At 43.6% G+C, this 57,671-nt stretch carries 49 protein-coding genes and 1 pseudogene; 28 read left to right on the top strand and 22 right to left on the bottom strand.

Features of this window, described 5'->3' with window-relative positions; all coding sequences use genetic code 11:
- Window positions 1–18: 18 nt before the first annotated feature.
- From AB4161_RS03690 to AB4161_RS03680, 3 genes are all read left to right on the top strand, one after another.
- Entirely contained in the window at window positions 19–672 is a 654-nt protein-coding gene (locus AB4161_RS03690) for a hypothetical protein (protein ID WP_017064322.1), read from the top strand.
- Between the two features lie 124 nt (window positions 673–796).
- On the top strand, window positions 797–1,096 hold the full coding sequence (locus AB4161_RS03685) for an isoamylase early set domain-containing protein (RefSeq protein WP_009845720.1): 300 nt from the start codon (window positions 797–799) through the stop codon (window positions 1,094–1,096).
- A 276-nt stretch (window positions 1,097–1,372) separates the two neighbouring features.
- The gene (locus tag AB4161_RS03680; RefSeq protein WP_108110734.1) at window positions 1,373–2,683 is read left to right on the top strand and encodes a peptidoglycan DD-metalloendopeptidase family protein; all 1,311 of its coding nucleotides are present in this window, start codon (window positions 1,373–1,375) and stop codon (window positions 2,681–2,683) included.
- Between the two features lie 106 nt (window positions 2,684–2,789).
- Here AB4161_RS03680 and AB4161_RS03675 read toward each other — a convergent pair whose 3' ends face one another.
- Window positions 2,790–4,634 (bottom strand): putative bifunctional diguanylate cyclase/phosphodiesterase, encoded by a 1,845-nt coding sequence (locus AB4161_RS03675; RefSeq protein ID WP_372082820.1) that lies wholly within the window; start codon window positions 4,632–4,634, stop codon window positions 2,790–2,792.
- Window positions 4,635–4,776: 142 nt separating this feature from the next.
- On the bottom strand, window positions 4,777–5,673 hold the full coding sequence (locus tag AB4161_RS03670) for a LysR family transcriptional regulator (protein WP_017062741.1): 897 nt from the start codon (window positions 5,671–5,673) through the stop codon (window positions 4,777–4,779).
- Between the two features lie 108 nt (window positions 5,674–5,781).
- Here AB4161_RS03670 and AB4161_RS03665 point away from each other — a divergent pair, with 108 nt between their 5' ends.
- The 3 genes from AB4161_RS03665 (at window position 5,782) to AB4161_RS03655 (ending at window position 7,858) form a co-directional block, all read left to right on the top strand.
- Window positions 5,782–6,987 (top strand): multidrug effflux MFS transporter, encoded by a 1,206-nt coding sequence (locus AB4161_RS03665; protein ID WP_017062740.1) that lies wholly within the window; start codon window positions 5,782–5,784, stop codon window positions 6,985–6,987.
- Window positions 6,988–7,087: 100 nt separating this feature from the next.
- On the top strand, window positions 7,088–7,438 hold the full coding sequence (locus AB4161_RS03660; protein ID WP_017057980.1) for a hypothetical protein: 351 nt from the start codon (window positions 7,088–7,090) through the stop codon (window positions 7,436–7,438).
- 285 nt (window positions 7,439–7,723) lie between these two features.
- A complete protein-coding gene (locus tag AB4161_RS03655) occupies window positions 7,724–7,858 on the top strand; it encodes a hypothetical protein (RefSeq protein ID WP_372082819.1) in 135 nt (44 codons plus the stop codon).
- A gap of 153 nt (window positions 7,859–8,011) precedes the next feature.
- Here the strand turns inward: AB4161_RS03655 and AB4161_RS03650 are convergent, their stop codons facing one another.
- From AB4161_RS03650 to AB4161_RS03640, 3 genes are all read right to left on the bottom strand, one after another.
- Window positions 8,012–8,629 (bottom strand): glutaredoxin domain-containing protein, encoded by a 618-nt coding sequence (locus tag AB4161_RS03650; protein WP_017062739.1) that lies wholly within the window; start codon window positions 8,627–8,629, stop codon window positions 8,012–8,014.
- Window positions 8,630–8,697: 68 nt separating this feature from the next.
- On the bottom strand, window positions 8,698–9,588 hold the full coding sequence (locus AB4161_RS03645; protein WP_017068384.1) for a DMT family transporter: 891 nt from the start codon (window positions 9,586–9,588) through the stop codon (window positions 8,698–8,700).
- Between the two features lie 155 nt (window positions 9,589–9,743).
- Window positions 9,744–10,748 (bottom strand): porin, encoded by a 1,005-nt coding sequence (locus AB4161_RS03640; RefSeq protein ID WP_372082817.1) that lies wholly within the window; start codon window positions 10,746–10,748, stop codon window positions 9,744–9,746.
- Between the two features lie 376 nt (window positions 10,749–11,124).
- Between AB4161_RS03640 and AB4161_RS03635 the strand changes: the two genes are divergently transcribed.
- On the top strand, window positions 11,125–12,141 hold the full coding sequence (locus AB4161_RS03635) for a succinylglutamate desuccinylase/aspartoacylase family protein (protein ID WP_136978903.1): 1,017 nt from the start codon (window positions 11,125–11,127) through the stop codon (window positions 12,139–12,141).
- Window positions 12,142–12,455: 314 nt separating this feature from the next.
- Here the strand turns inward: AB4161_RS03635 and AB4161_RS03630 are convergent, their stop codons facing one another.
- The 4 genes from AB4161_RS03630 to AB4161_RS03615 all read right to left on the bottom strand — a co-directional run bounded on the left by AB4161_RS03630 (window position 12,456) and on the right by AB4161_RS03615 (window position 17,109).
- Window positions 12,456–13,175, bottom strand: coding sequence for a DsbA family protein (locus AB4161_RS03630; RefSeq protein ID WP_372082816.1), 720 nt, complete (start codon window positions 13,173–13,175; stop codon window positions 12,456–12,458).
- A 127-nt stretch (window positions 13,176–13,302) separates the two neighbouring features.
- Window positions 13,303–13,872 (bottom strand): protein disulfide oxidoreductase, encoded by a 570-nt coding sequence (locus tag AB4161_RS03625; protein ID WP_372082815.1) that lies wholly within the window; start codon window positions 13,870–13,872, stop codon window positions 13,303–13,305.
- 3 nt (window positions 13,873–13,875) lie between these two features.
- Entirely contained in the window at window positions 13,876–15,939 is a 2,064-nt protein-coding gene (locus AB4161_RS03620; RefSeq protein WP_372082831.1) for a protein-disulfide reductase DsbD family protein, read from the bottom strand.
- A 921-nt stretch (window positions 15,940–16,860) separates the two neighbouring features.
- Window positions 16,861–17,109 carry a hypothetical protein gene (locus AB4161_RS03615; RefSeq protein ID WP_017062732.1) on the bottom strand — a complete coding sequence of 83 codons (249 nt, stop codon included), beginning with the start codon at window positions 17,107–17,109 and terminating at the stop codon, window positions 16,861–16,863.
- Between the two features lie 251 nt (window positions 17,110–17,360).
- Between AB4161_RS03615 and AB4161_RS03610 the strand changes: the two genes are divergently transcribed.
- The 4 genes from AB4161_RS03610 (at window position 17,361) to AB4161_RS03595 (ending at window position 21,926) form a co-directional block, all read left to right on the top strand.
- Window positions 17,361–18,965, top strand: a complete 1,605-nt coding sequence (locus AB4161_RS03610) for a mechanosensitive ion channel family protein (protein WP_136978909.1) — start codon at window positions 17,361–17,363, stop codon at window positions 18,963–18,965.
- 204 nt (window positions 18,966–19,169) lie between these two features.
- Window positions 19,170–20,003 carry a RecX family transcriptional regulator gene (locus AB4161_RS03605; RefSeq protein WP_372082814.1) on the top strand — a complete coding sequence of 278 codons (834 nt, stop codon included), beginning with the start codon at window positions 19,170–19,172 and terminating at the stop codon, window positions 20,001–20,003.
- 197 nt (window positions 20,004–20,200) lie between these two features.
- Window positions 20,201–21,013 (top strand): helix-turn-helix domain-containing protein, encoded by an 813-nt coding sequence (locus AB4161_RS03600; protein WP_372082813.1) that lies wholly within the window; start codon window positions 20,201–20,203, stop codon window positions 21,011–21,013.
- Between the two features lie 82 nt (window positions 21,014–21,095).
- Window positions 21,096–21,926 carry a hypothetical protein gene (locus AB4161_RS03595; RefSeq protein ID WP_372082812.1) on the top strand — a complete coding sequence of 277 codons (831 nt, stop codon included), beginning with the start codon at window positions 21,096–21,098 and terminating at the stop codon, window positions 21,924–21,926.
- Between the two features lie 238 nt (window positions 21,927–22,164).
- On the opposite strand, the gene AB4161_RS03590 is transcribed toward AB4161_RS03595, so the two are convergent.
- A complete protein-coding gene (locus tag AB4161_RS03590) occupies window positions 22,165–24,012 on the bottom strand; it encodes a M3 family metallopeptidase (protein ID WP_372082811.1) in 1,848 nt (615 codons plus the stop codon).
- Between the two features lie 97 nt (window positions 24,013–24,109).
- Between AB4161_RS03590 and AB4161_RS03585 the strand changes: the two are divergent.
- From AB4161_RS03585 to dbpA, 4 genes and pseudogenes are all read left to right on the top strand, one after another.
- Window positions 24,110–24,223 (top strand): annotated as a pseudogene (locus AB4161_RS03585) (phosphate ABC transporter substrate-binding protein); the annotation flags it as partial.
- Window positions 24,224–24,433: 210 nt separating this feature from the next.
- Window positions 24,434–25,021 (top strand): hypothetical protein, encoded by a 588-nt coding sequence (locus AB4161_RS03580; protein WP_372082810.1) that lies wholly within the window; start codon window positions 24,434–24,436, stop codon window positions 25,019–25,021.
- A 217-nt stretch (window positions 25,022–25,238) separates the two neighbouring features.
- The gene (locus AB4161_RS03575; RefSeq protein ID WP_372082809.1) at window positions 25,239–26,147 is read left to right on the top strand and encodes an aldo/keto reductase family oxidoreductase; all 909 of its coding nucleotides are present in this window, start codon (window positions 25,239–25,241) and stop codon (window positions 26,145–26,147) included.
- 148 nt (window positions 26,148–26,295) lie between these two features.
- Window positions 26,296–27,675 carry an ATP-dependent RNA helicase DbpA gene (dbpA, locus tag AB4161_RS03570; protein ID WP_372082808.1) on the top strand — a complete coding sequence of 460 codons (1,380 nt, stop codon included), beginning with the start codon at window positions 26,296–26,298 and terminating at the stop codon, window positions 27,673–27,675.
- 140 nt (window positions 27,676–27,815) lie between these two features.
- Here dbpA and AB4161_RS03565 read toward each other — a convergent pair whose 3' ends face one another.
- Window positions 27,816–27,989 (bottom strand): hypothetical protein, encoded by a 174-nt coding sequence (locus AB4161_RS03565; RefSeq protein WP_017059478.1) that lies wholly within the window; start codon window positions 27,987–27,989, stop codon window positions 27,816–27,818.
- A 304-nt stretch (window positions 27,990–28,293) separates the two neighbouring features.
- Between AB4161_RS03565 and AB4161_RS03560 the strand changes: the two genes are divergently transcribed.
- Window positions 28,294–29,130 (top strand): DUF6279 family lipoprotein, encoded by an 837-nt coding sequence (locus AB4161_RS03560; protein WP_372082807.1) that lies wholly within the window; start codon window positions 28,294–28,296, stop codon window positions 29,128–29,130.
- A gap of 72 nt (window positions 29,131–29,202) precedes the next feature.
- On the opposite strand, the gene AB4161_RS03555 is transcribed toward AB4161_RS03560, so the two are convergent.
- The 4 genes from AB4161_RS03555 to AB4161_RS03540 form a co-directional block, all read right to left on the bottom strand.
- Entirely contained in the window at window positions 29,203–29,826 is a 624-nt protein-coding gene (locus AB4161_RS03555; protein WP_372082806.1) for a PolC-type DNA polymerase III, read from the bottom strand.
- Between the two features lie 70 nt (window positions 29,827–29,896).
- Window positions 29,897–30,298, bottom strand: a complete 402-nt coding sequence (locus tag AB4161_RS03550) for a PPC domain-containing DNA-binding protein (protein ID WP_372082805.1) — start codon at window positions 30,296–30,298, stop codon at window positions 29,897–29,899.
- A gap of 109 nt (window positions 30,299–30,407) precedes the next feature.
- Entirely contained in the window at window positions 30,408–31,607 is a 1,200-nt protein-coding gene (locus AB4161_RS03545; RefSeq protein ID WP_372082804.1) for a DEAD/DEAH box helicase, read from the bottom strand.
- A 196-nt stretch (window positions 31,608–31,803) separates the two neighbouring features.
- Entirely contained in the window at window positions 31,804–33,435 is a 1,632-nt protein-coding gene (locus tag AB4161_RS03540; RefSeq protein ID WP_017059483.1) for an NAD(P)/FAD-dependent oxidoreductase, read from the bottom strand.
- 253 nt (window positions 33,436–33,688) lie between these two features.
- Between AB4161_RS03540 and fdxA the strand changes: the two genes are divergently transcribed.
- Window positions 33,689–34,012, top strand: coding sequence for a ferredoxin FdxA (fdxA, locus tag AB4161_RS03535; protein WP_136982565.1), 324 nt, complete (start codon window positions 33,689–33,691; stop codon window positions 34,010–34,012).
- A gap of 97 nt (window positions 34,013–34,109) precedes the next feature.
- Here the strand turns inward: fdxA and AB4161_RS03530 are convergent, their stop codons facing one another.
- From AB4161_RS03530 to AB4161_RS03520, 3 genes are all read right to left on the bottom strand, one after another.
- The gene (locus tag AB4161_RS03530) at window positions 34,110–34,844 is read right to left on the bottom strand and encodes an RNA methyltransferase (RefSeq protein ID WP_065584752.1); all 735 of its coding nucleotides are present in this window, start codon (window positions 34,842–34,844) and stop codon (window positions 34,110–34,112) included.
- 175 nt (window positions 34,845–35,019) lie between these two features.
- Window positions 35,020–36,072 carry an aldo/keto reductase gene (locus tag AB4161_RS03525; protein WP_032545660.1) on the bottom strand — a complete coding sequence of 351 codons (1,053 nt, stop codon included), beginning with the start codon at window positions 36,070–36,072 and terminating at the stop codon, window positions 35,020–35,022.
- A gap of 373 nt (window positions 36,073–36,445) precedes the next feature.
- Entirely contained in the window at window positions 36,446–36,592 is a 147-nt protein-coding gene (locus AB4161_RS03520; RefSeq protein ID WP_017059486.1) for a hypothetical protein, read from the bottom strand.
- A gap of 348 nt (window positions 36,593–36,940) precedes the next feature.
- On the opposite strand from AB4161_RS03520, the gene pepT reads away from it, so the two are divergent.
- From pepT to AB4161_RS03505, 3 genes are all read left to right on the top strand, one after another.
- Window positions 36,941–38,173, top strand: a complete 1,233-nt coding sequence (gene pepT / locus AB4161_RS03515) for a peptidase T (protein ID WP_017059487.1) — start codon at window positions 36,941–36,943, stop codon at window positions 38,171–38,173.
- 76 nt (window positions 38,174–38,249) lie between these two features.
- Window positions 38,250–38,717, top strand: coding sequence for a DM13 domain-containing protein (locus AB4161_RS03510; RefSeq protein ID WP_372082803.1), 468 nt, complete (start codon window positions 38,250–38,252; stop codon window positions 38,715–38,717).
- Between the two features lie 136 nt (window positions 38,718–38,853).
- Entirely contained in the window at window positions 38,854–39,696 is an 843-nt protein-coding gene (locus AB4161_RS03505; protein WP_372082802.1) for a mechanosensitive ion channel family protein, read from the top strand.
- An 86-nt stretch (window positions 39,697–39,782) separates the two neighbouring features.
- Here AB4161_RS03505 and AB4161_RS03500 read toward each other — a convergent pair whose 3' ends face one another.
- Window positions 39,783–40,226 (bottom strand): dCMP deaminase family protein, encoded by a 444-nt coding sequence (locus tag AB4161_RS03500; protein WP_017059490.1) that lies wholly within the window; start codon window positions 40,224–40,226, stop codon window positions 39,783–39,785.
- 259 nt (window positions 40,227–40,485) lie between these two features.
- Between AB4161_RS03500 and AB4161_RS03495 the strand changes: the two genes are divergently transcribed.
- The 3 genes from AB4161_RS03495 (at window position 40,486) to AB4161_RS03485 (ending at window position 45,807) form a co-directional block, all read left to right on the top strand.
- Window positions 40,486–41,622, top strand: coding sequence for an efflux RND transporter periplasmic adaptor subunit (locus tag AB4161_RS03495; protein WP_372082801.1), 1,137 nt, complete (start codon window positions 40,486–40,488; stop codon window positions 41,620–41,622).
- Window positions 41,623–41,633: 11 nt separating this feature from the next.
- The gene (locus AB4161_RS03490) at window positions 41,634–44,786 is read left to right on the top strand and encodes an efflux RND transporter permease subunit (RefSeq protein WP_372082800.1); all 3,153 of its coding nucleotides are present in this window, start codon (window positions 41,634–41,636) and stop codon (window positions 44,784–44,786) included.
- Between the two features lie 334 nt (window positions 44,787–45,120).
- On the top strand, window positions 45,121–45,807 hold the full coding sequence (locus tag AB4161_RS03485; RefSeq protein ID WP_017059493.1) for a MaoC family dehydratase: 687 nt from the start codon (window positions 45,121–45,123) through the stop codon (window positions 45,805–45,807).
- Window positions 45,808–45,884: 77 nt separating this feature from the next.
- On the opposite strand, the gene AB4161_RS03480 is transcribed toward AB4161_RS03485, so the two are convergent.
- Window positions 45,885–46,700, bottom strand: a complete 816-nt coding sequence (locus tag AB4161_RS03480) for a phosphate ABC transporter substrate-binding protein (RefSeq protein ID WP_017064361.1) — start codon at window positions 46,698–46,700, stop codon at window positions 45,885–45,887.
- Window positions 46,701–46,964: 264 nt separating this feature from the next.
- On the opposite strand from AB4161_RS03480, the gene AB4161_RS03475 reads away from it, so the two are divergent.
- Window positions 46,965–47,327, top strand: coding sequence for a DUF3024 domain-containing protein (locus AB4161_RS03475; RefSeq protein WP_017059495.1), 363 nt, complete (start codon window positions 46,965–46,967; stop codon window positions 47,325–47,327).
- 184 nt (window positions 47,328–47,511) lie between these two features.
- Here the strand turns inward: AB4161_RS03475 and AB4161_RS03470 are convergent, their stop codons facing one another.
- Together AB4161_RS03470 and rnb are read right to left on the bottom strand one after the other, a co-directional pair.
- The gene (locus AB4161_RS03470; RefSeq protein WP_017064362.1) at window positions 47,512–48,342 is read right to left on the bottom strand and encodes an AraC family transcriptional regulator; all 831 of its coding nucleotides are present in this window, start codon (window positions 48,340–48,342) and stop codon (window positions 47,512–47,514) included.
- 188 nt (window positions 48,343–48,530) lie between these two features.
- The gene (gene rnb, locus AB4161_RS03465; RefSeq protein WP_372082799.1) at window positions 48,531–50,537 is read right to left on the bottom strand and encodes an exoribonuclease II; all 2,007 of its coding nucleotides are present in this window, start codon (window positions 50,535–50,537) and stop codon (window positions 48,531–48,533) included.
- A gap of 309 nt (window positions 50,538–50,846) precedes the next feature.
- On the opposite strand from rnb, the gene AB4161_RS03460 reads away from it, so the two are divergent.
- The 4 genes from AB4161_RS03460 to AB4161_RS03445 all read left to right on the top strand — a co-directional run bounded on the left by AB4161_RS03460 (window position 50,847) and on the right by AB4161_RS03445 (window position 57,427).
- Entirely contained in the window at window positions 50,847–52,916 is a 2,070-nt protein-coding gene (locus AB4161_RS03460) for a DEAD/DEAH box helicase (RefSeq protein ID WP_080582207.1), read from the top strand.
- A 743-nt stretch (window positions 52,917–53,659) separates the two neighbouring features.
- Window positions 53,660–54,865, top strand: a complete 1,206-nt coding sequence (locus AB4161_RS03455; RefSeq protein WP_372082798.1) for an acetate/propionate family kinase — start codon at window positions 53,660–53,662, stop codon at window positions 54,863–54,865.
- 288 nt (window positions 54,866–55,153) lie between these two features.
- The gene (locus tag AB4161_RS03450) at window positions 55,154–56,755 is read left to right on the top strand and encodes a recombinase family protein (protein WP_372082797.1); all 1,602 of its coding nucleotides are present in this window, start codon (window positions 55,154–55,156) and stop codon (window positions 56,753–56,755) included.
- 468 nt (window positions 56,756–57,223) lie between these two features.
- Window positions 57,224–57,427 carry an antitoxin Xre/MbcA/ParS toxin-binding domain-containing protein gene (locus AB4161_RS03445; protein WP_372082796.1) on the top strand — a complete coding sequence of 68 codons (204 nt, stop codon included), beginning with the start codon at window positions 57,224–57,226 and terminating at the stop codon, window positions 57,425–57,427.
- Window positions 57,428–57,671: the final 244 nt, after the last annotated feature.

Below are 57,671 nucleotides of genomic sequence, written 5' to 3'. Positions count from 1 at the left end.
AAAAGAATATAATTGCCCATGAAAAAGAAAATCTTACCTATCCCTCTGATTCTACTGATTCCAATTGTCATGCTGGTTGTGGTGATAGTAGCGGGTATTTATCGCTTTAGCTTAAGTGATGAAGAGATCTTGGCGAAGTTTCCTTCTTCTCAAGTGAGTTATGACCCAGTCGTAGAAACCGTTTTTGATTTGAAGACGACCAATCCATGGACAATTAAAGTTCCTGAGACTAACGCCTACGCTTTTATCAATGAAGTTGATGAGCCTAGAGCCATCGCGTTTGGACGCTATGACTCAGGTGTTGAGCGCGGTGTGGTAACGGTAGACACCAATAATCTTTCAGCCGCCACGTTGGGCAAGGCGAGTTTCTTTGTCGCGCCGATGTGGATATCTAACCAAGGCAGCGGTGTTTTCTATTATCTAGGCCTGTTTAAGCATGACCAGCAACGAAGCCGTGTGGTGTTAGTCGACCAACTTTTACTGGGTGATCGTATACAAATTCAGACATTGGAGGTAGCTCAGCAGCCAGGTTCGCAATCACAGAATAAACTTACTGGGGAAGGTTTTATCGGCTTTACTCAGCATTCTGCGGAACAATCATTTGCAGAACCCCCTTCTGAAAAGGTGTTAATGAGTTTTTCTTTTGATACGCAATCAATTGGTAAGCAATAACGTTTTCGTGAATGTAAGGATCTGTTGTTTATGTGAGTCAAATTACATATTATCTTAGTTAGATGAATGAAATTTAGACACACTTAGCTTTGTGTCCGCTTATTTTTACAAATGGAGCTTGCGAATGATTAATAAACGTTTTTTTAAGACGAAAGATGAAGTTGAAGTGACCTTCGAGCTAGAAGCTCAAGAAGCGAACTCTGTATCCATCGTTGCTGACTTTCTTGATTGGAAAGCCACCCCAATGAAAAAACTGGCCAAAGGGAAGGTTTACAAGTTTAAAACTCGTCTACCTAAAGATGGCGAGTTTCAATTCCGCTACCTAGTTGATGACCAACAATGGGTGAACGATGCTAATGCCGATCGTTACATCCCAAATGAATTTGGTGAAGACAACTGCCTAGTGTCGACGGTAAACGCATAATCTTTTCTTAAAACCAGCGACTAATTCGCTTCGTTTATTAATTATTCGAAACGGAATAACGTCAACCAATAGAAAGCAGAAACTAGCCGTTTCTGCTTTTTTATTTTTAAATTTAGCGGTTAATTTTATTTCTTATCTAGTGGCTCTTCATCTACGGCAACTCAATGACTTAGGGTAAGTTGGGAAGATTCACATCATATTATGACAATGCATTGATGATTTATGCGTTTGAAAAGCATATCCTATGCCTTTATATCGTAGAAAGACCTGTTTACCGTGTATTCAAAAATATTTCCCTCTCCGTTTGCTGAGCTTTCACCTGTAAAAAAAGTAGCTATTTTGGGACTGCCACTTATTGCTGCGATTGGTGTTGCTTTGCAATCGTCACAATCGGATCTGACGAAAACGATCGATCTTGATTTGCCCGACTCAACCGTTATTGAGTCAATTCTGTCACCATCTTCTGTTACCGTTATTGAGCCGCCGACATTTGAGTATCAAATTCAAACGGGCGATAACTTGAGTAGCATCTTCACTCAGCTTGGATTTTCTTACAAATCGATGATGAGCGTGATGGAAACTGATTTGAACTTCCTTGCTTTAGATACGCTTCGTCCGGGTAATACATTACGCTTTTGGCGTGATGAAGCGACCGGCGACCTTTCTAAAATGGAACTTCAATTTAGCGTCGCGGACAAAGTGGTTTACCGATTACTTGATGACGGCAGCTACGAATTCGAAGACATCTCTATTCCTGGTGAATGGAAGCAAAAACCTTTAGTGGGTGATATTCAAGGCAGCTTCTCTATGTCGGCGAACAAGGTTGGCCTGAGCAGTCTTGAGATTGACCATATTGTGACTCTTCTTAAAGATAAGCTGAACTTTAGCCGAGACCTACGTGCTGGCGATCAGTTTGAAGTGCTTCAAAAAGCGCAATATGTTGATGGTGTTGCAACCGGAAAACGTGAAATTGAAGCAATTAAGATCATGAATCGTAACCGCGTTGTGTCAGCATACTTACACACTGACGGACAATATTACGATGCTAATGGCGATAGCCTTCAACGTGCTTTCCAACGTTATCCTGTAAGCAGCAGCTGGCGTCAGAGTTCTCAATTTAACCCTAAACGTCTACACCCTGTGACTGGCCGAATCTCACCGCACAACGGTACGGATTTCGCGACACCAATTGGCACACCTGTTCAAGCAACGGGTGATGGCAAAGTGATCATGACGCGTAAACACCCTTATGCGGGTAACTATGTGGTGATTCAACACGGTAGCACTTATAAAACGCGCTACTTGCACTTAAGCAAGATCCTTGTTCGTAAAGGACAAACGGTATCTCGTGGTCAACGTATTGGCCTATCGGGTAAAACGGGTCGAGTGACAGGTGCTCACTTGCACTATGAACTGATCGAACGTGGTCGCCCTGTTGATGCGATGAAAGCGAATATCCCAATGGCCGATTCTGTGCCTAAAAAGGAAAAAGCGACATTCACAGCCGCGAGAGATGAAGCCGACAAGCTATTGAAGGCAGCGTTAGAAACGCGCAATCTAGCAATGGTTAATAATGCTAGTAAGTAGCTAGCCATTAAACTGTTTTAAAGCCGCAAGAGCATCACAAAGCACAGTCAGTGTTAAGTGATGCTCTTGCGGCTTTTTAGTTCTCAATAGAAGGTTCGGTAAGGGTTTAAACTAAAGGCTCTGAGTGCGCGACATAGCTAACGATAGCTTCAGGTCGCATTGGAGGTGAGTAGAGGTAACCTTGGATCTTGTCACATCCCATCGCGTGCAGCTTTTCTAATTGCTCACGCTTCTCAACACCTTCCGCAACCAAAGATACATCGAGTCTATGGGCCAGTTGAACAATCAGCCATACTACGCTCTCTGAGGTCGAACTAGTTAACAAGTCTCGAATAAAGGTCGCATCAATTTTAATGCAATCGATAGGGTAGCTGTGGATGTAGTTCAAACTGGAGTAGCCTGTACCAAAGTCGTCGAGTGCAATCGTGAAGCCTTGTCCTCTCAGAAAGTTAAGCGCGGATTTTGTCTCTTGTGTTGGCGATAACAGAACGGTTTCGGTTAACTCGATAACAAACTCATTCGCCTTAAAATGGTGCTGTTCAATGGTTCGAGTCAGGTAGGATATATAACGTTTCGAATCAGTAAGCTCGTGCGCAGAGCAGTTGATTCCAAGTTTAACCTTGTAGCCCAAGCCTTGCTCTAGTGTGGTTTTAGCGCGGCACACCAATTCAATAATGCGTTCACCTAATTCGACAATCAGCCCTGACTCTTCTGCCACTTGAATAAACTCTACGGGTGAGATGTCTCCATGTCTGGCGGTTTTCCAGCGAGTCAGTACCTCGAAATATTCCCATTGCGTTTCACCTTGACCCACAATCGGCTGTACAACTACGTACATTCCATTGCTGTCGGGGATATAGCTTTGTGAAATTGGGTTTTCCAGCTCACTTCGTAGCGCTGCGACTAGCTCGGTTTTTCTTTGGTAACGAACTCTTAAGTGAGTGTCATAACATTGAATATGAGTATCTTGGCTGTGTTTACACTCTTTAAGCGCCAAGCTGGTATTGAAGATGATTTGCTCAACGTCTTTGTTGTCTCCATCCGAACTGGCAATACCGATGCTGACGTCGAAATCTATCTTGATATCAACGCTACTGTAGCCCTGCTTAATTTTGGCCAGTATTTGTTCGCACACGGCTATCGGATCAGAATGGTAGGTGATGAAGGCGAACTCGTTGCCAGCAGTCCGGAAAGTCAGGTTGCTTTCAGGTAAAGTTCGGCGCAATATTTCTGCGACAAACTGCAGCACCTTGTCGCCAATATAATTACCGTGCATATCATTAATGGCTTTGAAGCTATTGATATCGAGTAAAGCCAATGTAAACGGAGTGACGCTCTGTTGAGTAACCGACTCTAAGGTATCTGATAAACAGCTTCGGTTGAGTAACCCGGTTAGGCTGTCGTGTGACACCTCATAACTAAGCTGATTTACAAGTTGTTCGGAACGATCGTTAAACCACATTTCACGCAAGGTGTGGATGATGATGTCGGCGAACAATTGATGGTGCTTTACCACGTCTTGTTGCTGATCAGGGCTAAGAGGCGAGGTGAACGTTGAAAACAGCACGCCCATCACTTCGCCACTTTGAGTTTGAGTCGGGATCGCGATGGAGTTTTGTGAGGTGATTTCCTGCCTAAATGCCGATGTTGGCAATGACTGGACGATGTACTGAGAAAATGAGCAATCTGGGTGTCTTTGATTGACGGCTTGTTGGTAGATGTGACCATGGCGCGCATTGATTTTGTCATGTAATACATGATCAGAATGGGCGATCACCAAAGGAACGGTTTGGTCAGGGAAGTACTTCTTCTCAATGATGCTAGTGTATTGAGTATCAAAGGTCTGATGTAAAGTAAGCACAGCTGACTCTAAAAGGTCGATACCTTCCAATTTCAGCAAACGGCCAATGCGCTCTGTGTCTATCATGCTATTGTGCGTATGTTGAGTCATAGCCACCACCCCTAGTTAACCAGATTCACTGTGTAAGCGGTATACGTATTATCTTGTATATGTGCGAACTTGTATAATCTATATGCGTCAAGTTTATTATTGGCCGTGTTGTATAACTTTTCAAATTAAAATGTGACTTATTTCACAGAGCTTGCGTGCTACGCTCTTTGTCTAGCCTGTCTTTCAGATGGTCCAAAAAGAGCTTGGTTCGCGTGTGCGAGTAATCAAGCTTAGGGTAGTACGCGTAAACCATCACTTCGTCGGCGGTAATATTTGGCAATACTGGAACTAATGTCCCTTGCTTTAGATCCTCTTTGATCATCGCTTTGATGGTTAACAGTACGCCCATTCCTCGCTTCGCAGCATGAAACAAAGCCTCTGGATTGGTGGTCGCAAAGTTACCATTGAGGGTGATGCGTTGCCCTTTGGTGAGTGTGACTTCTCGGGTAGGGCGCTCTCCCCAAATCAAAGAGTTGTGTTGTTCTAAGTCCTGCTCGTTGGCGGGGTAACCATGTTTAGCTAAATAGCTTGGCGCTGCATAGAAGCTGGCTTTGTGTTCAAACAGCGGTGTTTTCTTGAAGCTTAAGGAGTTGAGCTGTTCCAGTTCACGACTGATCACCAGATCTAAGCCCAGTTCAGGTAATTGGCCTGGCGTGGTCGTGATCAGCTGCACCTTAATGTCTGGGTATTTTTCTAAGAAGTCGTCCATGTATTGCACCAGAAACTTAGAGCCAACCGCAATCGTAGCGCCAATCTTTAATAGGCCTGCTGGGGTTTGGTTAACCGAGCGAGTCTCATCAATAATGGACTGCCAATTGTCGAGCTGATCCTTGGCTCGCAGGTAAAAGAGCGCACCTGCTTCGGTTTGGCTAATTGATCGCGTGGTGCGCTTTAACAGTTGGGTGCCGATGCGCTCTTCTAGCCAGTTCACTCTTTTGCTGATCGCCGAGCTGGTGGTGTTAAGTTTTCGAGCAGCACCATTGAAGCTACCTTCTTCCACTACTCTGACATAGCTTTTTACGTTAAGAATCCAATCCATATTATTTCCTGTTGGGACTTAATAAAATTCCAATTTAGCTAATTATCAATTATTGGTTTTGAATGTAAACTCGTCTAATGAACAAATATCAAACGAATAGGGAATTTTTTGAGCCAATCGACCTTTAAAAAAACACCGTTACTCTTAGCAATGATGATTATTGCTACGGGGCAGGTGGGTGTGAGCATCTACTTGCCAGCATTACCGTTAATTGCTTCTGATTTAAGTGCTACTCAAGTAGATGTACAGCTTCTCGTCACGCTGTTTCTGGTGGGTTTTGGCTTGTCTCAGCTATTTTACGGACCGATGTCCGATGCGGTGGGAAGAAGACCTATTTTCTTGTTAGGTCAGGGTGTTTATTTGATTGGTACAGTCGTTTGTGTTGTGTTTTCTGACAATATGACGGCGCTAGAAGTTGGTCGCTTGCTACAAGGTTTAGGGGCGGGTAGTGCCTCGGTTCTTGGGCGAAGTGTGCTTCGTGACAGCTATGATGGTTCACAGCTTACCAAAGCGTTGTCTTATATCTCGATCACCGCGTCGATTATGCCGATCATTGCGCCGGTATTCGGTGGTTGGATTTCATTTCACCTCGGTTGGCAGGCGGTGTTCCTGTTCGTTTTATTGTATCTACTAGCGATATTCACACTGGGTTACTTTGTTCTGCATGAAACTTTGCCATACGGAAAGAGCCGCTTTGATGCGTGCCAAGTGGTGAATAACTACGGACGCTTGTTGACCAATCGCCAAGTGTTGACCAGTGCCAGTTACAACTGGATGAGCTACATGGCGAGTTTGGTATCGCTATCGTTGTTTCCATTCTTAATGCAAGAGCAATTGGGGCTGACCGCCGCTGAATATGGTTCATTAATGATTGTCCCTTCGGCAGGCTTACTGATAGGTAGCGTCGCTTTAAACTTACTCAATCGTAGGTTTAGTACGCCCCAACTGATGAGCCTAGCTATTTTGATTATCTTGGCATCGGGAACTTGGCTTCTTACTCATGAGTTATCCATCTTTAACTTAGTTTGGGCGTTTACTTGGTTGGCGATAGCACAAGGCATCTCGTTCCCATTATCAATCAGCATGTTATTAGAACCTCATAAGAAACAAGCGGGCGCAGTGTCGGCATTGTCGGGCTCTATTCAGATGTGTTTAGCGGGTTTATTGGGTGGGTATCTAGTAGAGAGTTGGGTCACGACTCATCTACAGTTAGGCGTGTTCTACCTCATTATTGGCGCAGCCATGGGCGGAGTGCTTTGGTCTTCAACCAAAATGAACAACAAAGGCGATACTGTTGAAGTGGAATATAGCTAAACACTAAATTCACTATCGTTTAACGCACCATCGTTAATACGTTGTATTTGTGCTGATGGTTTTCTACAATGCTTCGGTCCATTGAATAGGTAAAAACAAAATGCAGCAAAATGAATTTGAAGTACTGGTAAAAGCTATCTGCGCACTAGATGGCCTGCCTCAAGCGCTTGAGCTATTGAAATCCAATGAGGATACAGAAGTCGCTGAGGCTGCTGCATCACTGACTGGTCAATTTGCACTTGCTGAAGTGGAAGGCGAAAAGCGTATTTACCACGTGACGCTTCAAGAAAATGAACAAGGCGAAGAGCAAGAGTACATCGAACATGTTATGAATGAAGGCGATGACTTAATCAAATTTGCAGCTTGGTTCTTTGAAACGATGTTTGAATTGAAGCAAAAAGACACATACCAAATTGCCGGTAAAACTTACAGACAGCCAAAGCGCAGCTAGGTTTCTCAGTAAAGCATTTTAGAAAGCAGCTCTATTGAGCTGCTTTTTTTATCAGTGTCTAAATCAATGTCTTGGGTTGTTATTAGGAATGGAGCATTAAGCTCAAACCAGAATTTAGGTTAACTCATTGATATACAAAAACAATGCTGATTAGCACAGAGACAAAATTAGGCTAATTGCAAATGAATGCTTAATATTGCATTAAAGTGTGATTTAGATCTTGTTTTTGGGCGTTTTAAGTGTAGAATCCGCGCTAAAGAAAGTTGATTATGTGCGGAGATAAGCATGAATTACGAACTAGGCCACGCATACCTTGGTCAATTGGCAGCAAAAAACATGATGCACGAAGCATTGTACGGCACTTTAAAGCCAAAGAAACCATCGTTCTTTAAGCGAATGATGAAGAAAATGGCTAAATAAGCATTTTCAAAAACGGAATTTTAAAAGGCCTTAAACTCGATGAAGTTTAAGGCCTTTTTCGTTTTAGCGATTGGTGAAAGTTATCGCTTTGTTTTGTTGTGGATGGACACAAAAAACACTAATTAAGCTTCTGACTAATGGCTTTTAATGAACTCAGCCAGCAGATTGATTGGATAAGTCGACCACATTATTAGGGATGCTATCTAAGCCATTCTCTTTCATCCACGCTTCTAAGTTATCGGCACCACCGATGTACTTACCATCAAGCCAGATCTGCGGGACGGTGACCGGTGTTTTCTCACCAATGTGTGCTTTTACCTCTGGAATCATACGGTACAAAGCGGCGCTATCTTTTACGACATCGTGGTATTGGTATTCAACACCCGCTTCATCCAACATTTTCTTTGCTTTAACACAGAATGGGCAGGTCGCCTTACCATAAACGATGTTGCCTTTTAAGCTGTCTCGTTTGGTCCACTCTTTGATCACGGATTGGATTAACACACCGCGATTCAGCGCTTCACCTTGGCTGACAACCTTGCCTTCAACAACAAGGATTGGAGCATGCCAAGAGCCTAGTTTTAGCGGCTCCCACCAGTGAGACAACCAATCTTTCACTTCCAGTTCGACATCGACATCGGCCAACTCATTCTCAAAAGTATCCTTCAGAATGTCTTTGGTTAGGGTACATTCTCCACATGGGATGTTAACTTTAAATGGACCCCAGCTGCCTGCCCAACGGTATAGTGTAATCTTGACTGGTTTCTTCATGGTTACGGCCTCGTTTGAATTCTCTTATCCATATAGAACGGACTGTCGAACTATTTATTTCACCAACCTTAAACTTTCTTCACTTTTGAAGGTTTTTTAGTTTCCCAGTGCGTTATAAATGCAACTGACGCAATAATAATAGCAGCCCCTAGCCATAAACGACCTGGTGGAACCCAACTAAATACAATCCAACCTGCTAAAACATTTAGCGGTAATTTGGCGTGGTCAAAAGGTTGCACAAACGAAGCATCAGCGACCGAGTAGGCTTTTACTATCGCCCATTGAGCGAGTGCCGTCATAACACCGATAACAATCAAGATAGCCCAAATTGTACCGCCGCTTGGCGTCTGCCAATCTGGCGCGGCAAGCAGGATGTTAAATGGTGTGATTAATAGCAGCAGGTACACCACCATGGTTGAAGGGCTGTCTTGTGAAGAGAGCTTTTTCACCATCAGTGAGTAGCATGCCCAGAAGAATGCGGCACCGACTGGTAATAGCGTTGCCCAGTTAAAGTCTTCAGCCCATGGCTCTAGAATCACCATCGCACCTACGAAACCGGCTAAGGTCGCGCTCCAGCGAGCAGCTCCAACTTTCTCCTTGAGGAAAAGCCCTGAACCTATGGTTGCAAACAGTGGCGACGTCATGAGAAGGGCAATGCCTTGCCAAATTGGTACTGGGTAAGCCAGTGCCCATATCCAAAGTTGAATACCAATAACAGACAAGAAGACACGAAATACGTGCAATTTGAGGTTGTCGGTTTTTAGCGCGCGACGAATGCCCAGCGTTTTCAGATAAGGAAGAATAGCGAACAACGCGATAGCGTATTGAATGACGGCGACGGTGGTAGAAGTAAGTCCGAAATGAATGCTAGCAATTTGAGTTAGGCTGTTAATAACGGCAAAGGCTAGGCCTGCGGTTAGCATCCAGCTAGCGCCTTGGATCGGATGGTGTTGTGACATGATGCTTCTAATTATTTGATGTGGTTCACCTATGATACGGATTTAGCACCACTTAACCAGAAAAAGCATTGATGAAGTCAGTCAGAATATTTGAATATGAAAAAAGGTTGAGCCATTGCCCAACCTTTTTAGTCTGTATCTAAAGTCGATTTAGATTAGAAGTCGTAGCGTACACCTAGGCGAAGAGAGTCTTCACTTTGTGTTTCTAAACCTGCAACTTTTACGTCGTCTAGATTGTTTAATTGGTAAGCAACGTATGTACGGATAGATTTGTTGAACTTGTAAGTACCAGTCAGCTCAAAGAAGTCAGCTGTGTCTACAGTTAAGTTCTGTGTCGCGTCTTTTTCTTGTTTTTGGTACAAACCTGCCAGTTCAAATTGGTCTGTTAGCTTGTATTTAGCAGCAACTTCCACACCAGAGAACTCAGTTTTTGCTTTGTCGTCTAGGTCACCCATTGTGTAGGTTGCACCTAGGTATAAAGCATCCATTTTGTAGTTAATACCAGCAATCAATGCTGTAGCTGAACCATTACCATTACCAGTACCGTTGTCGTTACCTGAGTAACCAAGACCGAAACCTAAGCCCATCGGTAGTGTGTAAATGCCAGAGATACCGTAACCGTCAGTATCTTTGTCTTCACCAGCAATCAAACTTGCTTTAAGAGAAAGTGCGTCTGCGTCGTAAGCGTATACAAACGTGTTATTGATTTGCTCGTCACCTGCATTGATGAATGCTTTTTGGTCACCAGAGTAGATAGTAACATCCGACATTTCTGAGATTTGAGCTGCAGCTGTATCTTGACGACCTACTGATACTGCGCCGAAGTTACCTTCAAAACCTGCATACATGTAACGTTGCTTAAAGTTGTCAGTTTCATCATTGTCAGCTGAAGAATTTACGCCTTGTTCTGCTTCGTAGAAACCAAAACCAGATAGGTCGCTAGTGATTTCTGTAGTACCGCCAACATTTAAACGAACACGGCTTTTATTTTTCATTGTTCCGTCGATTTCTTTACCGCCTGAACCAATGAAATCACCACGGAATTCCGCACGACCGCCAATTTTAAGTTCTGTACCGTCAGAGCTGTAAACTGTTGCTGCTAGAGATGAACCTGAAACTAGTGCCGCTACCACTGCAGAAGCTAGAACTGCCTTTTTCATAATCACTTACCTTGTATTTTAAAATCCGTGAGCAATGTGCTCTCCGTTTCGATATGAAGCTAATTTAGAGCAGATAAATTAAGCTTTCATTTCCATAAAATTACATTTTCGTGAATGGGGAACTTTTTTAAGTGTTGATTTTATTGCATTTTTATTTCATGCGACTGAGTGTTCTATGAATAGTTATACAAGTTGCGTGTATTTCAAAGGTCACATTGGCAAGTTTTACCTTGCAATCACGTATGTCGATGGTGGTGAATTTTGGCTGCGCTGAGAGCTTGTTAATCTGATTAACTGCTTGTACTGGTAAGGATATCCTCTATGATGCAAAAACTTAGAAGAGAATAGATTCTGCTCAACAATATGGAGACGTTGGATGAAAACAGAGTACTTAGGCGATGTTTTACAAGGTAGGCAGGTTATTGGCTCCTTGAATGTTGAAGACCTACCCGTTGGAGAGCACCAGTTTTGGTTTCAAGTCACCAGTGATGGGCTAGGGCAACCTAAGAACATGCCGGTTTCTGTTTTCAAAGGCAGTCAAGAAGGTCCTAGTTTGATGATCACCGCCGGTATTCACGGTGATGAGCTAAACGGAGTGTTGGCTGCACAGCAAATTATCAGGGACTTAGTCGGTAAAACGCTCAAAGGCACGGTAACGATTGTACCTACTGTGAATCTGTCTGGCTTGCTGAACCATAGCCGTGATTTCATCTCTTCGGATCCGGGTTCTTGCCCTGCTAATCTTAATCGACTCTTTCCGGGTGACGTGAATGGCTTGGCTGCGGAGCGCTTTGTTGCGTCTTTGTGGGAGCGTTTGCTTAAGCATAATGCCACCTTCGCCGTTGACCTCCACACTCAAACTCGTGGCGCAGTTTATCCACTTTATGTGTTTGCTGATTACCGCATAGAACAATGTTTGGAGATGGCGAGGCTGATGCAGCCCGATTGTGTTCTGAATGACCCTGGTGACCCAGGTATTTTGGAAACGGTTTGGAATCGAAGTGGAATTCCGAGCATCACGGTGGAAGTTGGGATGGGGAAATTTACTCAGCCTGACATGATTCAACGAGCGGTAGACGGTGTTTTTAACATGCTGTCTTATTATGAAATGTTCGAGGTTGAAATAAATCATCCCGAGAAAATGCAGCTGCCGAGTATGGATTGGATAGAGGGTAATGATGTGGTTTCTATCCGCGCTGATATTGGTGGTTTCGTATTGCCGCAGGTTGAGCTTCTGCAGAGCGTAGAACAAGATGATCTGTTGGCTATTCAATATGACGCTTTTGGTAATGAGTGTCGCCGTTATCACGCGCCGTCTGCCGGACGTGTCCTTAGCTATAACGTGGATGCGTTAAGGGAGCCGGGTGCGCTTGTTTGTCGTTTGCTAAGTTAAGGCTTAGTCGGTTTGACGTTTCCGTGTTAATGCACTGTGTTGTTATCTAAAACACGTAAAAAAAGACCGAGCTAGGCTCGGTCAAAGGACAGTTGTCTAGAGTAAGCACGTCTTGGACTCATCGAGAGAACTGCTTTTAGAGTAGCGAGGCTAGATTAAGAATCCATTGCAAGATAGTGACACTTCGACTGCTTTTCTGTTTCAAAAATAATATTGAAAACATTACCTTAAGCTCATCAAAAGCCGACTGTGAGTTACGCAGGTCGGCTTTTTATTCACTTCTCTTTCGAATTTTTATCTCTATCTACAGTCGATTAAAAAGCGTCGTCCACGATCTCTTTTAATCGGTCATAAGGCACATATCCTGGTAAAACATTTCCGTTCATCATCATGGTTGGAGTGCCCGTTAAGCCGAGTGCACTGAACGTTTGATGGTTAGTGGTTAGAACCTGGTTTTGTTCTTGAGTTGTTTTTAGTTCCGCCTCTGTTCCCGTCTTCTTGGCAACGGCTTCTAGTGAGCTTTTCGAGTGAATACCGCTTTTCGCCATCAGCAATCTATCAACTTCAGGGAATGCTTCTGGGTTATCTTTCCATACTTTCATCGCGTATAGCGCCGCGTTGGTGTCTAGCCCCGCAACTTGTTGTTGCTTAAACGATAAGTACACGTTGATCACTTTAATGTCGCTGTTTTCAGAGGCTAATTGAACCAAGCCTTTTTCCAAGCGCTTACAGTAAGGGCAGTTATAGTCGGTAAAGTTAATGATGACCGATTTACCATCTGGATTGCCAAGGATCGGGTGAGCGTCATTGTTGTATAACCAATCATGGCTTTCCGCTTGGGCTTTCTTCGCTTGCTCTTGACCTGCTACGTACTGCTCTAAACTGGTATGCAATCCAGAGATCGTCGATGGGTTTTCCTTCAGGAATTGATTAATTTCTTCAAGTTGTTGAGTTTGTTCTTTGTTTAATTCTGCGAAGGTATTAGTACTCATTAATGAGCCTAAAATCAGTGCGCTTATCAGATGCTTTTTCATATTGTCTTTTCTCTAATTCGTGATAATCGTGAGCGCTTATTAGGTTGCGCTCACATTAATATTGTTTGTTAAACTGGCTGAGTCGGTTTATTTACTTAGCTTTGCTCTGTTTTTCTTTGTGAGCGATTTAGGCAAAGTAGGTTCTTAACCACAGGCCGATAGGGGATGTAACGCCGGTTGCGATACTGCTGATCTTTCCATCTTTGATGATGGCAATACTTGGCGTGACATTAACGCCCCAACTTCTGCTGATTGACCCAGAAAGATCATTGATAACAGGGAAGTCATACTCTTTTGCATCCAAGTAGCGCTGGACACGTTCGTCTGGACCAGACGATAGAGCGACCGAAACCACCTGATGGGAATCACTGAAGCTATTAACCGTCGGGCTTACAAATTTGCAGGCACCACACCAAGTCGCCCCAAAATAGACAATGACTGGCTTACCATTTTTGCTTAGCTCGATAACATCAATATCTTCGCCTTGGAGCGATTGACCCACAATTGGAATCGCATCGCCCTGAGGCATGCTTCTGCTGTGATAAAAGTCCATGGCAAATGAAACCACGCCAACGATCAATATCATTGAAACCAGTTCCTTTCCCCACTTCTTAAGACGACTTGGCTTTTTGGCCTCACCCTTTACAGCGTCGTCTTCAATCGTGCTAGATTTATCTTCATTGTTGGGAGTCTTCATCAGTTATCTCGCAGCGTCGATGGCTTGAACGACAGTGTCACTGTTGAGAATGACAGGCAGTGGAATACCGCTTTTATAGCTCGGGCCGTAGACGATATTAAATGGCACACCAAATCGCCCATTACTTTGTAAGTATTGAGTGACACTTTCACTTGGTGTTGTCCAATCACCTTTCATCAAAACAATGTCTTCTTGCTGTAGGTGACTGTAGACAGGGTCTTGAAGGATGACGCCGATCTTGTTGGCTTTACAAGTGATACACCAATCAGCAGTCACATCAACAAACACCGTTTTGCCTTCATCAACGAGCTGAGGGATTTGCTTCGCATCCAGCTTTTGCCAAGCGAGATCGTCAACAATCGGAGTCGCCCAGTTATCAGCGGTGACACTACCGACGATCAATGCAGCACCAAACACCAAGGTTGTGGTTGCGACGATAGGAATAAGCACCTTGCGACCCAACTTACGGCCAATCCAAATCAATACTGAAATCACGATAAATAGCGACAGCAGGATAGTTGGGAATTTACCAATGAATGGGCTAAGGAGGCTTGTTAGCCATAGGCTGGTAATGAACATCATTAAGCCAAATACCAGCTTAACTTTGAACATCCACGCCCCAGGCTTTGGAAGCAATTTGGTTAGGCTTGGGAATAGCGCAAAGATCAACCAAGGCGCACTCATACCGATACCAAGCGTGATGAAGATAGCCCATAACTCTTGGTAGCTTGCTCCAAGTGCATACGCGACAGCGGTTCCTAGGAATGGCGCGCTACACGGCGTTGCTAACAGCGTTGCAAACATGCCTTGAACAAAGTGGCCTGAATGTGAGTCATCGCCTTTGGTTGCCATCCAGGTGTTTAAACCTGATGGTAGTCTGAATTCGAATAACCCAAGCAGGTTAATCGAAAACAGCAAAGTGATGATCAGCATGAACCCGATGAACCAAACATTTTGGAACTGGATTCCCCAGCCAATTGCATTACCACCCATTTTTAGAGCGGTCATACCTAGGGCTAACAGCGCAAATGATGTAATGACACCTGAAGCAGAAGCTAAGAATGAGAGTCGAATATGACGATTAGATGCACCTTGGTTTTGAATGATGCTGTTTAATTTCATTCCTAAGACTGGCAACACACATGGCATGATGTTGAGGATCAAACCACCAATTAAAGCGAAGCCTATCATCGCCAAAAAGCCGTTGTTGCTTGTTTGGTAAGCGATCGGTTCTGAGCCAACTTTGGCCGTCATCTCTTCGGCGAAATTAGTGTCTGAAACGGTGACACTCACGTTACGGTCCGTTAAGTCGACTTCACCTATCCAGTTGCTCACATCAAATACGGCCGTCATTGTATTGTCTGTGATGTAGACGCTTGGTTGAGAGAAGAAGTCATCAATCACTTCTTGCCCGTCAATCAACACCATCGGCTTATCCCAGCCATTTTTACTTGTCAGCTGAGTAACCAGTTGCTGCTTGCTCTTGTCCCAAAATAGACCATTGACTGAAGTGCGATTAGCTTCTCGTGGAGATTGGCTCATGCCTTGGTTGAACAAGAACATCGCTTCTTCATCGAGCGCTAAAGTTTGTGGGTCAATCGGCAGTTCGATATCGTAATCGGTTAACACACAGATATTGGTACACGACGGAAAGGTAAACGATGCCCTGAATATCGCAGGCTTCGTGTTGTCTTTCAGGGATAAAGTGACAGGAAAGCTGACATGTTTTTTGTAGCCTAACGTCATGACGTCAAGCTGCTCGTAGTATTTAGGTATCGGCCAGTGCCACTCTACTGACTCAATGTTTGTTGAACCAGACCAGTCCCAGCTTGGCGGAATGCCACCTTCGCCTGGGCTGCGCCAATAGGTTTTCCAGTCGCCGTCGAGCACGACATCGAGCACGGTTTGGATCTTAGAGCCGTCATCCGACTGTTCACCCGTCGACATCATTCGCATTTTAACAGGCGGATGCTCAGGCACACTAAGCCAGCCCGTTGTCTGTGCCAAGGCGGTAAATGACGTCATAACCAAAAGGGCAGTGACTAAGGTTTTCGCGCATGTACGCATAGAGAATGCCAATGAATCGACAAACTTAGTTAGTAGTGTGTTGTACACAAATGTATCTCCAAAAAATAAATAAAAGGGTGTAGTAGCCCGGTTATTTACTCTCTAAATATACAGTGCTTTAGATGCAATCGGTGTTTTGTCGGTCGAGTAGAGCGATGATTGTCTCTAGATAATCTCGAGATGTGAGGAGGTAAGTTAAACGCAACAGCAATAATAAGTACGAATGGGATCAGCCAGCCGGTTTTTGGGGCGGCAAAGGTCAGCATTTTCGAACTTAGGCTGCATGAATTTGAATTGGGGGACGTTAACATTTTTGAGGCTTCTAAGCCGAAAACGCTGGCGTATAGAGCAGCCATTTTTTCTGAAGAAGCGATGTTGGTTTGGGGATTACTGGTTTCTGTATGAGTTTGTGTGCCAACTTGGACTGATTGGCCATTAGCGGATGCAGATAACGATACTTTCTTGACGGCCAGAGTGCTCGCCAGACAAGTTACGATAACCAGTCCGGTAAGGAAGAGCGCCCAAAGCGAATGCTTTTGTCGGCGGTTCTGTGTGGATAAGAAAAGTAGCGATGTGTTCAGCAAATTAGTCAGTAATCAAATCTGTTAGTCGTTAAAGCAAGCTTATTGAATTGTGGTTAGCTTAGATAAGTTCTCTTCGTGCCACAAGTCATAAAATGGTTAAAGTGAAACTATGTATAAATGCGGGAAACGGCAGATACACGATAAAAGACGCATAAACACCAATTCACGCGAATACTACATTGAGCTGTAGCTAAAGTTCACAACAACTGAAAGTTATCGCTAATTATTCTGTATTGAGTGGTTTATTAACTATCAGGACGGGACAGGCGATACAAAAAAGCCCAACAGATCGTCAGTGAACGTGTTGGGCTTTAATCATTGGTGCTATTGGAAAGGCTTAGTGAGTGCGGCGAGGGCCGTTACGTACCAAGTCTTTACCGTTATCAAACACCTCTTTGGTGATCCAGCGAGCAAGCAGAACTTTATGGCTGCTATTGAATACAGCAACGAAGTGACGACCATCTGAATTATTGGTTGCCATGCCTACACCTTCAACGCCTTCAAGGCCTAAACCGCCAGCTTCCACTGAAATTAGGAATTGCTCTAGTTCTTCTAGAGACTCAATAATATCAAGTTCGTTGTTCATTTTTATGCTCTCTTGCTGTGAGCCAACATCGTATTTAGGGCGCTTTAGTGCTGTGCTCGAATGAAGATATTGGCTGTTGTTCTTTGTTGGATGCGTACTCTACAGGTCATAAGAGGGGATTGGAACTCTCAAATATTAGAAGCAGGCTGATAATTTGCGAATTTTTAACATAACATACGTTTAAATGCTTGTTATCCATATTCTTTTTACTACTATTTATAGGGTCAATTTAGACAGTGATAGGAATTAATATGATGAAGGTTTGGCGTTGTCTATTGTTAATGTTGGCGTTTGTCGCATTTGGAAGTTATGCGCAGAGCGTTGAGAAAATCGCAGAAGTACAAGATCAGTTAATGCTCGATCTAGCAACATTAGAAACGGCGCATGATGCTGAGAAGCCCTTTCTTGAAGATATCTTAAGGCGTAAGAATCAGGGCCTACGCGAAGAGATTTTTTCACAGCTATCGTCAGATAAAAAAGAGGGGCTGGATGTCACTCTTGCTCAGCAGGTCGAACTGCTACAAAAATTGCTGTCGTTGAATGAAACTAAAATCGTTTCAATGAGTAAAGAAAACCGTTCCGCTGAGGGTGACGCTAAAAAACGCCTTGAGTTGCGTATTCAAAAACGAATCGGAATGATGGATGTCTATTATCAGCAGCTTGCTAAGACCTTAAATTGGTCGAAAGAGCGTGGTGTTGATGTTGCTGTTCCTAAAGGTGAACTTAAAACGGCGTTAATTGCTCGTTCTAAATACCTGACTAATGCCATTCTTTACACAGACACACAGCGACAAGATCTAGAAGCGCGTTTGTCTTTTGTGAATGAAGAAGAGAAAGCGACGATTAAAAAGGAGCTTGAGCGTTTCAGCGAGCGTACTAGCGTTATGGTCGCGAGCTTAGAAGAAACCATCACGCTAATGGAACCGTTTGGCGTGGATGTGACTTCGTACAAACGTGTTTTGCTAGCGACGACAGGTGACATTAACGCCGATGTGTTGGATGTTGATGTTGCACTGGAGCTGTTGGATGGTTGGCTTCGTTCGTTCAGTTCATGGGCTTTTGAAAATACCCCTTCTTTTATCGTTAAACTTGCTCTGTTTCTCGGTATTTTGTATGTAACTCGCCTTATTGCTAACGTGGCTCGCAAAACCGTTCGTAAGAGTGTTTCGCACTCTAAAATGGACTTCAGTGTATTGATGCAGGACTTCTTTGTATCCATCGCATCTAAAGCGGTCGTGTTTATTGGTTTGCTTATCGCACTGTCTCAAATAGGGATAGAGCTAGCACCTCTTCTTACTGGTTTCGGTGTAGCCGGTGTCATCATTGGTTTCGCATTGCAAGACACACTATCTAACTTTGCATCGGGTTTGATGATCTTGATCTACCGTCCTTATGACGTCGGTGACATGGTTAAAGTGGCAGGCGTGCAAGGCACGGTAAAAGACATGAGCTTAGTATCGACGACTGTTCAAACCATTGATAACCAACGCTTGGTGATCCCAAACAACAAGATTTGGGGTGACGTGATCAACAACATCACGGCAGAACGTGTAAGACGTGTTGATATGGTTTTCGGTATTGGTTATTCAGATGATATCGATAAAGCGAAAGCGGTATTGAACGACATCATTCTTGCACACCCTCTAGTGTTGAAAAAACCAGAGCATATGATCAAGCTTCATACCTTGAATACGTCTTCTGTTGATTTCGTAGTACGACCTTGGGTTAAGACTGATGACTATTGGGATGTGTACTGGGATGTAACGGAAACCGTGAAGAAACGCTTCGATGAAGAAGGCATCACGATTCCATTCCCTCAACGAGATGTACATATTTACAATCACGAAGAGAACTAAACGAAAGATCTAGTATGAAAAGCTATTACGAAAAAGCTAAGCATGGCTTAGAGCCATCATTCTTAATGTGATATCAAATGGACGCTGAACAAGCGTCCATTTTTATTGGCTGCCGCTTATGTTGAGCTTCATTCTTTTATGTCACTCAACCACCTTAGAATTACGTTATGATGGGGTAGGCTTAATCTGGAAAGTTGAAATCGAATGGACGATTCACAGCAAAAAACGAATACTAGAAATACAACGGTAAGAAAAGCGACGCGAATTGAAAGTGTTATGAACTCTGCGATGTGGCATTTAACTCAGAGAGACATGACGGAAAGCGAGTTAGTGGCGAAGCTCAAAGTGAAAACCGACAATCAAGAATGGATCGATGAAACTCTAGGGACATTGAAAGGCTTCGGGTATCTCAAGCCTGACCAAGTGTTTGCAGAACAATTCGTGGAACAAGCTTTCTCTGGTGAATTCGGTTCTCGATACATTGTCGAAAAACTGAAGAAGAAGGGGCTGACCGATTCAGTGATTTCTGATGCAATCCATAAAGTGTCGTTCGAAAAGTCTATTGATGAACAAACCATCTTGATAGACCGAATCAACCACTACTATTCAAGCTTTACCATGAGCCGTGAAAAGCTGGTTGCGACACTGCAAAAGCGTGGCTTTAGCTATCAACAAGTTAAGGTAGCGATTGACCAGCACCCACAAGCGCATCAACTGAAAAGTAACATTCAAATTAAGGCCGAGAAAGCCGATTTGGAAAAAGAGGTGCTCAAGTATGCTCGTAAAGGCAAGGGCCTGACCGCCATTCAGCAAGAACTTAGACAACGACAAATCGACACAAGTGAGCTGTCATCGCTCATCGACCGATTGATTAATGAAGAGCAGCTAGATTTCTATTCTTCTTGTTTAGAACAGTTGCAGAAGAAGCCTTATGACCTAAACGATCATAAAGAACGCTCTAAGGCTTACGCGATGCTAAGTCGAAAGGGGTTCTCTTCTGACGAGATCAAATTTGCATTGAGTGAAGATAACGAATAACTAAGCCGGAAAAATTTCCTATTGTAGTATGTTGGTTTGTCCTAAGTAACTATTGGACAAAAGTAAGTCAGCGACTTTGTTAAATTAGCATTTAATTGATTACTTTCGTTATCGCAAATTTCAAGTACTGTTATCACATTGGCTTATTCACTACAATATTAAAACATGAACCATTTTTTACGAATGAGAATATCATAATGAAAGCTTGGATTAGCTTCCCGAAAACTCTATTGGTACAAGAGCTTATAGAAAACTTTTGGTTTCTCGAACGTCCCCAAGGCATCGATCTACATACCGCGCCTAAGCTATTACCAAATCCGAGTGCTAACTTAATTTTCACACCCATCAATCAAATCAATCACTATGTTTCTTCTAGCGGAGAGGTTGACATTAAAGGAGCACACTGCATTGGCCCACTATCAGAGTGCATTATGATGTCACATGCACATAAACAAAAATTTTTGGGGTTAAAGCTTAGACCTGGTGCACTTAAGGTATTTGATTTCAGTCGAAATAATCAACAATTGAATAAGATTACAGGGCTTCCAAACGCCTTTAGTGAGTTATCTTTGAAAGCCAATATGTCGAGCAGTGACCCCAAAATAGTCGATTGGTTGGAAAAGGAATTAATTATGATTTTTGATCAGGTAAAAATCATGAATTCGTACAAACGTATACAACAAGTAATCACGACTCTCGACAGCAGCCAGAGTTTAAGTACTACATTGCCTTTTAGCCGACGAACACTAGAGCGGGACTTTCTTAAATATACAGGCTTTCGTACCTCACAATATCTCGCTTGTCGAAAATTAGAAAAGCTTATGACTGATATTGTTAAACATGGAGAAAAAGAACCATCTTGGTCTGAATTAGCTTTCCAACATGGGTATAGTGATCAGTCACATATGATAAGGCAGGTAAAAAAAGCACTTGGGCGAACACCTAGTGCTCATTTCGGTATCAAAGATGCTGTAAGCGATGTCTACGGTGGGTTGTTTCTCAAAAAATAGAGATAATGTTGTCGCTTTGGTTCAATAACCAGATTTCATGGACTGTTAAAGTTGTCACTTACTTATCCAAAAGAAAAAATAAATGAAAATACAAGCTACTACTATTGACAGTATTCATCACCCACTTTTACCACAGGCTGCAGAGGATATGCTGGTTCATAGCGTTCTGGTGTGGGGAAAATGGGAAAGGATTCAGATCCAATATCATACAGATGTGATTACCACTAAAAGTGACATTAATTTCCCATTATTCAATAATGTGCTTTCACCAAGGTTATCAAGCAATCTTACGTTGGAACGTATTCAGAAAATCAACGGTGAGATATCAGATCAGCGTCATAGTGTTTGTTGGTGGCTGGGAGCTAGAAGTGCTCCGAGTAATTTAGAAGATTTGTTGTCAGACTCTGGAGCATTTAAGGTTATGGAGACGACGATGATGTCTGTTGATATTGCTCAGCTTCCAAAAGCCACTTTGCCTGACTCAGTTATAATTCAAGAAGTTGAGACATTAGAGCAGCTCCGTGCTTGGACGAGCATTGTTTGTGAGGCTCATTCATTACCCGATGAAGTTTCACAGCATTGGACTGAGATGTACGCAGCGGCTGGCTATGGAGCCAACGACCTGTCTACTCGTCACTTTCTAGCTATCGATAATGGAATACCAATCGGAGCAACAACCCTAATTATGGCATCAGGTATTGCCAGTGTATCGAATGTTTCAACTTTATCTGCTCATCGTAAGCAAGGAGTTGGTAGCGCACTGACTATTTTTCCACTGAAAGTCGCCGAAAGTTTGGGGTATAAAGTAGCAAGCTTAAGTGCGTCTCCAGATGGTGAGACGGTTTATCAAAACATGGGGTTTACCCCGACAGAAAAGTGCCAAGCGTATTTCTGGAGCCCCGATGTTATCTAAGGTGAGCTAAAAAAATATCAGAACAATAATGCTACTAAACTCTTCAGTACAGTTTAACTAGACCAACCAAGGATTGGTAATTTATTGAATCCTGAAACATACCTTACTGACATGAGAGTTTAGTAGGGGAAATGCACGCCTCAAAAATGTATAGGGTATTAGCTCTAAGTAGCTTTGGGGCAAAAATGAGTTATGTCACTACTCATTTTTGCCTTTTTCATTAGCATTAAAACTCAATCTATCGACCGTATTGCTCAATAATAAAGTGCTCAAAATCATCACACATTTGGTCATTCGACTTTGCATTATTCGCTAATTCAGTTGCTCCATCAACGATCGATACCTTCGCATTCAAATCCGCGACTGGTGCACGTTCTCTTGTCGACAGCTGTTTGATTTTTTGCTCCTCAATCGCCCAAGCCTCCTCTGGCGATAAGTTACACTCGTCAGCGAGATATTTGGCATTAAAACCTTCCCCAGTCAGGCTTTCGATTGTACCGTTATGGTTCACGCTATTGCCTTTATGCCAATAGTGTTTCGCCAACAAAGGCCCGATCTCTGGGTTATCTGTTAAGTAACCAAACTTGTCGGTGAAATAAGCTCGTGTTTGATACACCGCCATATGAGCCAATAGATAACCTTGGTATGAGCAAGATGCTTCATCAGACAATAAGTGAGGGATCGCCATCAGTGGACGAGGGCTGCAAGACAATCCAAGAATTGCCTTTTCACTGCTACGAGCAAGTGCCGTGATTTTTTCAGGCGTGAGGTCTTCATCAGCTAATTCGTACAGGGCTCGCTCGAAATATGGAACCACAAGAATGCTGCGTTCTTGGTAAGCTCGGAAGGGCTGTTTATTGTCGATGATGGCTTTAATTAGATCATCTGGCACAGGTTGCCCGTCCGCATTTAGAGCGTACTGTTTTAGCCAGTCAGCGTCATTTAACAAGCTGTCGCAGAACATGGATTGTGTTTCAGCATAAGCCATCGAAGTCGGCGCAAACTCTTGAGAGAAACAAGGGGCGTTCATTTTTACATTAGCAAAATGCGCCGCGTGACCACCTTCGTGAAATAGTGTGTTAATCCCATCATAGCCACTGCCTATTTGATCGGGCTTAGCGTTGCTAGTGAAATTAACTTGGGCCGCAACCCAAGCATCTTGGTCATAGAAAGAAGGGATAGGGCCATGGCAGAAGCCATTAGGGTACTTACCTTTACGATCAAGCAGATCCAATTTTAATGTCGCTTGAGAGTATTCGATGTTGAGGCGACCAAAAGATTCAATCCAGCGTCGAAGTGACTTTGAGAACGGAACATAAGGATCAAGATCATTCATAACGTCACCTGCAAAAGAGTAGGTAAAGTTATGGGCTTGAAGTGCATTCTCGCCTTTCTGCTCTGCCAAATTGGCTAGGCTTTGCTGATGGCTATCACGCGTGCGTGCTTCGAAGTCATCCAGAATCGTAAACAGTTGTTCTGTCGTCATCTGTTCGGTTTTTACCACCGAGTAATCAAAGAAGGTTTTAAACCCCAGTGATTGAGCAAATTGGTTACGTTTTTTGATCAGCTCAATAAAGCCGTTAGCCAGCAGCCATTGCTCTAAATCTAATAATGCTTGATGTGCAGAAAGCCTAACTTGTTCATTACCATTACTTCTAACGGCTGAACCTAAAACAGGCAGTGACCCTTCCGTTTCATCGCCTGTTTCATTTACGTAAGTCATCACATGATTCTGCTTTTTCTCAAACAGTTCAGCCTCAAACTTTATGAGATCGGTTTTGAGCTTCTGAGACTGCTCAGACTCAATAGCGTGAGATCTAAAGGTCGCTAACCAACCATTCAAGCCTGTTAGTGTACTCTCTTTTTCGAGAGGATCTTGAATTTTATCGATAGCAGCAAGTTGCGTTTCGATAGCAGTAATCTGTTCGGCAGCGCTTAGAAATTCCGTCCACTGAGTCTGTGCGAGTGTCGAACCATCGTGGTCGTCACTGATACCCATATATGTATCCCAAAAGAAGTCTTCTTTCGCTTTATGAGTCGCAAGGTACTTTTGATTCAATTGGTTGAGATAGTTCGTTGCAGTCATGACATTCCTTGAAATTTAACCAGTAATTTCAACATTATGACACATTCATTGAATGTATTTTGTGATGTTAAGTATAACGGCATAGAAGTTACCTTTTCATCAAGGCGTGTTGAACCAATACGGCTTCATCAGTTTACCGCCAGAAGCTATTCAACGTAACAAAGTGAGATTGTCGCTTGAAGAGCCTGCGATTGAAGGTGGCTATAAGTAATTGGTACGGCGTGTTGCAACTGTTGTGGGAGAGTGATATTCTCTCTTTCGTAATGGTTCTCAACGTGACGGATTACGTTATTCGGTGATGAAATTATCTAGCGGGCATGTATGCCCGTTTTTTTTCGCCTAAAATTTGCGACTCGAGCAGTTGTTTGTCGTTTGGTCACGTATAATGGACACTTCATATAGCGCTAAATAAGCCCAGTCGATGAAAATCTTTCAAGTTCTAATCTTGCCTCTAATGCTGTCCCTCAATGCTATTTCATTTTCAGCGCAAGCAACCGAAAGCTGGTGGCTAAGAACAGTATTTAACAGCAGCCCAAGTCTGCCGAATTCTCAAAACTATATTAATGATATCGAGTTGATGGATTGTGGTGAGATCGAAGGTACTTTGTTGTGCAGTGACTTAACCCAATATTACGACCTGGATGTGTATGTTGAACTGGAGTTGGGGGACTCAAGTGTCGAAACGGTTCTCTTAAACCTGCCATATTCGGATCTAAGTTACACAAAGCTTCAGGCATACCTTCGCCAAGATGGCTTTGCTCTCAGTTCAATTCGTATTGGTGAAGATGAATTCGATGTTACAGCTCAACTCGAACAAGCTCGAAATGAAGGTGTTGGTTTCGATAAGGTGGATAAACAGCTGGTCGAATTCATCAACGCGCCTCACGGTTCAGCAGAGCAACTGAGTGTGTGGAATGTGCCTAGCTTATCTTCTTCTAGCTCTACTTCTCCTTGGATTCAGTTACAGAGTGATGGTGACAACTTAACGGTTGAACTTAATCGTTTTTAATTGCTCAAATTTATAGATAGTTTCGTTATTTATTAGGCTAAACAAGCCTTTCAGGAGAACGGCTCGCGGGCAGACAGCAAGTTATAATTCATTTAAGTGTTCGTTTTTCTGCGGCTCTCACATTTTTAATAAGCGTTTAGCTTTGCCATTTGTTATACGTTGAGCCTTCGGTAAAACGAGATTAGGATACGTTCAGTATTGATAAAGGAGACAACCCATGGTTGCAAGAGTAACGATAGCGCCACAAGGCCCAGAACTTTCTGAGCTGGTGCAAGGATACTGGCGTACAGCAGAGTGGGGCATGACCCCGCAACAACGCCTGACTTTCCTGAAGCAACATATTGATCTTGGCATCACAACTGTTGATCACGCGGATATTTACGGTAACTACCAATGTGAAAAGTTGTTTGGTGAGGCGTTAGCGCTTGAACCAAGCCTTCGTGATGATATTCAAATCGTCACCAAGTGCGATATCAACCTATGTGGTGACCACACTCCAGATCGTAAGATCAATCACTATGACACCAGCGCGCAGCATATTTACCAATCAGTAAATAACTCATTAGAGCACTTAGGTGTTAACGATATCGATGTATTGTTGATTCACCGCCCTGACGTGTTAATGGATGCCGATGAAGTAGCAGAAGCGTTCGCAGAGCTACACAAAGTAGGTAAAGTTAAGCACTTCGGTGTTTCTAACTTTTCACCGCGTCAGTTCGAACTGCTTCAATCTCGACTCGGTAAGCCGTTAGTGTCCAACCAAGTTGAAATCAACCCATTGAACTTCGAAGTGGCTCATGATGGCACGCTAGATCAACTGCAGATGAACCGCATTCGCCCGATGGCGTGGTCTTGTCTCGGTGGTGGTAGCATCTTCAGTGGTGATTCAGCGCAAGCGGTTCGCGTTCGTGATGAGCTAGAGGCGATTCGTCAAGAAGTAGGTGCAGACAGCATTGATCAAGTGATTTACGCTTGGGTTCGTCGTTTACCATCTAGTCCAATTGCAATTATTGGTTCTGGTAAGATTGAGCGTGTGAAGACGGCCGTTGATGCACTGAAAATCGAGCTGACGCGCGAACAGTGGTATCGCGTATGGGTGGCATCTAAAGGTCACGGTGTGCCATAGAAAGCAATTCGTATAGAAGTTAAAGCCAGCTAACAAAGCTGGCTTTTTTGTGTTCGCCTAACATGTTTCTCCAAAACTGTGATTAAGGTGGAATAATTTTCAAAAACACTCATAATGCACTCTGTTTTTCACCAGTTGGATATTTCCATTGAGCACTTCAAAATTCTCTTCAATCGCCCTTAAACCAGAGCTTCTAAACACGTTAGATTCTCTTGGTTATACTGAAATGACGCCTATCCAAGCGTTAAGTCTTCCTACTATCCTAAATGGCAAGGACGTTATCGGTCAGGGTAAAACGGGTTCAGGTAAAACAGCTGCTTTCGGTTTAGGCGTGCTGCAGAACCTACGCGTTAAGCGTTTCCGTGTTCAGTCTTTAGTGTTATGTCCGACTCGTGAGCTTGCAGACCAAGTAGCAAAAGAGATTCGTACTCTTGCTCGTGGTATTCACAACATTAAAGTGCTGACACTATGTGGCGGTATGCCAATGGGCCCACAGATTGGTTCACTAGAGCATGGCGCACACATTCTTGTAGGCACACCTGGTCGTATTCTTGATCACCTAGAGAAAGGCCGTATTGACCTGTCTGAGTTGAACACACTTGTGTTAGATGAAGCCGATCGCATGCTGGAAATGGGTTTCCAAGATGCACTAGATGCTGTTATTGAAGCAGCACCAAAAGATCGTCAAACGTTATTGTTCAGTGCAACTTTCCCTAAACAGATCAAATCTGTTGCAGACCGCATCATGAATAACCCTGAAATGGTGAAGGTTGAATCAACGCACGATCACTCAAGCATCCAACAACACTTCTACAAGTTAGAAGGTTCTGAAGCTCGTGATGACGCTCTAGAGCTGCTGTTGTTGCATCACCAACCGGAGTCTGCGGTTGTGTTCTGTAACACTAAGAAAGAAGTGCAGAACGTAAACGATGAGCTAAGCCACCGCGGTTTCAGTGTTATCGAACTTCATGGTGACATGGAACAGCGTGAACGTGACCAAGCTTTGGTTCAGTTCTCAAACAAAACCATCTCGATTCTAGTGGCGACAGACGTTGCGGCTCGCGGTCTTGATGTTGATAACCTAGATGCTGTGTTCAACTTTGAATTGTCTCGCGACCCTGAAGTTCACGTACACCGTATTGGTCGTACTGGCCGTGCAGGAAGCAAAGGCGTAGCGATCAGCTTCTTTAGCGAAAAAGAGATGTACCGTGTTGCTCAAATTGATGAGTACATGGACATGCCAATCGAGCCATCTGAACTGCCAGCAAAACCAATTGCTAAGCCGTACTACTCAAACATGGTTACCATCCAAATTGATGGCGGTAAGAAAGCTAAGCTTCGTGCTGGTGATATTCTTGGCGCACTGACGGGCCAAGGCGGCATTGATGGTAAATCAGTAGGTAAGATCAATCTGTTTGCAATGCGTGCTTACGTAGCGGTAGAAAGATCTGTGGCTAAAAAAGCACTGAACAAAATCGAATCAGGTAAAATGAAGGGTCGTCAATTCCGCGCCCGAATCCTGAAGTAATTCGAGACTGAATCCCTTTGCTGCGATATGTCTAATTAACGACATTGCTAATTAATGGCATTGCAGTAAAGGGTGTTCCACAAAATGCCACTTAAGTTTCTTATCTTAGGTTTATCGACCTAGTCCTCTATACCAAAGCATTATTCATCGGGTCTTATCGAATAAAGATCGTTGATATGTTTTCCTTCGCTAAGATACCAAGTCATCGCTTCCTGTCGATTGTCAACCAATATCGTGATTGTGGTTATTGAACCATCATCAAAATAACAAAGCTCATATTCTAAATCGCTTGGATGATCAGGAATAGCGGCCATAGCTTCCCTCCCAAATATCAATCATTTTAAATACGTCAACCCAACTCATTTATAGGGCTCGTATCACGTCAAATGAGTAATAAAATCAAGTTACATCACTGCCATTAATTATTTTTTAGTTTAATCATTTGCCTAAATAGCTAGATTAGCAAGTTTGGGTCTCAATTTATCTCAAAGTTTTTACGACCACTGTTTATTAAGACTACTTTTATAAGAGCTAGAATTAGCGTTATAAAAACTGGGCTAACCTTAAAGGGATGAGTTAATCGGTTTGTGGCTTTGTTGAATGTCGTGAGAGGGTAGAATGAGAAAGTGCCGGTGGTTAGTTTTAGTGATCTGTTTTCTATTTACTGGGTGCGGGACCAAGTTCGCCTATAACAATATAGGTTGGTTTGTCGTTAGCTATATAGAAGATTTTGTTTCCCTCTCAAATAGCCAAGAATCAGAGCTTGAAGAGCGATTAGATATATTACAGAAATGGCATAAAGAAACTCAGCTACCTCTGTATATTTCGCAATTAGAAGCGATTCAAAACGTAGAACGGTCGGATATGAATCCCGCTTTTATTGTTGGCCAAAGTGAACAAACGAAAGAGCATATTCGCTCAATCGTCAATAAGTTCGCTCCAGATATTTACGCCTTGAGTATGCAGCTTAGCCCTAAGCAAGACAGGGAGTTTTTAAAGAACTTTCGTGAAAAGCAGCAAGACTATTATGAAGAAAGGTTGTCGTTGAACGATGACGATTCGAGAGAGCGATACCGAAGCAGAATAGAAGAGCGTGCAGAACGGTGGTTGGGTTCAGTATCGAAAGAACAAAAACAGATTATTTTGGCTTGGTCTAAAGAGTGGGTAAATACCAATAGCAGTTGGCGACAATATCAAAACAACATCTATGAAGAGCTAACGACGCTGATGGCAAAGAAGAGCGATCTGCATATTGCTCAGCCAATTATTATGAAGTTGCTTTTAAACAATGAAGCTTATTATCCTGCTGAACTTGAGCCGCAGCTTAACCAAAATATGGAAACATCAGCCAAGTTTTTAGTAGATATCGCCGCGACCAGCAGTAACAAGCAGTGGGCGTATTTTATGAATGAGTTAGAAAGCCTCAAAGGAACGTTGGAGTCATTGCAAGAGTAGGGCGTCCCTTTTAAAGGCTAGCGGTTATTGTCGAGCTAGCCTTTCATCACACTTTAAGGTGAATTTCGGAACCTAACCCCTGTTACTCATCAGTAGTTTTGGAATCGAACTTTTGGCTGTCTTCGATATTTTCTGCATTAATTGGAAGCTCGGTTGTTGAATACCGTGGTCACTCTTCAGCTCATCGATCATTAATAACCACAACCTTGCTGTCATTTCTGAATCGGCTAACGCTCTGTGGAAAGTACCGTCGTTGTCGATATTTTTGAAACGCACAAGGTCGCCTAGCTTATGAGTTGGTGCGTCTTGGATTAGCCGACGAGCAATCAACATTGAGCATGCAAACTGTCCATTGTAATCACGTCCAATATTGTCTAATTCTGCGTCGAGAAAGCGTTTATCAAACGAGGCATTATGAGCCACAAGCTGACTGCCTTGGATAAAGTCTGCAAACTCATCCATCACTTCGCTGCAACTGGCCGCAGTGCTTAACATACGGTTACTGATCCCGGTATAGCTTTCAATGAAGCCACTCACACGAAACCCTGGATTCATGAGTTGTTGGAAGGTGTCGACGACTTCGCCGTTAACGAGTTTTACCGCACCGATCTCAATCGCTCGGTCGCCCATATTGGGTGATAAGCCTGTGGTTTCGAAATCGAGAACGATAACGGAATCTGCGGAGTTTGGAGCCATCGTGTTTCCTAATTGCTGTTTGGTAGTATCGCTTTGTATGGGGCGTTTGGTGTTGCTATGGGTAAATCAGTTATTTGCTATTGCTGATAGTAAGTTCAGTGTAACCCGTCGAATCGTCATGCTCTCTGTTGAAGGTCAAGGTATCGTAGCGGTGAACAAGCAATTCAGCCGTGGTCGCGATAATCGTCCCTTCAAGCAAATGCCCACCAATTACATTGCCATTCTCATCAGCAACGGAGATATGAATATGCTGGTGGTTTGGGGTTAGCGTTGCCATCACCGAGACTATTTCGAACGGAGCTTGAACTAGCTTGGTGTTGTTGGCATAAGCTAAGCGAATATTGAGTTGAGAAACACATCCGACACAAGACGCAATAGAGCCCGCGGAGATATTGTGCGCTGTCACTAGCCTCTGGATCTCTAGCTTTAGGTCTTGGCCGCGGGTTAATCTCGTTGCGATAGGAGTGATCATCTTATTGCCTCAACGTTATATGTATTTCAAAGAACAAAACGAAGCCACATAGGGCTTCGTTTTATTTTCATTTTGGCTAACGCGACTTTTGCATTGTCTAAACCTGAAATTACTCAGGTTGCTGCAGGTCTCTTTTCTTTTTAGGCACGAAGTTCAATACAGAGATTGGCACTTCTTTGCGTGGTTCGAAACCTTCAACAACGCGACGTTCAATCAAGTGACCCAGACGCTTTTCAATAATGCACAGGTTTTTGAAGTTATCTTTCGATAGGAAAGATATCGCTTCGCCAGACGCATCAGCACGGCCTGTACGACCAATACGGTGAACATAGTCGTCCGCTGGGAAAGGCATGTCGTAGTTTACTACGCGGCTTAGGTTGTCGATATCGATACCACGAGCAGCAACACCCGTCGCGACTAAGTACTTTAGACGACCTTTCTTGAAGTCAGCCAAGATTTTTTCACGAATCGCTTGGCTACGTCCACTATGGAAAGCTTCCGCTTGAATACCACGTTTCTCAAGTTGAGCAACCAACTTAGCAGCGCCGTGCTTGGTTTCGATAAAGATAAGCGCTTGGTCCCAGTTGCCTTCGGTAATCATGTGGCTCAATAGTGCTGACTTACGGTCTTTATCTACGGTAACTAACCATTGCTCAATGTTCGCTTTAGACGCATCTGTCTTGGCAATCGAAATCTCTTCCGCTTCGCTGATAGCACTTTTCGCTAGCGCGCGCACTGGCGTTGAAAGCGTTGCTGAGAACAGTAGATTTTGGATGTCTTGTGGTAGACGCGCGATGATCTTGTTGATGTCTTCAATGAAACCCATGTCTAGCATGCGGTCGGCTTCATCAAGAACCAGTACTTCAACTTCATCAAAATGAACCGCGCGTTGTCCGTACATGTCGATTAAACGACCTGGTGTTGCCACAAGAATATCGACGCCTTCAATCAAGCGGTCTTTCTGGTGCTGGTAAGATACGCCCCCGTACATCGCTAGTGATGTTAGGTTTAGGAACTTCGCGTACTTAGTAATGTTCTGTTCAACCTGAATCGCAAGCTCGCGAGTTGGTGTCAAAATAACAGCACGAATACGTTTTTTACGTTGTGTTTCACCTTTGCTTAGCATTTCTAAGATAGGGAGAACAAAGCTCGCAGTTTTACCTGTACCTGTTTGTGCTGCCGCAATAAGGTTCTTACCAGAAAGCACAATCGGAATTGCTTTTTCTTGAATAGAGGTTGGCTTTTCATAGCCTTGTTTTGCAACGGCTTTAACAATAGGTGAGCTTAATCCAAGCTTGGAAAATGGCATAAGTTTCTCGGTATGATTTGGCTAAATAGCGATGGAAAGGTTCAACAATCTTATATGAGGATAAGATTAATGGCTGCATTCTACCATGTTGCTTGCTCACCGCTAGTCACATGCACATAAAAAAATCCAGTGTCGACAAGACACTGGATTTTCAGTTTTGGGTGTTCGCTATTTAGCTTGGGTTTATCGAAAGCGTTTAAGCGATCTCAATCTTCTCGGCTTGGTTTTGCTCTGCCATTGATAGTGCTAGCGCTTCTGCAGCCTTAATACCATCAATACCAGCGGAAAGGATACCGCCTGCGTAGCCTGCACCTTCGCCAGCAGGGAAGAAGCCCTTAAGGTTGATGCTTTGGAAGTCTTTACCACGTTTGATGCATACAGGAGAAGACGTACGTGTCTCAACACCGGTAAGTAGGCCGTCTGGCGTAGAGAAACCTTTGATCTTCTTCTCGAACGCTGGGATTGCTTCACGAATCGCTTCGATAGCAAAATCAGGCAGCGCTTTTGAAATATCAGTCAGGTGGATACCCGGCGTGAATGACGGTTGTACTTCACCGATTGCACTTGGATCGCGACCTTTCAAGAAGTCACCGATTTTTTGAGCTGGTGCATCGTAGTTTTCACCACCAAGAACATAAGCGCCGCTTTCTAGTTCACGTTGTAAACGGATACCAGCCAGTGCGTCACCTGGGTAATCACGCTCTGGGTCGATACCTACAACGATCGCGCTGTTTGCGTTACGTTCTGCACGAGAGTATTGGCTCATGCCGTTCGTTACTACGCGGCCTTCTTCAGACGTTGCAGCAACCACAGTACCACCTGGGCACATACAGAAGCTGTATACAGTGCGGCCATTCTTACAGTGGTGAACCAGCTTGTAGTCCGCAGCACCTAGGATTGGGTTGCCTGCGTTCTTACCGAAACGAGCTTCATCGATCATCGATTGCTTGTGTTCGATACGGAAACCAACAGAGAAAGGCTTCGCTTCCATGTAAACGCCACGATCGTACAGCATTTCAAACGTGTCACGAGCACTGTGGCCAACAGCCAATACCACGTGACGAGATTTGATCTCTTCACCGTTAGAAAGCGTTAGGCCAGTGATTTGACCATCTTCCATATGAACGTCGTCAACACGAGTGCTGAAACGGATTTCGCCACCAAGTTCAATGATAGAAGCGCGCATCTTTTCGATCATGGTAACCAGTTTAAAGGTACCGATGTGCGGCTTACTTACGTATAGAATTTCTTCTGGTGCACCCGCAGCAACGAACTCTTCAATTACTTTACGGCCGTAGTGCTTTGGATCTTTAACTTGGCTGTACAGCTTACCGTCAGAGAAAGTACCTGCGCCGCCTTCACCAAACTGTACGTTTGATTCTGTGTTCAGCGTACGCTTACGCCAGAAACCAAAGGTATCTTTCGTACGCTCACGAACTTCTTTACCACGCTCAACGATGATTGGGTTGAAACCCATTTGAGCAAGCACTAGGCCAGCGAATAGACCACATGGGCCAAAACCGATAACCACAGGGCGCTCAGTTTGGTTCTCAACCGCTTTAGCAACAAACTTGTACTCCATATCAGGAGTCACTTTTACGTGCGGGTCGCTAATGAATTGTTCTAACAACTCAGCTTCGTTTTCAACGAGAACGTCAAGCGTGTAGATAAGTAAGATCTTTGATTTCTTACGAGCATCGTAGCCACGTTTAAAGATATTAAAAGAGAGTACCTGATCAGAGTTAATACCAAGTTTCGCTTCAATAGCGTCTTGAATAGCAGACTCTTCATGGTCTAGTGGGAGTTTAATTTCGGTTAAACGTATCATTTCGATGTCTCGTTTTTATAGGTGTCTTAGCTAGATCGTTTCTTAATACAGAGTTTGATGGAAACGCTGATGTTCAAAGAAGCGATAAGCTCACAATGGCGCGCATTTTACGAGAAATTGATTTATCTGTCATACTAATTTGGAAACATGGAGCAAATAGACACGATATTAGAGCCGTATGATGTTGAATTTTGCTTTGGGATGAGTATTATCCCCATTCTTCAATTTTGACTAACTTATAGAGCAGAGCATCATGGCATTTGTCGTAGGCGATAATTGTATTCAATGTAAATACACAGACTGTGTGGCAGTGTGTCCCGCAGATGCGTTCCATGAAGGCCCAAACTTCATGGTAATTAACCCGATCGAATGTATCGATTGTGGTTTATGTGTACCTGAATGTGATGCTCAAGCAATCTTCCAAGAAGATGAACTGCCTGAAGATCAAAAGATTTTCATTGAAGTGAACGCAGAACTTGCTGAGATTTGGCCTGTGCAAACGGAAGTAAAACCAGCGATGGATGATGCGGAAAAGTGGAATGGTGTGTCTGATAAGTTGGCAATGCTAGAAAAGTAATTGTTGAAAAGAACTCAAATAAAAAGGCGTACTGATTTAATCAATACGCCTTTTTTAATATTTGAACATTGTCGACTGGATCGTTAGCTTATGAGACCTAGCTGTGCTGACGACGCATGTTGTCGAGAATGATGCCAGTCGCCATTGCAACGTTCAAAGACTCTGCGCCACCGAATGCTGGAATCGTAATCTTATCTGTCACGTATTTAGCGGCGTGTTCACGAATGCCGTGAGACTCGCTGCCCATCAGCAAAATGCCATTTGCAGTGAAGTCAGTCTTATGAACACTTTCGCCTTCCAAAAATGCACCGTAAACTGGTAGATTCGCTTGCTCTAAGTAAGCTGGTAAGTCAGTTTGACTTACGTGTACTCGGCCAAAGCTGCCCATAGTCGCGCTGATAGTTTTAGGGTTGTATGGGTCTGCGCAATCGCTGCTCGCAACGATATGCTTGATGCCATACCAGTCTGCTACGCGAATAATCGTACCTAGGTTGCCAGGGTCTGAAACGCCATCAAGTGCAATCATCAGTCCTGTCGCTTCTGGTAGTTCAAACGTTGGGATCTCAACAACTGCAATCGCGGCATTGTTACTCACCAAAGTACTTGCTTTGGTTAGATCATCCAGCGAGGCTTCAACACAATCAAACTCAATCAGTGAAGCATGATTTTCAGATAAGAAATCAGCGGTAGCAAAGACGTTCTTCACGACTAAGTCACTATTGAACAGCTCAAGAACGTTCTTTTCACCTTGAACTAGAAACAGGCCGTGGGCTTTACGTTGTTTCTTTTGGCCCAAAGCACGAAGGAGTTTTAATTGGTTTTTTGAAATCATGTTTTTATCCTAGATATAAGCCCGCGCATTATAGAGCAAAGGTTAGCGAACCAAAAGCGTGATGACTCAATGCGATCTACATAAAAAGCAAAAGCAACTCACTTAAAAAAGAAAAGCGCACTAAATAGCGCGCTCTTATGGGATTTACTCACCTAAGTTAAGCTGAACTGGCAGCCTAATACGGAGCAGGATAGCGTTTAAATACTGTGTTGATATCAGTCAGGATCTCTTCTGATAGCGGTTTACTAAAAGCGGCTACGTTCTCTTTTAATTGCTCCATGGTCGTTGCACCGATGATGGTGGACGTCACCCCATCAACTTGATTACACCATGCCAATGCCAGTTGGCTCGGAGTAAATCCATGAGCGTTTGCTACTTCAACATAGCCTTTAACCGCTTCGTTGGCAGATTCAGTGTCACGGAAAATGCCTTTACGTTGCATGTAAGTCCAACGGCTGCCTTCCGGTCTTGCGCCATCAATGTACTTTCCACTCAACATGCCTGCAGCTAAAGGTGACCATGGCAGGTAAGCGACATCTTCATGCACACAGTTCTCAATCAGATATGGCCAGTCTTTTGCGTGCAGTAGGCTAAATTCATTCTGAATCGAAACCATACGTGGCAAATCGTGTTTTTCGCTCAGCTTGAGGTATGTGTTAATGCCCCAAGTAGAATCATCTGAAAGCCCGACATGGCGAATTTTCCCCGCCTTAATGCAGCTTGCCAGTGCTTGTAGGATTTCCAACATCTCAGCTTCATGCTGCTTTCGGTCAATATCACTGAATCGAATGTGATTCGGGAAATGCTTACCAAAGTGAGGCGTTGTACGATTTGGCCAATGAAGTTGGTAAAGGTCGATATAGTCTGTTTGTAGGCGTTTTAATGATGCGTCAACGGCTGCGATCACCGCTTCACCCGTTATCGGGCCGCCATCTCGAACCCAAGGAAGCCCTGGCCCGGCAATTTTGCTCGCAATGATCAACTCTTGTCGACGCTGTGGGTTACGCGATAACCAGTTACCAATGATCGCTTCTGTTTTTCCGTAGGTATCTGGAGAAGGTGGAACCGCGTACATCTCTGCAGTATCGATAAAGTTAATACCTTGGCTTAATGCGTATTCGATCTGTTGGTCGGCTTGCTGCTGCGTATTTTGTAGCCCCCAAGTCATGCTGCCAAGACAGATACGGGAAACGGGAATTTGACTACTTCCTAGCTTTGAATATTCCATTGAATTCGGGGTTCCTGTGGTTAGGTTCTCTGGTACTCGCATTATAGTTTTGAAAAGAGGGCGAGTGAGGAATGAAAACGAATATGAATTATTAGCACAAAATGACACGACAAGGTATGGCATCGGGGAGTTTAGTGAGTCATTTCTCAGCGCTGCAAGCTAGAGTGTGCAATGCGTGAAAATACATTCGCGAGAGACTATGAGCCAAACGGTGATCGAGAAGTGAAGAACAACAAGCAATGAGCGAAGGTTTAATGTTCAGCTTGTTTGGGAGTGGGGGAGAGGAGAACAGATCAAAAATAAAAAAAAGCTCTACCGGATAGAGCGTAGAGCTTTTTTATAGGGGTCTTAATAGTGCTAGGTATTCATTGAGTTACGAGGTCGCGTTTGTGTCTAATCCACCCTGGATCTGCGCCTGTCTTAGAGCTTCCTGCCTTTGAACTTCTTTCTCAGTTAATACTGGTCGAAGCGTTTCCTCAGAGGCTTGAGGAGAGAAAATGAAATATTTATTAATCGTCATAACTGTGTCTCCGTGTAACGTATGACAGATTCTGCATCAAGGATAAATTGTGATCATCATCCACTTTGTACTTTTGTTAGGCTGAGAGCGGAGGGCGTAGAATGCGTACAAAGCGATCTCTTATCATCCGTATGCAATGTTGAACTGACGAAACCCTCTGTTTTCAAGTATAGGAAGCGCATCTAATTTCGCACAATAATGATTTAGAGCAATTACATACATGGTCAGGGGCGTAAGATGAAAACCCTCGCTACTGACTCTGTGCTCGTATTTATTTAACGATGTATCACTTATCGACATAATAATTAAGTCAGTAAATCAATTACTTAATCCATGGTGAGATGAATTATGGAAAAGCTTGTAGAACGTTTTCTGAATTACGTTACTTTTGATACCAAATCCGATCCTTCTAATCAGCAATGCCCAAGTTCACCGGGTCAAATTACCTTTGCTGAAGCCTTAAAGTTAGAATTGGTGGCATTAGACTTAGTTGATGTGTCTTTAGATGACAATGGATACTTGATGGCGAAACTGCCGTCGAATGTCGATTACGATGTGCCTGCGATTGGCTTTGTGGCGCACATGGATACCGCTCCTGACGCATCAGGCGCCAACGTGAAACCACAAGTGATTAAAGATTACCGAGGTGGAACGATTGAATTAGGGGAAAGTGGCGAGAGTTTGAACCCAAGCCAGTATCCAGATCTTGATTCTTTACATGGTCACGACCTGATTACGACTGACGGCACAACTCTGCTTGGTGCCGACAACAAAGCGGGCATCGCTGAAATCATCAGTGCAATTGCTTACCTGAAAGCGAATCCAGACATCAAACACGGCGACATCTGCATTGGTTTCACGCCGGATGAAGAGATTGGTCGCGGTGCGAACCTGTTTGACGTTGAAAAATTTGGCGCCGAGTGGGCGTACACCATCGATGGTGGCCCAGTAGGGGAGTTGGAATTTGAGAACTTCAATGCCACGAGCGCCGATGTTATCTGTCATGGCGTGAACGTTCACCCGGGCACCGCAAAAGATAAAATGGTGAACTCGATGAACATTGCAGCGCAATTCCAATTGATGATGCCTGCGCAAGAAACACCAGAGTGCACAGAAGGTTATGAAGGCTTCTACCACCTGAAATCGGCGGAAATGGGTGTGGCTCGCTCTGAACTGGGATACATCATCCGTGATTTTGAACGTGAGGGTGTAGAAGCGCGTAAAGCATTCATGCAGCAGAAAGTCGATGAGCTGAATGAGCGCCTTGAGAAAGGCCGTGTTGAGCTGGTGCTAACCGATAGCTACTTCAACATGAAAGAGATGGTTGAACCGCATCAACATATTATTGAATTGGCCAAGCAGGCGATGATTGAGTGCAATGTCGAGCCAATGGTTAAACCAATCCGAGGTGGTACAGACGGTGCTCGCTTATCTTTCATGGGGCTACCATGTCCGAATATCTTTACTGGCGGTTACAACTTCCACGGTATTCATGAGTTCATTACCATTCAAGGCATGGAGCAAGCGGTAAAAGTGATTGTTGAACTGTCACAACGTACAGCAACGCATTACCAAAAATAGAACATCAGAGCGTTATATCTCTTTGTATTTTTGAGAGTATTCAATAATACTCTCTTTAAGCATAAGGGAGTACGCAATGAAAAAGTTAGTTTTACTTTGCACCCACTTAGCCGTGGGTGCTTTTGGTTTTGGGCTGGGTGTTTACGCATTACCTATCTTGATTGAGCCTGATTCTCCTTCCTCAAGTTCTGTTGAAGCGATCAGTGAGCAGGCTATCTACACGGGTGAGTTCACTAAAGATCGACAAGACAGTGACTTCTTGCACTGGGGAGAAGGTATCGTTTCTGTGTCTGAAAGTGCGATCGCTTTTGAAGGTGAATTGGCGCCGGGGCCTGATTACAAGGTCTACCTCTCACCTAAGTTCATTGAAACCGAGCAAGCTTTCAATGACAGCAAGAGCGAGTTACTGAGAGTCGGAGATGTGAAAACATTCGACCGTTTTATGGTTGAGCTTCCCGAAGGTTCTGATCTTAATCGATTTAATACGGTTGTGATTTGGTGTGAAACTTTTGGTCAATTTATTACTTCTGCCAAGATAAAATGATAGCCTTAGCTAGGCTAATACCAGATTGTAAACGAGCGCTCAGGAGTTGAGCGCTTTTTCATAGAAAAGATATTAGCGGCTTTCTTGTAGAGCTAACCGTTGTAAGGCTAACTGTTGTAATGCTAAGGAATAAGTAATGGAAAAGTTGTGGCAAGTAATTGATTTTCTACTCGCTCATAAGTTTATTTTTAGTGCGTTGATTGTCACTATTATTTTAATCATTCGCCGAATCACCTTATCTCAAATAAGAGGTGATGTTGCTTTCCTTAGTGAAGACCAACGTAACTGGATGTCACGAACCAAAAACGGCACATTCGCGATTATTGTTGTGACGTTATTTGTGCTGTGGAAATCCGAAATCAGCGAGTTTGCGCTATCTGTCACGGCCATTGCTGTTGCGATAGTAGTGGCTTCAAAAGAGATCATTTTGTGTTTCACCGGTTCTATTCAGCGTGCGAGTTCTCGTTCATTTAGAATTGGCGACTGGATCGAAGTGGGTAAAATCAGCGGTGAAGTGATTGAGCACAATCTGATGGCGACCGTGATTCAAGAAATCGATTTGTATCATGGGCAATATCACTTCACTGGCAAGACAGCCACGCTGCCTAATAGCATGTTCTTCACTTATCCAGTTAAGAACCTCAACTTCATGAAGCGTTATGTTTATCATAACTTTTTTGTGACGGTGAAAGACTTTGTAAACCTATACCCTATGCTGTCGGGTCTTATTGTGAAAATTGAAGAGCATTGCGAAGAGTTTATCGATGTTGCTCGCCGTTACAACGGTGTGATCGAAAAGCACGCTGGTGTTGACCTTCCGGGTTCTGAGCCTCACATCCATATCACAAGCAGTTCGACAGGTGAGCAAGAAGTCCATTTTATGATTTTCTGTCCAACCGAGAAGGCGGTTCATCTAGAGCAAGAGATTCGTAAAGATTTCATGGAAGCATACGCTGAAGCATTTCCTGTCAGTGCTTAATCCTGCAGTCCGCTGAGCCCCAAACAAAAGAAAGCCGAGAGCGATAATATCGACTCTCGGCTTTTTTGTTCTAACTATCTGTTCGTTTAATCTAGGTCAGCCAGTGGCAACCAATCGACTTTTACGCCTGCTTGTTCAAACATATCTTGGCTCACTTTGATTTTGTCTCCCCAGCGAGAAAGAAAGTCTTCACTTTGCTCTGGGCAGTGAACCGCAGAAATACCGGTTTGGATGATTTTCGCTGCGCAGTTTGGGCAAGGGAAGTGAGTCACCCAGATTTCACAGCTGTCCAAATCACGCTTGGCGAATAAGATCGCATTTTCTTCAGCGTGAAGTGTCTTGAGGTACTTCATCTCTCTGTCATCAGTATCCGCACTATCAGACACGCCATGTGGGTAGCCATTAAAACCAACAGAAACAATGCGGTTGTGCTTAGTGATTACGGCGCCGACTTGAGTTGAAGGATCTTTACTCCAAGAACCGACCAATTCCGCCATTTGATAGAAACGTTTAGCCCATTTTGAAATCATGAGAATTCCTTAACAATTAAATGTGAATGCTTATCTGTCTGACAATACATTATGTTAGACAATATCCATAGAGAACAAAAGCTGAGAGATTGATTTACTTAGGAATTGTAGCGTGTTTGTAATCACTTTATAAGCACTTGGTTTCAATTAACATATTGATACACTTTGGCCAGTTATAATTGATATTCCTCGGACATTTGAAGCAATTGTGTTACGTAACTTTTATGCTGTTCAATTTCTCATAAGTGACGGTATAACCATGCGTAAAAAGTTAATCCTTACGGCTCTTGCAAGCTCTCTTATTCTTGCTGGATGTGGGCAAGATGCTCAGAATGCCAAGCAAGCGCCTTTACCTCTCGTAGCTGTACAGGATGTTAGCGTCGTTTCTCACCAACAAAGTAAGTCGTACATCGGTCGTATTGAAGCCGTTGAAGACACGGCAATTACTGCACAAGTTTCTGGCTACCTGCAAAGCCGCCATTTCAAAGAAGGCCAAATGGTCGAGAAGGGGCAATTGCTTTACTCAATTGAGCCTTCATCATTTGAAGCAGAAGTAGCAAGCGCGAAAGCGGCTGTTGCTCAAGCGAATGCCAACCTTAAAAAAGCCGAACTTGATTTCAATCGTGGTAAGAACCTACTTCCTAAGGGCAGTATTTCTCAATCTGAATTCGATGCATTAACCGCAAACTTGTTAGGTTCTCAAGCACAGCTTGAAGCAAGCCAAGCACAGCTTAATGCTGCGAATGTTCAGCTTTCTCATACCAAAATCATCGCGCCTTTCTCTGGCCGTATTAGCGATACCAAAGTGAGCACGGGTGATCTGGTTTCGCCGTCTTCAGGTGTACTGACGACTTTGGTTAGCCTAGACCCAATCCACGCATCGTTCAGCATCAGTGAGCGAGAGCGTATTGAGCTGGGTATGGACCGCATCGAAGGCGATGGCAGCAGCGACTCTGCAGGTGTTGAAGTTCAAATCATGCTTGAAAATGGCGAAGCATTCGAACATCTAGGTCAGCTCGATTTCTTGGGCAACCGTATCAACCTAAACACTGGTACGATCGCGATGCGCGCTATTGCCGATAACCCAGACCAGCAATTGCTTCCTGGTCAGCACGTTCGTGTTGATCTGCGTGAGAAGCAATCTATTGATGTCGTAACCATTCCTCGCCGCGCGGTTCAAACCGACCTTGAAGGCGACTTTGTTATGGTGTTAGTTGAAGGCGAAGCTGCTCCTGTGGCTGAGCGTAGAAACATCGAAATGGGTCGTCAGGTTGAAGGTGGTGTGATTGTTCATTCTGGATTAGAGAAAAACGACGCAGTCATCACTCAAGGCCTACAGCGTGTACGTAATGGTATGTCTGTTCGTATTCAAGCTTCTGCTGAACAAGCTGAGTAAGGGGACTATTTATGTTAAGTCGTTTCTTTATTCAAAGGCCTAAGTTCGCCCTTGTTATATCCATAATCTTAACGCTGGCGGGTGCGATTTCTCTCGCTATCTTGCCAGTGGCTGAATATCCAAAAATTAGTCCACCGTCGGTCAGTGTGTCGGCATTCTACACGGGCGCAAGTGCTGAAGTGGTGGAACAGGCGATAGCCGACCCCATAGAAACGTCGGTTAACGGCGTTGAAGATATGATCTACATGTCTTCTAAAAGCGCTAACGATGGTTCATACAACCTTAATGTGACCTTTGATGTTGGTACTGACCCAGATATGGCTCAGGTCAACGTTCAGAACCGAGTTGCTCAAATCGAATCGAAGCTTCCGCAAGAAGTTCGAATGGTGGGTGTCACCGTTAAAAAGCGTTCACCAGACCTTTTGATGGTATTGAACTTCTATTCGCCAAACGGTGAGTACGACGATCAATTCTTGATCAACTACCTTAACCTAAACATTAAAGACCAACTGGCTCGTGTGAAGGGCATCAGTGAAGTTAACGTGTTGGGTGGTGGTGAATACGCGATGCGTGTTTGGTTAGATCCTGAGAAAATGGCTAACCTCAATATCACCACTTCAGACGTGAATCGCGCGTTGGCAGAGCAGAACGTTCAAGTTGCTGCAGGCCGTATTGGTGCTGCACCTTATAACAACGCACAAGAAGTGCAGTTCAACTTGGTAACAAAAGGCCGATTAGAAACAGCTGATGAGTTTGAAAATGTTGTTCTTCGTGCAACTCAAGACGGTTCAACGGTTTACTTAAAAGACATTGCACGTGTTGAGCTTGGTAAAAAGTTCTACGACGGTAATGGTAAATACCGTGGTCAAGATGCGTCGATCGTAACGCTGTCACTTCAATCAGACGCTAACGCGCTGGAAAGTGGCAAAGCTGTGATGGCGATGCTGGAAAACTTAAGCAAGAACTTCCCAGAAGGCGTGGCGTATGAAGCAAGTTACGACACTACACTGTTTGTTGCTGAGTCGATCAAAGGGGTAGTAAAGACCTTAATCGAAGCCATCTTGCTGGTTATTGCGGTAACGTACCTGTTCTTGGGTAGTGCGCGTGCAACCTTGATTCCTGTAGTTGCGATTCCGGTATCTTTGATTGGTACGTTTGCCATCATGCAGATGACGGGTTTCACCATCAACACGGTAACCCTGTTTGGTTTGATACTAGCGATTGGTATCGTAGTAGATGATGCGATCTTGGTTATCGAGAACGTTGATACCACAATGGCTAAAGACCCAACCATTTCACCGCGTAAAGCCACGCTTATTGCGATGAAAGAAGTAACGGGGCCGATCATTACGTCGACCTTAGTTCTACTTGCGGTATTCATCCCTGTTGCAATGCTTCCTGGTATTACCGGCATCATGTACCGTCAGTTCGCTCTGACTATCTGTATCGCGGTTGTTATCTCTTCAATTAACGCATTAACGCTATCACCTGCATTGTGTTCACTGGTTCTTAAGCAGGGTGGTGGTAACACGGCGCGTTGGTACCAAGCATTTAACCGTGGTCTAGAGTCTGTTACTAACAAATACGGTCAAGTGGCTGGCTTCTTAGTTAAGAAAGGCGTTCTGCTGTTCACTTTCTTCTTTGTGGCTTTGGCGGCTGTGACTTATTTTGCGAAGACAACGTCTACGGCGTTTGTACCTCAAGAAGATAAAGGCATTTTGCTGGTTAACGTTCAGCTTCCTGACGCGGCATCCTTGTCTCGAACCGAAGAAGTGACTAAGCAGCTGCTTGAAATGGTTGAACAAGAGCCGGGTGTTGATGGCGTAACACTGGTTAACGGCTACGCATTTATGACGGGCGCTTCTGCGTCGAATGGTGCGTCAATGTTCATCAAGCTTCACGATTGGGACATGCGTAATGCACTGGATGGTCAACACTCTGCTCAGGCTATCTCACAGCGTATTAATGGTCGTGCTGCGACTGAACTTCCTCAAGCTGTCGTGTTTGCGATGGGGCCTCCTGCAGTACCGGGTATGGGTGCAGCGTCTGGTTTTGAATTCGTTCTTGAAGATACATTAGGTCGTAGCCGAACTGATCTAGCGATGGTGATGAATGACGTGATAGCTGAGGCGAGCAAACAGCCTGAGATTTCACACACATTCAGTACTTTCCGTGCGAACGTACCTCACTACTATGTCGATATTGACCGTGAGAAAGCGCAGCAATTAGGTATTCCGTTGTCGGAAATTTTCCAAACACTACAAGGTAACCTTGGTTCGTTGTACGTGAACGACTTCACCATGTTTGGTAAGAACTTCCGCGTAACCATGCAAGCTGACAGTGAACACCGTAGCAGCATGGACGACCTACAACGATTCCACGTTCGTTCGTCTAATGGCGAGATGATCCCGTTAAGCACATTGGTGACTTACGATCAGATCTTCGAACCAGATGTAGCATGGCGTTACAACATGTACCGCAGTGCCGTGATTCAAGGTCAACCTGCAGAAGGTTACTCAAGTGGTGATGCGATTGCGGCAATGGAACGCGTAGCTGCAGAAGTATTGCCTCAGGGGTATCAGTACGAATGGACAGGCATGGCTTACCAAGAAGTACTAGCAGGTAACCAAGCGATCTTTGCTTTCGCACTGGCTCTGATCTTCATCTACCTGTTTATGGTGGCTCAATACGAGAGTTGGACAATTCCGATTGCGATTATCCTCGTGGTACCTGTCGCAACCTTAGGCTCCTTCTTGGCATTGAATCTAACGGGCACTCCGCTGAACCTTTATGCACAAATAGGTTTGGTTCTCTTGATAGCCTTGGCCGCGAAGAACGCAATCTTGATTGTGGAATTCGCAAAGGTAGAGCGTGAAGAGAAAGACGCACCGATTGAAGATGCAGCGGTGAAGGGCGGTACACTGCGTTTCCGTGCTGTGAACATGACGTCTTGGTCGTTCATCTTAGGTATCTTCCCGCTTATCTTCGCTGCGGGCGCAGGTCACGTGAGTCAGAACTCTCTGGGTATTTCACTGATCGGCGGCCTGTTATGTGTGTTACTGGCGGGTACGTTCCTAATCCCTGGCTTCTACGCATTCGTGCAACGTAAGCGTGAGAAAGCACACGGTGGTAATACCAAGCTGGTTCCGCTTGATGACGAATAGGGGATTGAGTGTCTTGTAAGATTCGTCTCTTACAAGACCAACCCTCGGAAAACTAATTCCTTGTAAAAACTAAGGTTTAGCATTGCGCTAAGCCTTTTTTTATTCCACTTATGAATAAAAACGCCTTTTATATAAACAAATGTTTGTCATGTGATAGAGCTAACACTCTAATTTGGGTTTTGTAATAAAATGATGTTTTATTGGTAAGTATATGTTTAATATGATTTTAACAAGGTTCAGCTAACGGTTGTATGCTCGAAAACATTTGCACAATAGTGTGAAGTGTTTCAAAATTACGAAGTTATATTGAAATTTTTTGTGCATTGAGGTTCTTATGAAAGTCATTGATTTATTTAAACACCGAGGCGATAGCATGTCTTCGCAACACTCAGAGTTTATGCAATGGATGTCTCCAGCTCTTAGAGATTACTGGGGCGACTTTCTTAATCGTACGCAAAATAGCCATTTCTTTGCGTGGGTTCGTGATCACCACAAACCTGCTGTCAATGAAGATGCACCAGAGATGCCGGTGGAACAGCCGATCGTACTTAAGCCAGAAGCACAACTTGTGTTTGATGAGCTTAATCAACAGATCGGTGAAGTCATCCATACTGGCGACTGGATCAATGTAAGTCAAGACCGTATTAACCAGTTCGGCCTTGTTACTGAAGATATGCAGTGGATTCACACTGAGCCTGAAAAAGCGGAAACAGACTCTCCGTTCAAAACAACCATCGCACATGGTTTTTTAACTTTATCTCTGCTTCCTCGATTGACTGACAGTGTTGACCCTGACAAGTCTCAATTCCCAACAGCGAAGATGGTCGTAAACATTGGTCTTAACCAAGTACGTTTCCCATACCCTGTTAAATCGGGCAGTAATGTTCGTGCTAAAAGTACGCTAACAAAAGTAACGCCAATTAAGAAAGGCCTAGAGATTGAACGTGAAATTCGCGTCGAAATCGAAGGTATTCGTCGTCCTGGCGCTGTGATCGTTTCAGTGATTCAACTTCACTTCTAAACGAACCATATAGATTCCAAAAAAAAAGAGAGAGCTTAATGCTCTCTCTTTTTTTTCATAAGATAAAACTCACTCACTTATTTAATGCGAGTGTAGCCGTACTCTTCGATAAGGTCTTGCCCTTGCTTTGACTTCACGAACTTGATGAAGTCTTTGCTCTCGTCAGAAACTGAGTCTGTCTTGTGCAGCAACAAGAATGGGCGAGCCAATTCATAGCTGTGGTTAGCAATGTTCTTAGATGTTGGCTCTACGCCTTCAAATGTAATTGCTTTAATCGAACGGTCGATTGAACCAACAGAGATAAAACCAATCGCGTGTGGGTTATGGTTAACAATCGTTTTAACCATGCTGTTGCTGTTTACAACCAAGTTATTTGGGTTGATGTCAGACACTAGACGGTCATTAATGATCTTCGTTAAACCAAGCAAGCTTTCGAAGCTATAGCGTGAGCCAGAAGACGCTTCGCGAGTGACAACTGCGATAGGCTGATCTGCGCCACCCACAGCTTTCCAGTTCGTGATTTTGCCTTTGTAGATATCGAACAGCTGCTCACGTGTAACGTTGCTTACAGCGTTTGAGCGGTTAGTTACTACAGCTAGGCCGTCAAAGGCAATTGGAAATACCTTCAACTTCTCGTCTTGTTCGCGGTCGGTTAAATAACGCGAGCTCATACCGATGTCAGAGACACCTTTATTAACCATGGTAATACCTGCTGTAGAACCAATGCCCTGAACCGCAATATAGTTATCAGGGTGAGTCTTGTTGTACTCCTCAGCTAATACATCCATCACTCGTGATACTGAAGTGGAGCCCGAAATAGTGGTTTCTTGTGCTAAAGCAGCATGAGAAGACAGGGCTAAGGATAAAAGAGAGGCAAGCGCGACTCGTAACATAAACAACTCCTAGTTAATAACATTTGTCGCATATGATAGGTCGGTTATATGACACTTTTGTGAAATTCCATACTCTCGATGTATAGCTGTTCGCTTGATGAGTCGTAGCTTTCTGGGTTTCCGAAAGCAAGATTCGTTTCTGGGAGCAGGGCAGGTATTTTGATTACGCTTGTTCGCTAAAATGTTTGTTGAGTCCTAAGCTAAGTAGAGGAATTCACTACTTAGAAGTTTCTATGAAGTTTCTATGAAGTTACAAGGGGTGTTATGTCCGTCATTCATATCGAGCTGAATCGTCTTTTAATTGGGGCCGAGAGGCTCTGTACATCTCGAAATCGAAGTTTACCTGTCGAGCTAGGCAAATCCCTATATGAAGAGTGTGAGGGTGGTGTGCTGTTTTCTCAGGCGCATTATCTACTCGACTCATCTCACAGTGATTATACAAACGAGATCGTCTGCGTGACTTTTGATGAGTCGCTGTCTTGTTGGTTAGTGATGGTGCCGCTTGAAGGGGATGTCGAAACCGACTCTGTGAATTGGGGGCCGTATCCGTACCTTCCTAAATCGAAGGATCTTGATGCTATTTTGGCGGAAATAGAAAAAGACCCTAAATCGTACTTCTGGTCATAGTCACTCTGTTTTCACGTTTGCTGGTGGCCTGCTCGCAAAGCTGAATCAATGAGTATCAAAACTCAACCACTGAATCCCAAAGCCAAATCATCTCATCCCACACCCAAGTGGCTTAATATTGAAGCCACTTGGTTTACACCAGTTCCCAACTAAGACGTCCACATCAATCTATCGCTTTGTTTCTTTAAACTTGCGGCTTTACGCTCTGCAGTTGTGCTTGTGCCACTAGCGATCGGAAGTCTTTTGGTGTTTTTCCGTGATACGTTTTAAAGGCCGTGCTGAAGTGAGCGGCACTTTTAAAGCCTGACTCATACGCGATTTGAGTGATCGACTTATCCGATGTTCTTAGCTGAGTGGCTGCATGAGCAATACGTTTTATCTTTAATAAGTTTGAGAACGACAGATCTTCAGCCGATAAGCGACGTTTAAGCGTAGCCGGTGACATTCCCATGTAACTGGCGAGCGTATCCAAAGAGATATTGTTTTCAATGTTTTGCTCGATGTAATGAATGACTCTTTGGGTCACGGTTAACCTTGAAGCTCGAGCAATAATAGCCAATAGAGCTGGGTACTGTTCCACCATCAAAGACAGCAAACTTAAGCCTAATTGAGTGAGTGCGTAGTCATTCTGAGAAGAAGAGTTGGCCAGTGACATGATGAGATCTTTCAACTGACAGAGCTCAGTATCCGTTTGATTGAACTTAATGTACTTGTCTGGGATTCGAGCGGACTCTAAATCGCTGAACTGATTAATGAACTTTTGAAAGATAGCCAAATCAAAATCTAAGCAGGTTGCGCTGAATTCGCCATTTTCAGTGTTAACCGTGATGTCTTTAATCTGACCAGAATTGTAAAGGGTGAAATCTCCCGCTTGCAACGAGGCTTGAGTACCATTGGGCAACACAAAAGAAATGCTGCCTTTCGACACTATAAAGATACCGTTTTTAGAGGCAGGATAACGTTCTCGTCTCCTGGGAATGAAGTTTCTGAACTGAGTAACTGTGATTGATGACATAGTGAGCTTCTTTGACGTTGTAAATTGATTGCTTATTGATTGTTTTTTTTAAGTATTGTTTAAGCATGAGACATTTACAAAAAAGGCGCTAATAATTAGCGCCTTTAGAAGTGAACCTTTGAAGCTTTTGACCTTGATAGCTTTGACCTTGAAAGCCGTAACCTTGAAAGCTGTAGCTGTTAAAGCCTTTAAGCTTCGGTTTCGTTTGTCGTTTCAGGCTCGCTAGGCAAGTCCGCAAATACTTGAGTAGGTTTTGCTACTAAGTTACGGTTTTCCTGATTAACTTCAGAGAGAACTACTTCTAAAACGTCTCCCAGTTTGTATACCATTTCTTTATCGATAGATACAGTACCCATATCACCGTTGCACTCTATTCTTTCTTTATTATTAAGAATGAGAGATCCAGGGATAAATGCAGCAGCACCATTTTCAAGTAAACGTACACGCATACCTGCACGGTTAATATCGAAAATCTCAGCTTGGAAACGAGTTTCTTCTGCTGGAGCATTGGCTAGAGTGCGAGCATACAACCAATCGCCAACATTACGCTCAGCCATGCCGTGGTGACGGCGGTGCAGGGCAAGTTCATCACCGATAGTTTCATCTGGTGTTTGAATTGGCGCTTTACCTAAGATGTGTGCTTTAAGCATACGGTGGTTAATCATGTCGCCATATTTACGAATTGGAGAAGTCCAAGTTGCGTAAATATCTAATCCCATCGCGTAGTGCGGTGCAGGCTCATTGCTGATCTCGCTATACGCTTGGAATTTACGAATACGGTTGTCGTAGTAGCTGTTATCTAAAGAACCTAACCAACGACGTAGAGTAGCAAAACCTTCTAGAGAAATGATTTGCTCTTCAGTGAACGGCGTTTCCGCTTGCGGGTTTACCAGTTCAAGAACGTCGGAGATTTTCTCAGCCTTGAAACCAGAATGGCAGTTAAACACACCTTGGTTGAAGCTCTCTTTTAGTACTCGGCCCGCACAGATGTTCGCGCTGATCATTGATTCTTCAACCAGCTTGTTTGCGCTACGACGCATGTCAGCGTGGATAGCGACAACATCGTTATCTTCGCTCAGTTCAAAGCGGTAGTCAGGGCGATCTGGGAACACAACAGCGTTTGCTGAGCGCCATGCTGAACGTGCTTGAGCAAATTGGTGAAGATCAGAAACAATTGCAGCAATCTCTTCTGATGGTTGCCATTTCTCTGATGCACCTGTTTCTAGCCAGTCTGATACGTTGTCGTAAGCAAGACGAGCATGAGATTTGATGTTTGCAGCGAAGAAGTTAATGTCATCACCGATAACGCCATCTTTAGATACCGTTACTGTGCAGCAAAGTGCAGGACGAACTTCGTTCTCGATCAGTGAACATAGGTTGTCAGCAAGATCACGAGGCAACATTGGGATGTTGCGACCAGGAAGGTAGATAGTGAAACCGCGCTCGCGTGCCACTTTATCCATCGCATCATCTGGAGAGATGTAAGCCGTTGGATCAGCAATTGCGATAGTCAGTTCAAAATCACCGTTCTCTTTTTTCTTCGCGTAAAGCGCGTCATCCATATCTTTTGTGCTTTCGCCATCGATAGTCACAAAAGGGACGTGCGTCATGTCTACACGTTCAAGATCGGCGTCATCGTTGATTAGCCAGTTGTCGATGCCTTCAGGCTCGCTGTTTGGTAGATCGTTTTGTGCCAGCGTTACCCACCAAGGTGCGATCTTGTCGTCAGCGTCTGTGATTTTTTCAGAGATTTGAGCCAAGAATCCGTTGTCACCTTTTAACGGGTGTTGAATGATATGAGCAACAACCCAGTCGCCTTCTTTTAGCGTTTCAGGGTTTAGCCCCTTTTTTGCTTTCGCTTTAAGTTGCAGCTTTTTCAGTTGTGGGTGATCTGGAACAACGTTCAAACGACCTTTAAACAACTTCACTCGTGCAATAAAACGAGTAAGGCCTTGTTCAATCAATTCCTCAGGCTCTGCTACTTCGCGATCTTTCTCGGTGCGAATGATGGCAATCACCTTGTCACCGTGCACACATTTCTTCATGTACGGAGGCGGGATAAAGAAGCTTGTTTTGCTATCAACTTCGAGAAAACCAAACCCTTTTTCAGTGGCTTTGATTGTACCTTCCTTTTTAGGGAGGGTTTCTTGGATTTGCTGTTTGAGTTGAGCGAGTAGAGGATTATCTTGAAACATTTTGACTTTTATCTATCGAGGACAATTGAGCACACTATAATCATTGCGAGGCTTGATTACTACTTAAAGGCGAAGTGAGCGTTAATTAATTGCCCTCTTATTTAACTAGGTCAATTTGCTAGGAGATGGGTGCTGTGACGAGATATTCATCAAGTTTTGACGATATGATAACCAGTATTGATGTAAAAGCGAAAAATATGTGATGTATTTCAATTTTTTCTGGATTTTTTTATGCATTTAGGGAATAATCCGCCTCCCTTAGACGTCCCTAATGGCTTGAAGTGTTTTATTACTGCTTCGTAACTCTGAATGGAATCAGTATCTGATTGGATCAGTATTGGAATTGATAGAGCTCCCGGGACCTTTTGTTTACTTATATATAGTGGGATCCCAATGTCCGAATCTGTAATTCAATTTAATGAATTAGCCCTAAACGATAACATTCTTTCAGCTCTTGATAGCATGGGTTTCGTTTCTCCGACTCCAATCCAAGCAGCAGCTATTCCTCTTCTTCTTGAAGGCCGTGACGCACTAGGTAAAGCACAGACTGGTACTGGTAAAACAGCAGCATTCTCTCTGCCTTTACTTAACAAAATCAACCTGAACCAACACAAACCACAAGCAATCATCATGGCTCCTACTCGTGAGCTAGCGATTCAAGTTGCTGCGGAAATCAAAAACCTTGGCCGTGATATCAAAGGTCTTAAAGTTATTGAAATCTACGGTGGTGCTTCAATTGTTGACCAAATGCGTGCTCTAAGCCGCGGTGCTCACATTGTTGTTGGTACTCCAGGTCGTGTTAAAGACTTACTAACTCGTGACCGTCTACACCTAGATGAAGCACACACATTTGTTCTTGATGAAGCAGATGAAATGCTGAAAATGGGCTTCGTAGATGACGTTACTTGGATCCTAGAGCAAGCTCCAGAATCTGCACAACGTGTACTTTTCTCTGCAACTATGCCTCCAATGGTTAAGACTATTGTTGACCGTTACCTACGTAACCCGGCTAAAGTTGACGTTGCTGGTACTAACCACACAGTTGATAAAGTAGCGCAGAACTTCTGGGTTGTTAAAGGCGTAGAAAAAGACGAAGCAATGTCTCGTCTTCTAGAAACCGAAGAAACTGACGCGTCAATCGTATTCGTACGTACTCGTCAAGACACTGAGCGTCTAGCTGATTGGCTATCTGCACGTGGCTTCAAAGCTGCTGCACTGCACGGTGATATTCCTCAGTCTCTACGTGAGCGTACTGTTGATCACATCAAACAAGGTGTTATCGACATCCTAGTTGCAACTGACGTTGTAGCTCGTGGTCTTGATGTTCCACGTATCACTCACGTATTCAACTACGACATCCCATTCGATGTTGAATCTTACATCCACCGTATTGGTCGTACTGGCCGTGCTGGACGTAAAGGTAAAGCGATCCTACTAGTTCGCACTAACCAAATTCGCATGCTTCGCACAATCGAGCGCGTAACTAAGTCTCAAATGGAAGAAATTCAACTTCCTCTACGTGACCAAGTTGCTGCTGCACGTGTTGCTAAGCTTGGCGCTGAACTTGAAACTGAGAAAGAAAGCAAAGCACTAGAAAACTTTGCAGGTCTTATCTCTACTCTTCAAGAGTCTCTAGAAGTTGATGCTGCTACTCTAGCTGCAATGCTTCTTAAGCGTCAGCAAGGTAAGAGCCCACTATTCTACGTTGGCGAAGACCCAATGATCGCTGCTATTGAGCGTGATAAGAACCGTCGCAAAGAGCGTCGTGAAGATCGTGACAACGGCCGTGACGGTGGTGGTCGCAACTTCAATACTCAAGATTGGGATACTTACCAACTACAAGTTGGCCGTGAGCAAGGCGTTCAGGTTAAAGACATCGTTGGCGCACTAGCAAACGAACTTGGCCTAACTAAAGGTTCTATCGGTGCTATCAAGCTAGACCAAGGTTCTACTTACGTTCAACTGCCAAAAGCAATGAACTCTGAAACTGCTGGTAAGCTAAGCAAACTTCGCATTCGTCAAAAAGAAGCTGGCGCTGTAGTTGTTGATTTCAATGACTTCCGTGAGCCTCGTCGTGGCGGCGGCGGTCGTGATGGCAACCGTGGTGGCAACCGTGGCGGTCGTGATGGTGGCGGCTACCGTGGTAACCGTGAAGGCGGCAACCGCGAAGGTGGTAACCGTGAAGGCGGTCGTGGTGGATACCGTGGCAACCGTGATGGTGCTCGCGATGGTAACTCTGCTGGCGGACGTGATGGCGAACGTCGTTTCGACCGTAACCGTGGTGGCGATCACCGTGGTAACTTCCGTGGCGAACGTGGCCATGGTAACGGCAATGGCGGTGGTAACCGTGGTCGTCGTCCAGAGCGCAACGAAGGTTAATCAACCTGTCGCTTAGACGCTTTAGGTCTAGACACTGAATTTAAAAGCCGAGCGTAATGCTCGGCTTTTTTGTGCCTGCTATTTGAACTTAAGCTTTGGTTGGCTCGATATTCGTAGCTAACTTACTTTAATCAAGCTTCGTTCCTGTAACTATGCTTCGTCCATGAAACTAAGCATCGCGCCTAGAACGAATGTTAGTGCCAAAACTTAGCTGTATCGCGTTCTAAGCCTATACCAAAAGAACGTGCTACAAGATGCTGAAACAAAGAGTGAAGGCTATCTAAGCGTCGTTACAGTGCATCTATTCGTAGAGTTGTGCTCGAAGGCAATCAAAATAAGATCAGATCACTATTCTCAACTTCAGTGAGCTTTTTGATGCAAACACTGAGCAATTGAGAAATCGAGCAAAAAGTTATCGGTAATGATAAGCAGACGAAAGGGAAGGGTGGTTGTTTTTCAAGCGGATCACCTGCATTTGTTCGAGTCGCTTTAATTAACTGAATCAAGTTAAAAATAACGTGAGCACTCGTTTGCGTCACCTGTTCATTAATTTTCTTATTCAACTATTTTTTAATTTCGCTCTCGAAATAAATAATTTAATGACCAAGATCAACTTAATTGTGTTCATTTAGTGATTTTTTCAAAACAAAAGTTGAAAGATTCAAAAATTATTGAATAATGGACTTAACTAAAATTGAAGTAAACACTTCATCCAATTCGTACTGAAACAGGATCCATATCCAATGTCTAATTCGTTTGTTCTGGTTATTAACTCGGGTAGTTCATCCCTAAAATTTGCTGTAATCGATTCTGTTTCTGGTGAAGCAGTATTAAGTGGCCTAGGGGAGTGTTTTGGTCTTGAAGATGCTCGTATGAGCTGGAAATATCAAGGCGAGAAAACTGAAATTGCCATTCAAGGCGAAGATAACCACCACAAAATTGCCATTGGCAAATTGGTTGGCCTGATGGAAGATCTAGGCTTCACTGCTGATATCGTGGCTATCGGTCACCGTATCGTTCACGGTGGTGAGAAGTTCACTCAAACCGTTCGTATTACTGAAGAAGTAACGAACGAAATTGAAAGCCTATCTGACCTAGCTCCACTTCATAACCCTGCAGGTGCTGTCGGCATTCGTGCTGCGATTGAAGCTTTCCCTTCTCTACCTCAATTTGCTGTATTTGATACGGCTTTCCACCAAACAATGCCACAACGTGCATTCACTGGTGCAATCGCAAAAGAGCTATACACAGACTTCGGCGTACGTCGTTACGGTTTCCACGGTACGAGCCACTACTTCGTTAGCCGTGAAGCTGCGAAGATGGTTAACAAGCCTATCGAAAAATCTAGCTTTATCTCTGTTCACCTAGGTAATGGCGCATCTGTATGTGCAATCAAAGACGGTAACAGTGTTGATACTTCAATGGGCTTCACACCACTTTCTGGCCTAATGATGGGCACACGTTGTGGTGACCTAGACCCAGGCATCATCGAATACCTACTTAAGAAAGGCTGGTCACAAGAGCAAGTATTTAACTCTCTAAACAAGGAGTCTGGCTTCCTTGGCGTGTCTGGTCTTACGAGCGATGCTCGTGGCATCTTAGAAGCAATGGAAGAGGGCCATGAAGGCGCTAAGCTTGCGTTTGAGGTGTTTACTTACCGCGTATCAAAATACATTGCTTCTTACCTTGCAACGCTAGATTCTTTAGACGGCATCATCTTCACTGGTGGTATCGGTGAGAACTCTCTACCAATTCGTCGTGAGATCTTAAACAACCTTAAGATTCTAGGTTTCGTTGAAGATGTAGCAGGTAACGAATCTGCTCGCTTTGGTGCTGAAGGCATCATCGGTAAGTCTGAAATGCTAAACGCATTAGCAATGGTTATCCCAACCAACGAAGAGTTCGTTATCGTACAGCAATCAGTAGCTTTGCTAAACAGTACTAAATAGTTCTTATTAAATTGTAGATTAAGCCGCTGATTTTCAGCGGCTTTTTTTTGCCTGGAAGAAAACTTGGTAAGTGTGATGTTGTCGAATGATAAAGATGTTCATCTGTTTCTCACGTGCTAAATCTGCATTAATATTCATTTTTTAAATATTTACAATCTCGTCGTGAATTATATTCTCATCCTATATATAGTTGATTTTATTGGTTTTTTGTCGGTTGTTTTACCTGTTTGCTCCTTGATCTTGCATGTGCTATTTGTTGAAATGTATTCAAATTGACAGAGAGGCAATATGCAAAATAATAAAATGATAAATAAAACGATACGTGAGTCTTTTATATACTCAAGAGTCAGTAAGAGTATTCAAGCGCAGCAAGGAGGTGGTATCAGCCGACAGATAGAAAGAGGTATAAAGTTCGTTGAGGAGCTAAATCGGCAAGCTGATGAACAGCAAAAAAGTTATGTGTATGAAATTGCAGATGAAATTATAGTTGATAGAGGTTTATCTGCGTACTTAGGTAAAAATACCAGCGAAAACGCAGGGCTAGGTGCATTCTTACAAGCAGCTCGAGAAGGAAAAATACCTGCACATTCTTTATTAGTTGTCGAAGCCGTTGACAGAATTAGTCGTTTAGATCCAACTAAGGCTCGTATGATTTTCTTCGAGTTAGCTCAATATAAAATCGATATTGCCATTCAAAGATTTAATCTTGTCGTCTATCACGATGAGAAGGCAGATATGGGAAGTGATTTACTTTTAACTGCTGCTTTTCATCTGGCTCACATGGAAAGCCAGCAAAAATCAGATCGAATACGCGCAACCTTTAACAAAAAAAGAGAAATGGAGCGAAAAGGAGGGGCAAAGCGCACAACCGTTTGCCCTGCTTGGATGCAGATTTCTACATGCAAAACTAAGTTTGAGTTGATTCCTGATAGAGTGGATGTGTTGAAACGTATCTTTAAGATGCGAATAAAATATGGTTTGGGAGCAATATCCGTTGCTAACAAACTGAATGGTGAGGGTATTTTGAATTTCAATGGTCGGCCGTGGAACACTAAACTAATTGAAAAATACTGGAAAATGCCGCAATGCATTGGTGTTTTTCAGCCAAAGACTGATGATTATAAATCAGGAAAACGTCGAAAAGTCCCACTTGGTAATTTGATAGTTGATTATTATCCAGCAGCTATAAGTAAGACAGATTTTGCGCTAGTACAAGAGAGCTTCTCAAAATATGAGAAAGGGGCTAAATCTCATAACTGTAAAAACTTGTATGCAGGTCTATTAAAGTGCGCCACGTGCGGCGGAACATTAAGTTTTGCAAAGTCAAATAGAGGCCAACCAAAATTACGTTGTAGAAACTACTTGGATGGCAGAGGATGTACCCAAGGTCGCAATGGATCACTAAATTACCTTCCAGTCGAAAAACTGCTTGTTGATAGCCTTTCATCTATAGAGTACTCGCAGTTGAATCGACGAGCTAACTTACCAACTGACACGAATCTGTTATCAGATTTGGAGCATGAGTTGAATAACGAGCATAGAAAAGTTGGTGAATTAAAGAAACAGCTTGAAAATGTAAGCAGCTCTAGTGCGATATCGGCTCTTGCGAGAGAGCTAGATAGGGCGTGTATTAGAGAAGAGAAGCTTAAGCAGCAGCAAGCTATGTTATTAAGAACACAATCAACCCCAGATTTAAGCATCTTTAAAGAAGCAAACTTTACTAAAATGGAAGAAAGGTGTCGGTATAATAGTTTTATCAGCAGCTTTGTCGACTACGTAGTCGTGTCTGGTAGCGATTGTATCGTGTGTTTCAAGGGTAGCTTAGGTTGTGCAATTGCTCCTAGACAACCGCTTACAGAGGCTCAGAGAGCGTGGTTATATACTTGGTAAAGATGTAATCGAAGGTAAATTTAAGGATGATAAAGTTCTTGATGGCAACAAGATCATTCAACTTGACCTTGGTAAGTATGTTGAGAAACAAAATCAAACCTTCGCAAAGCTGACAGATTTACCAGTTCCGAGGACTGATGATTACTTAACGAGCATCAAATTTGCTTTTAACGTTCAGCACAAGCTAAGTTTGTGTCCAAGCTTGAAGAGCGTGACGACAAACATATTGAACAGCAATGATATTCAAAATGATCTATTGGAATAGGTCTTTTCTATTGTGATGAATAACGAAAAGCTTACAGGATCATCTGTGAGCTTTTTTACGTTAGTTGGGTATGTGTTATCGACGAAATAACACCTAAAATAGGAATGCCTAAATTACGCGATTTCGATCTTCTGCAAGATTTATCAGTTAATTAAGGTTATTGAATTGGCGAGGCTAGCCTCGCCTGCTCGGAGGAGCAACACATGAAAATTGAACATATTGATGAGAACATAAGAGTAAGGTTGCTTAAGCTATTTGAAGGTGATACGCAAATGGCGGAAGAGTGGCTCACAACACCGAAAGTTGTTTTCAATAATGAAACACCGCTAGATGTTCTAGACACGCCACATGGACACCACAAAGTATTGGAAGTCATTAGTAGAATTGAGCTTGGTGACTTATCTTAACTAACTTCAGAGAAATTAGGGGGAATTCAATGCAAGCACCAACCTTAGATACCATAGAGTTGCGCTTGATACTAGCTTTGATCAGTCTCAGCAATAAAATGCCCAGAGAGACACTCTGTCGGGTCGGTTGTTAACCGAGTTCTATTTAATGACATCTTTAGTAATATAATCACTTGTGATGTAAGGCATATTTCTTTCATAAAAAGCATGCTGGCTTCTATAATGCGAGCCTGTAATTTAAATT

Source organism: Vibrio sp. 10N.286.51.E5 (assembly GCF_041469125.1).
Lineage (GTDB): Bacteria > Pseudomonadota > Gammaproteobacteria > Enterobacterales > Vibrionaceae > Vibrio > Vibrio crassostreae_C.
The sequence above is the reverse complement of the archived record's forward strand: the minus strand, read 5'-3'. Positions and strand labels throughout refer to the sequence as shown.

Bases quoted from the DNA above. Each gene is read 5' to 3' on its own strand.
- AB4161_RS03525 (WP_032545660.1), bottom strand. From the start codon at position 36,072: ATGGAATATTCAAAGCTAGGAAGTAGTCAAATTCCCGTTTCCCGTATC.
- AB4161_RS03595 (WP_372082812.1), top strand. From the start codon at position 21,096: ATGAAAATACAAGCTACTACTATTGACAGTATTCATCACCCACTTTTA.
- AB4161_RS03630 (WP_372082816.1), bottom strand. From the start codon at position 13,175: ATGAAAAAGCATCTGATAAGCGCACTGATTTTAGGCTCATTAATGAGT.
- AB4161_RS03510 (WP_372082803.1), top strand. From the start codon at position 38,250: ATGAAAAAGTTAGTTTTACTTTGCACCCACTTAGCCGTGGGTGCTTTT.
- AB4161_RS03620 (WP_372082831.1), bottom strand. From the start codon at position 15,939: ATGCGTACATGCGCGAAAACCTTAGTCACTGCCCTTTTGGTTATGACG.
- AB4161_RS03655 (WP_372082819.1), top strand. From the start codon at position 7,724: ATGAATTACGAACTAGGCCACGCATACCTTGGTCAATTGGCAGCAAAA.
- AB4161_RS03610 (WP_136978909.1), top strand. From the start codon at position 17,361: ATGATGAAGGTTTGGCGTTGTCTATTGTTAATGTTGGCGTTTGTCGCA.
- AB4161_RS03580 (WP_372082810.1), top strand. From the start codon at position 24,434: ATGAAAATCTTTCAAGTTCTAATCTTGCCTCTAATGCTGTCCCTCAAT.
- AB4161_RS03615 (WP_017062732.1), bottom strand. From the start codon at position 17,109: ATGAACAACGAACTTGATATTATTGAGTCTCTAGAAGAACTAGAGCAA.
- AB4161_RS03675 (WP_372082820.1), bottom strand. From the start codon at position 4,634: ATGACTCAACATACGCACAATAGCATGATAGACACAGAGCGCATTGGC.
- AB4161_RS03460 (WP_080582207.1), top strand. From the start codon at position 50,847: ATGGAATCAGTATCTGATTGGATCAGTATTGGAATTGATAGAGCTCCC.
- AB4161_RS03660 (WP_017057980.1), top strand. From the start codon at position 7,088: ATGCAGCAAAATGAATTTGAAGTACTGGTAAAAGCTATCTGCGCACTA.
- AB4161_RS03470 (WP_017064362.1), bottom strand. From the start codon at position 48,342: ATGTCATCAATCACAGTTACTCAGTTCAGAAACTTCATTCCCAGGAGA.
- AB4161_RS03560 (WP_372082807.1), top strand. From the start codon at position 28,294: ATGAGAAAGTGCCGGTGGTTAGTTTTAGTGATCTGTTTTCTATTTACT.
- AB4161_RS03645 (WP_017068384.1), bottom strand. From the start codon at position 9,588: ATGTCACAACACCATCCGATCCAAGGCGCTAGCTGGATGCTAACCGCA.
- AB4161_RS03520 (WP_017059486.1), bottom strand. From the start codon at position 36,592: ATGACGATTAATAAATATTTCATTTTCTCTCCTCAAGCCTCTGAGGAA.
- fdxA (WP_136982565.1), top strand. From the start codon at position 33,689: ATGGCATTTGTCGTAGGCGATAATTGTATTCAATGTAAATACACAGAC.
- pepT (WP_017059487.1), top strand. From the start codon at position 36,941: ATGGAAAAGCTTGTAGAACGTTTTCTGAATTACGTTACTTTTGATACC.
- AB4161_RS03690 (WP_017064322.1), top strand. From the start codon at position 19: ATGAAAAAGAAAATCTTACCTATCCCTCTGATTCTACTGATTCCAATT.
- AB4161_RS03475 (WP_017059495.1), top strand. From the start codon at position 46,965: ATGTCCGTCATTCATATCGAGCTGAATCGTCTTTTAATTGGGGCCGAG.
- AB4161_RS03625 (WP_372082815.1), bottom strand. From the start codon at position 13,872: ATGAAGACTCCCAACAATGAAGATAAATCTAGCACGATTGAAGACGAC.
- AB4161_RS03485 (WP_017059493.1), top strand. From the start codon at position 45,121: ATGAAAGTCATTGATTTATTTAAACACCGAGGCGATAGCATGTCTTCG.
- AB4161_RS03590 (WP_372082811.1), bottom strand. From the start codon at position 24,012: ATGACTGCAACGAACTATCTCAACCAATTGAATCAAAAGTACCTTGCG.
- AB4161_RS03635 (WP_136978903.1), top strand. From the start codon at position 11,125: ATGAAAACAGAGTACTTAGGCGATGTTTTACAAGGTAGGCAGGTTATT.
- AB4161_RS03640 (WP_372082817.1), bottom strand. From the start codon at position 10,748: ATGAAAAAGGCAGTTCTAGCTTCTGCAGTGGTAGCGGCACTAGTTTCA.
- AB4161_RS03495 (WP_372082801.1), top strand. From the start codon at position 40,486: ATGCGTAAAAAGTTAATCCTTACGGCTCTTGCAAGCTCTCTTATTCTT.
- rnb (WP_372082799.1), bottom strand. From the start codon at position 50,537: ATGTTTCAAGATAATCCTCTACTCGCTCAACTCAAACAGCAAATCCAA.
- AB4161_RS03565 (WP_017059478.1), bottom strand. From the start codon at position 27,989: ATGGCCGCTATTCCTGATCATCCAAGCGATTTAGAATATGAGCTTTGT.
- AB4161_RS03545 (WP_372082804.1), bottom strand. From the start codon at position 31,607: ATGCCATTTTCCAAGCTTGGATTAAGCTCACCTATTGTTAAAGCCGTT.
- AB4161_RS03530 (WP_065584752.1), bottom strand. From the start codon at position 34,844: ATGATTTCAAAAAACCAATTAAAACTCCTTCGTGCTTTGGGCCAAAAG.
- AB4161_RS03650 (WP_017062739.1), bottom strand. From the start codon at position 8,629: ATGAAGAAACCAGTCAAGATTACACTATACCGTTGGGCAGGCAGCTGG.
- AB4161_RS03605 (WP_372082814.1), top strand. From the start codon at position 19,170: ATGGACGATTCACAGCAAAAAACGAATACTAGAAATACAACGGTAAGA.
- AB4161_RS03550 (WP_372082805.1), bottom strand. From the start codon at position 30,298: ATGATCACTCCTATCGCAACGAGATTAACCCGCGGCCAAGACCTAAAG.
- AB4161_RS03670 (WP_017062741.1), bottom strand. From the start codon at position 5,673: ATGGATTGGATTCTTAACGTAAAAAGCTATGTCAGAGTAGTGGAAGAA.
- AB4161_RS03575 (WP_372082809.1), top strand. From the start codon at position 25,239: ATGGTTGCAAGAGTAACGATAGCGCCACAAGGCCCAGAACTTTCTGAG.
- AB4161_RS03445 (WP_372082796.1), top strand. From the start codon at position 57,224: ATGAAAATTGAACATATTGATGAGAACATAAGAGTAAGGTTGCTTAAG.
- AB4161_RS03600 (WP_372082813.1), top strand. From the start codon at position 20,201: ATGAAAGCTTGGATTAGCTTCCCGAAAACTCTATTGGTACAAGAGCTT.
- AB4161_RS03490 (WP_372082800.1), top strand. From the start codon at position 41,634: ATGTTAAGTCGTTTCTTTATTCAAAGGCCTAAGTTCGCCCTTGTTATA.
- AB4161_RS03505 (WP_372082802.1), top strand. From the start codon at position 38,854: ATGGAAAAGTTGTGGCAAGTAATTGATTTTCTACTCGCTCATAAGTTT.
- AB4161_RS03540 (WP_017059483.1), bottom strand. From the start codon at position 33,435: ATGATACGTTTAACCGAAATTAAACTCCCACTAGACCATGAAGAGTCT.
- AB4161_RS03555 (WP_372082806.1), bottom strand. From the start codon at position 29,826: ATGGCTCCAAACTCCGCAGATTCCGTTATCGTTCTCGATTTCGAAACC.
- AB4161_RS03480 (WP_017064361.1), bottom strand. From the start codon at position 46,700: ATGTTACGAGTCGCGCTTGCCTCTCTTTTATCCTTAGCCCTGTCTTCT.
- AB4161_RS03455 (WP_372082798.1), top strand. From the start codon at position 53,660: ATGTCTAATTCGTTTGTTCTGGTTATTAACTCGGGTAGTTCATCCCTA.
- AB4161_RS03450 (WP_372082797.1), top strand. From the start codon at position 55,154: ATGCAAAATAATAAAATGATAAATAAAACGATACGTGAGTCTTTTATA.
- AB4161_RS03685 (WP_009845720.1), top strand. From the start codon at position 797: ATGATTAATAAACGTTTTTTTAAGACGAAAGATGAAGTTGAAGTGACC.
- AB4161_RS03500 (WP_017059490.1), bottom strand. From the start codon at position 40,226: ATGATTTCAAAATGGGCTAAACGTTTCTATCAAATGGCGGAATTGGTC.